This is a genomic window from Methanoculleus frigidifontis, from assembly GCF_030464345.1.
GTDB lineage: Archaea > Halobacteriota > Methanomicrobia > Methanomicrobiales > Methanoculleaceae > Methanoculleus_A > Methanoculleus_A frigidifontis.
Genome location: NZ_VCYH01000003.1, coordinates 168,635 through 224,990 on the forward strand (window position 1 = coordinate 168,635; position 56,356 = coordinate 224,990).

55 protein-coding genes and 1 tRNA gene (2 of these 56 cut by a window edge) are annotated in these 56,356 nt (G+C 60.5%); 23 read left to right on the forward strand and 33 right to left on the reverse strand.

Annotated features, from left to right (window positions below):
* Window positions 1-878, forward strand: partial view of an MFS transporter gene (locus FGU65_RS05660; RefSeq protein WP_301663454.1) — the 3' portion only. Its footprint begins 541 nt before the window's first position; only the last 878 of its 1,419 coding nucleotides appear in the window; the start codon falls outside the window, past its left edge; it ends in the stop codon at window positions 876-878.
* A 383-nt stretch (window positions 879-1,261) separates the two neighbouring features.
* Here the strand turns inward: FGU65_RS05660 and FGU65_RS05665 are convergent, their stop codons facing one another.
* The 7 genes from FGU65_RS05665 to FGU65_RS05695 all read right to left on the reverse strand — a co-directional run bounded on the left by FGU65_RS05665 (window position 1,262) and on the right by FGU65_RS05695 (window position 8,966).
* The gene (locus FGU65_RS05665; RefSeq protein ID WP_301663455.1) at window positions 1,262-4,039 is read right to left on the reverse strand and encodes an MGH1-like glycoside hydrolase domain-containing protein; all 2,778 of its coding nucleotides are present in this window, start codon (window positions 4,037-4,039) and stop codon (window positions 1,262-1,264) included.
* 225 nt (window positions 4,040-4,264) lie between these two features.
* Window positions 4,265-4,945: a TMEM175 family protein gene (locus tag FGU65_RS05670; protein ID WP_301663456.1), complete on the reverse strand. Its 681-nt coding sequence runs from the start codon at window positions 4,943-4,945 to the stop codon at window positions 4,265-4,267.
* 100 nt (window positions 4,946-5,045) lie between these two features.
* Entirely contained in the window at window positions 5,046-5,609 is a 564-nt protein-coding gene (locus FGU65_RS05675; RefSeq protein ID WP_301663457.1) for a DUF1269 domain-containing protein, read from the reverse strand.
* 322 nt (window positions 5,610-5,931) lie between these two features.
* Window positions 5,932-6,471 carry an LURP-one-related/scramblase family protein gene (locus FGU65_RS05680; protein ID WP_301663458.1) on the reverse strand — a complete coding sequence of 180 codons (540 nt, stop codon included), beginning with the start codon at window positions 6,469-6,471 and terminating at the stop codon, window positions 5,932-5,934.
* A gap of 820 nt (window positions 6,472-7,291) precedes the next feature.
* Window positions 7,292-7,648, reverse strand: a complete 357-nt coding sequence (locus FGU65_RS05685) for a DUF5518 domain-containing protein (RefSeq protein WP_301663459.1) — start codon at window positions 7,646-7,648, stop codon at window positions 7,292-7,294.
* A 178-nt stretch (window positions 7,649-7,826) separates the two neighbouring features.
* On the reverse strand, window positions 7,827-8,243 hold the full coding sequence (locus tag FGU65_RS05690) for a hypothetical protein (protein WP_301663460.1): 417 nt from the start codon (window positions 8,241-8,243) through the stop codon (window positions 7,827-7,829).
* Between the two features lie 171 nt (window positions 8,244-8,414).
* On the reverse strand, window positions 8,415-8,966 hold the full coding sequence (locus tag FGU65_RS05695) for an HdeD family acid-resistance protein (protein WP_301663461.1): 552 nt from the start codon (window positions 8,964-8,966) through the stop codon (window positions 8,415-8,417).
* Window positions 8,967-9,151: 185 nt separating this feature from the next.
* On the opposite strand from FGU65_RS05695, the gene FGU65_RS05700 reads away from it, so the two are divergent.
* A complete protein-coding gene (locus FGU65_RS05700) occupies window positions 9,152-9,691 on the forward strand; it encodes a small multi-drug export protein (protein WP_301663462.1) in 540 nt (179 codons plus the stop codon).
* On the opposite strand, the gene FGU65_RS05705 is transcribed toward FGU65_RS05700, so the two are convergent.
* Window positions 9,675-10,043 (reverse strand): IS110 family transposase, encoded by a 369-nt coding sequence (locus FGU65_RS05705; RefSeq protein ID WP_301663463.1) that lies wholly within the window; start codon window positions 10,041-10,043, stop codon window positions 9,675-9,677. The two genes, FGU65_RS05700 and FGU65_RS05705, sit on opposite strands and share 17 nt — an antisense overlap.
* Before the next feature lie 321 nt (window positions 10,044-10,364).
* Between FGU65_RS05705 and FGU65_RS05710 the strand changes: the two genes are divergently transcribed.
* Genes FGU65_RS05710 through FGU65_RS05720 form a run of 3 tightly spaced genes read left to right on the forward strand, consistent with a single transcriptional unit; the run spans window position 10,365 to window position 11,374 of the window.
* Window positions 10,365-10,817 (forward strand): DUF6325 family protein, encoded by a 453-nt coding sequence (locus tag FGU65_RS05710; protein WP_301663464.1) that lies wholly within the window; start codon window positions 10,365-10,367, stop codon window positions 10,815-10,817.
* A gap of 2 nt (window positions 10,818-10,819) precedes the next feature.
* A complete protein-coding gene (locus tag FGU65_RS05715) occupies window positions 10,820-11,044 on the forward strand; it encodes an SHOCT domain-containing protein (protein ID WP_301663465.1) in 225 nt (74 codons plus the stop codon).
* Between the two features lie 39 nt (window positions 11,045-11,083).
* Window positions 11,084-11,374, forward strand: a complete 291-nt coding sequence (locus FGU65_RS05720; RefSeq protein ID WP_301663466.1) for a hypothetical protein — start codon at window positions 11,084-11,086, stop codon at window positions 11,372-11,374.
* A gap of 184 nt (window positions 11,375-11,558) precedes the next feature.
* Here FGU65_RS05720 and FGU65_RS05725 read toward each other — a convergent pair whose 3' ends face one another.
* Window positions 11,559-13,388, reverse strand: coding sequence for a glycoside hydrolase family 15 protein (locus FGU65_RS05725; RefSeq protein WP_301663467.1), 1,830 nt, complete (start codon window positions 13,386-13,388; stop codon window positions 11,559-11,561).
* Complete coding sequence (locus FGU65_RS05730; protein ID WP_301663468.1) at window positions 13,385-13,624, reverse strand: hypothetical protein; 240 nt, start codon at window positions 13,622-13,624, stop codon at window positions 13,385-13,387. The genes FGU65_RS05725 and FGU65_RS05730 overlap by 4 nt, the downstream gene beginning before the upstream one ends.
* Before the next feature lie 208 nt (window positions 13,625-13,832).
* Here FGU65_RS05730 and gnd point away from each other — a divergent pair, with 208 nt between their 5' ends.
* Window positions 13,833-14,783, forward strand: a complete 951-nt coding sequence (gene gnd / locus FGU65_RS05735; RefSeq protein WP_301663624.1) for a phosphogluconate dehydrogenase (NAD(+)-dependent, decarboxylating) — start codon at window positions 13,833-13,835, stop codon at window positions 14,781-14,783.
* A 98-nt stretch (window positions 14,784-14,881) separates the two neighbouring features.
* On the opposite strand, the gene FGU65_RS05740 is transcribed toward gnd, so the two are convergent.
* Window positions 14,882-15,661: an SDR family oxidoreductase gene (locus FGU65_RS05740; protein ID WP_301663469.1), complete on the reverse strand. Its 780-nt coding sequence runs from the start codon at window positions 15,659-15,661 to the stop codon at window positions 14,882-14,884.
* A gap of 77 nt (window positions 15,662-15,738) precedes the next feature.
* On the opposite strand from FGU65_RS05740, the gene FGU65_RS05745 reads away from it, so the two are divergent.
* The 7 genes from FGU65_RS05745 to FGU65_RS05775 all read left to right on the forward strand — a co-directional run bounded on the left by FGU65_RS05745 (window position 15,739) and on the right by FGU65_RS05775 (window position 23,728).
* A complete protein-coding gene (locus tag FGU65_RS05745; protein WP_301663470.1) occupies window positions 15,739-15,969 on the forward strand; it encodes a hypothetical protein in 231 nt (76 codons plus the stop codon).
* Between the two features lie 852 nt (window positions 15,970-16,821).
* Complete coding sequence (locus FGU65_RS05750; protein ID WP_301663471.1) at window positions 16,822-17,481, forward strand: FmdE family protein; 660 nt, start codon at window positions 16,822-16,824, stop codon at window positions 17,479-17,481.
* Window positions 17,482-17,534: 53 nt separating this feature from the next.
* Complete coding sequence (locus tag FGU65_RS05755; RefSeq protein WP_301663472.1) at window positions 17,535-19,187, forward strand: ABC transporter substrate-binding protein; 1,653 nt, start codon at window positions 17,535-17,537, stop codon at window positions 19,185-19,187.
* Complete coding sequence (locus FGU65_RS05760) at window positions 19,171-20,040, forward strand: class I SAM-dependent methyltransferase (RefSeq protein WP_301663473.1); 870 nt, start codon at window positions 19,171-19,173, stop codon at window positions 20,038-20,040. The genes FGU65_RS05755 and FGU65_RS05760 overlap by 17 nt, the downstream gene beginning before the upstream one ends.
* Complete coding sequence (locus FGU65_RS05765; RefSeq protein WP_301663474.1) at window positions 20,037-21,023, forward strand: ABC transporter permease; 987 nt, start codon at window positions 20,037-20,039, stop codon at window positions 21,021-21,023. Before FGU65_RS05760 ends, FGU65_RS05765 begins: the two co-directional genes overlap by 4 nt.
* Before the next feature lie 9 nt (window positions 21,024-21,032).
* Window positions 21,033-21,950, forward strand: coding sequence for an ABC transporter permease (locus FGU65_RS05770; protein WP_301663475.1), 918 nt, complete (start codon window positions 21,033-21,035; stop codon window positions 21,948-21,950).
* Window positions 21,950-23,728, forward strand: a complete 1,779-nt coding sequence (locus tag FGU65_RS05775) for an ABC transporter ATP-binding protein (RefSeq protein WP_301663476.1) — start codon at window positions 21,950-21,952, stop codon at window positions 23,726-23,728. Before FGU65_RS05770 ends, FGU65_RS05775 begins: the two co-directional genes overlap by 1 nt.
* A gap of 609 nt (window positions 23,729-24,337) precedes the next feature.
* Here FGU65_RS05775 and FGU65_RS05780 read toward each other — a convergent pair.
* Both FGU65_RS05780 and FGU65_RS05785 read right to left on the reverse strand, forming a co-directional pair.
* Window positions 24,338-25,093, reverse strand: a complete 756-nt coding sequence (locus FGU65_RS05780; protein ID WP_301663477.1) for an ABC transporter permease — start codon at window positions 25,091-25,093, stop codon at window positions 24,338-24,340.
* A complete protein-coding gene (locus tag FGU65_RS05785) occupies window positions 25,090-26,082 on the reverse strand; it encodes an ATP-binding cassette domain-containing protein (protein ID WP_301663478.1) in 993 nt (330 codons plus the stop codon). Before FGU65_RS05785 ends, FGU65_RS05780 begins: the two co-directional genes overlap by 4 nt.
* Window positions 26,083-26,330: 248 nt before the next feature.
* Between FGU65_RS05785 and tsaA the strand changes: the two genes are divergently transcribed.
* The gene (gene tsaA / locus FGU65_RS05790) at window positions 26,331-26,735 is read left to right on the forward strand and encodes a tRNA (N6-threonylcarbamoyladenosine(37)-N6)-methyltransferase TrmO (protein ID WP_301663479.1); all 405 of its coding nucleotides are present in this window, start codon (window positions 26,331-26,333) and stop codon (window positions 26,733-26,735) included.
* Between the two features lie 154 nt (window positions 26,736-26,889).
* On the opposite strand, the gene FGU65_RS05795 is transcribed toward tsaA, so the two are convergent.
* The 8 genes from FGU65_RS05795 to FGU65_RS05830 all read right to left on the reverse strand — a co-directional run bounded on the left by FGU65_RS05795 (window position 26,890) and on the right by FGU65_RS05830 (window position 34,920).
* Complete coding sequence (locus FGU65_RS05795) at window positions 26,890-27,072, reverse strand: hypothetical protein (RefSeq protein ID WP_496401169.1); 183 nt, start codon at window positions 27,070-27,072, stop codon at window positions 26,890-26,892.
* 405 nt (window positions 27,073-27,477) lie between these two features.
* Window positions 27,478-28,665, reverse strand: a complete 1,188-nt coding sequence (locus FGU65_RS05800) for a GAP family protein (protein WP_301663480.1) — start codon at window positions 28,663-28,665, stop codon at window positions 27,478-27,480.
* A 136-nt stretch (window positions 28,666-28,801) separates the two neighbouring features.
* On the reverse strand, window positions 28,802-29,566 hold the full coding sequence (locus tag FGU65_RS05805) for an ATP-binding protein (protein WP_301663481.1): 765 nt from the start codon (window positions 29,564-29,566) through the stop codon (window positions 28,802-28,804).
* Between the two features lie 67 nt (window positions 29,567-29,633).
* Window positions 29,634-30,854, reverse strand: a complete 1,221-nt coding sequence (locus FGU65_RS05810; RefSeq protein ID WP_301663482.1) for an ABC transporter substrate-binding protein — start codon at window positions 30,852-30,854, stop codon at window positions 29,634-29,636.
* A 9-nt stretch (window positions 30,855-30,863) separates the two neighbouring features.
* Entirely contained in the window at window positions 30,864-32,120 is a 1,257-nt protein-coding gene (locus FGU65_RS05815; protein ID WP_437344437.1) for an ABC transporter substrate-binding protein, read from the reverse strand.
* Window positions 32,111-32,956 carry a class I SAM-dependent methyltransferase gene (locus FGU65_RS05820; protein ID WP_301663484.1) on the reverse strand — a complete coding sequence of 282 codons (846 nt, stop codon included), beginning with the start codon at window positions 32,954-32,956 and terminating at the stop codon, window positions 32,111-32,113. Before FGU65_RS05820 ends, FGU65_RS05815 begins: the two co-directional genes overlap by 10 nt.
* Before the next feature lie 27 nt (window positions 32,957-32,983).
* Window positions 32,984-33,835, reverse strand: coding sequence for an ABC transporter ATP-binding protein (locus tag FGU65_RS05825; protein WP_301663485.1), 852 nt, complete (start codon window positions 33,833-33,835; stop codon window positions 32,984-32,986).
* 5 nt (window positions 33,836-33,840) lie between these two features.
* Window positions 33,841-34,920, reverse strand: a complete 1,080-nt coding sequence (locus FGU65_RS05830; protein WP_301663486.1) for a FecCD family ABC transporter permease — start codon at window positions 34,918-34,920, stop codon at window positions 33,841-33,843.
* A 143-nt stretch (window positions 34,921-35,063) separates the two neighbouring features.
* On the opposite strand from FGU65_RS05830, the gene FGU65_RS05835 reads away from it, so the two are divergent.
* Both FGU65_RS05835 and FGU65_RS05840 read left to right on the forward strand, forming a co-directional pair.
* Window positions 35,064-36,299 carry an ABC transporter substrate-binding protein gene (locus FGU65_RS05835; protein WP_301663487.1) on the forward strand — a complete coding sequence of 412 codons (1,236 nt, stop codon included), beginning with the start codon at window positions 35,064-35,066 and terminating at the stop codon, window positions 36,297-36,299.
* Window positions 36,300-37,719: 1,420 nt separating this feature from the next.
* Window positions 37,720-40,332, forward strand: coding sequence for a DEAD/DEAH box helicase family protein (locus FGU65_RS05840; RefSeq protein ID WP_301663489.1), 2,613 nt, complete (start codon window positions 37,720-37,722; stop codon window positions 40,330-40,332).
* A 2-nt stretch (window positions 40,333-40,334) separates the two neighbouring features.
* Here FGU65_RS05840 and FGU65_RS05845 read toward each other — a convergent pair whose 3' ends face one another.
* Window positions 40,335-41,777, reverse strand: coding sequence for a SulP family inorganic anion transporter (locus tag FGU65_RS05845; protein WP_301663490.1), 1,443 nt, complete (start codon window positions 41,775-41,777; stop codon window positions 40,335-40,337).
* Window positions 41,778-42,039: 262 nt separating this feature from the next.
* Here FGU65_RS05845 and FGU65_RS05850 point away from each other — a divergent pair, with 262 nt between their 5' ends.
* From FGU65_RS05850 to FGU65_RS05865, 4 genes are all read left to right on the forward strand, one after another.
* Window positions 42,040-42,468: a universal stress protein gene (locus FGU65_RS05850; RefSeq protein WP_301663491.1), complete on the forward strand. Its 429-nt coding sequence runs from the start codon at window positions 42,040-42,042 to the stop codon at window positions 42,466-42,468.
* Between the two features lie 109 nt (window positions 42,469-42,577).
* Window positions 42,578-43,132 (forward strand): Cdc6/Cdc18 family protein, encoded by a 555-nt coding sequence (locus FGU65_RS05855; RefSeq protein WP_301663492.1) that lies wholly within the window; start codon window positions 42,578-42,580, stop codon window positions 43,130-43,132.
* Window positions 43,133-43,376: 244 nt separating this feature from the next.
* A complete protein-coding gene (locus FGU65_RS05860) occupies window positions 43,377-43,589 on the forward strand; it encodes a type II toxin-antitoxin system HicB family antitoxin (RefSeq protein ID WP_301663493.1) in 213 nt (70 codons plus the stop codon).
* 21 nt (window positions 43,590-43,610) lie between these two features.
* Window positions 43,611-43,808: a type II toxin-antitoxin system HicA family toxin gene (locus FGU65_RS05865; protein WP_301663494.1), complete on the forward strand. Its 198-nt coding sequence runs from the start codon at window positions 43,611-43,613 to the stop codon at window positions 43,806-43,808.
* A 247-nt stretch (window positions 43,809-44,055) separates the two neighbouring features.
* On the opposite strand, the gene FGU65_RS05870 is transcribed toward FGU65_RS05865, so the two are convergent.
* A complete protein-coding gene (locus FGU65_RS05870) occupies window positions 44,056-44,406 on the reverse strand; it encodes a hypothetical protein (RefSeq protein ID WP_301663495.1) in 351 nt (116 codons plus the stop codon).
* A 38-nt stretch (window positions 44,407-44,444) separates the two neighbouring features.
* Window positions 44,445-45,311: an ATP-binding protein gene (locus FGU65_RS05875; RefSeq protein ID WP_301663496.1), complete on the reverse strand. Its 867-nt coding sequence runs from the start codon at window positions 45,309-45,311 to the stop codon at window positions 44,445-44,447.
* A gap of 446 nt (window positions 45,312-45,757) precedes the next feature.
* On the opposite strand from FGU65_RS05875, the gene htpX reads away from it, so the two are divergent.
* Both htpX and FGU65_RS05885 read left to right on the forward strand, forming a co-directional pair.
* Window positions 45,758-46,642 carry a zinc metalloprotease HtpX gene (htpX, locus tag FGU65_RS05880; protein WP_301663497.1) on the forward strand — a complete coding sequence of 295 codons (885 nt, stop codon included), beginning with the start codon at window positions 45,758-45,760 and terminating at the stop codon, window positions 46,640-46,642.
* Between the two features lie 436 nt (window positions 46,643-47,078).
* Window positions 47,079-48,377: a hemolysin family protein gene (locus tag FGU65_RS05885; protein WP_301663498.1), complete on the forward strand. Its 1,299-nt coding sequence runs from the start codon at window positions 47,079-47,081 to the stop codon at window positions 48,375-48,377.
* Between the two features lie 621 nt (window positions 48,378-48,998).
* Here FGU65_RS05885 and FGU65_RS05890 read toward each other — a convergent pair.
* The 3 genes from FGU65_RS05890 to FGU65_RS05900 all read right to left on the reverse strand — a co-directional run bounded on the left by FGU65_RS05890 (window position 48,999) and on the right by FGU65_RS05900 (window position 50,364).
* The gene (locus FGU65_RS05890) at window positions 48,999-49,478 is read right to left on the reverse strand and encodes a universal stress protein (protein ID WP_301663499.1); all 480 of its coding nucleotides are present in this window, start codon (window positions 49,476-49,478) and stop codon (window positions 48,999-49,001) included.
* Window positions 49,479-49,582: 104 nt separating this feature from the next.
* Window positions 49,583-49,894 carry a hypothetical protein gene (locus FGU65_RS05895; protein ID WP_301663500.1) on the reverse strand — a complete coding sequence of 104 codons (312 nt, stop codon included), beginning with the start codon at window positions 49,892-49,894 and terminating at the stop codon, window positions 49,583-49,585.
* Window positions 49,895-49,932: 38 nt separating this feature from the next.
* Window positions 49,933-50,364, reverse strand: coding sequence for an ATP-binding protein (locus tag FGU65_RS05900; RefSeq protein ID WP_301663501.1), 432 nt, complete (start codon window positions 50,362-50,364; stop codon window positions 49,933-49,935).
* A 295-nt stretch (window positions 50,365-50,659) separates the two neighbouring features.
* On the opposite strand from FGU65_RS05900, the gene FGU65_RS05905 reads away from it, so the two are divergent.
* A complete protein-coding gene (locus FGU65_RS05905) occupies window positions 50,660-50,833 on the forward strand; it encodes a hypothetical protein (RefSeq protein WP_301663502.1) in 174 nt (57 codons plus the stop codon).
* Window positions 50,834-51,359: 526 nt separating this feature from the next.
* On the opposite strand, the gene FGU65_RS05910 is transcribed toward FGU65_RS05905, so the two are convergent.
* From FGU65_RS05910 to FGU65_RS05935, 6 genes are all read right to left on the reverse strand, one after another.
* A tRNA-Met gene (locus FGU65_RS05910) sits at window positions 51,360-51,470 on the reverse strand.
* Between the two features lie 71 nt (window positions 51,471-51,541).
* Window positions 51,542-53,017 (reverse strand): acetyl-CoA carboxylase biotin carboxylase subunit, encoded by a 1,476-nt coding sequence (locus tag FGU65_RS05915; protein ID WP_301663503.1) that lies wholly within the window; start codon window positions 53,015-53,017, stop codon window positions 51,542-51,544.
* Window positions 53,018-53,041: 24 nt separating this feature from the next.
* Complete coding sequence (gene oadA, locus FGU65_RS05920; RefSeq protein WP_301663504.1) at window positions 53,042-54,784, reverse strand: sodium-extruding oxaloacetate decarboxylase subunit alpha; 1,743 nt, start codon at window positions 54,782-54,784, stop codon at window positions 53,042-53,044.
* Between the two features lie 51 nt (window positions 54,785-54,835).
* Window positions 54,836-55,489 (reverse strand): energy-coupling factor transporter transmembrane component T family protein, encoded by a 654-nt coding sequence (locus tag FGU65_RS05925; RefSeq protein WP_301663505.1) that lies wholly within the window; start codon window positions 55,487-55,489, stop codon window positions 54,836-54,838.
* Window positions 55,471-56,169 (reverse strand): ATP-binding cassette domain-containing protein, encoded by a 699-nt coding sequence (locus FGU65_RS05930; RefSeq protein ID WP_301663506.1) that lies wholly within the window; start codon window positions 56,167-56,169, stop codon window positions 55,471-55,473. Before FGU65_RS05930 ends, FGU65_RS05925 begins: the two co-directional genes overlap by 19 nt.
* Window positions 56,163-56,356, reverse strand: partial view of an ATP-binding cassette domain-containing protein gene (locus tag FGU65_RS05935; RefSeq protein WP_301663507.1) — the end only. The gene runs 484 nt beyond the window's last position; the window shows 194 of its 678 coding nt (coding positions 485-678); the start codon falls outside the window, past its right edge; it ends in the stop codon at window positions 56,163-56,165. The genes FGU65_RS05930 and FGU65_RS05935 overlap by 7 nt, the downstream gene beginning before the upstream one ends.

Below are 56,356 nucleotides of genomic sequence, written 5' to 3' on the forward strand. Positions count from 1 at the left end.
GTTTCGACACTGTCGGAGCCATTCTGTCGGCGGCCGGACTGTTCTTCATCGTCATCGGCATCCTGCAAGCCTCGACGTATGGCTGGTTCAGGGCCACGCAGGATTTTGTTATCGGTAATACCGTCGTTATCCCGCAAGGCGGCATCTCACCGGTCTGGCTGTTTGTCTTCATCGGAATGCTCTTACTGGTCGGGTTCTTCTGGCATATCCGATCCCGGGAACGGTCGGGCAAGGAGCCATTATTGCACACCAGGCTGTTCCGTAACCGCGTGGCCAACCTCGGCCTCATCACACAGAACATCCAGTGGCTGGTCCTGCTCGGCCTCTCCTTTGTGATCTCCGTCTATGTGCAGACGGTGCGGGGCGCAACCGCGATCGAGACCGGTCTGATCCTTACGCCGACCACGATCGGCGTTTTGCTCTCCTCGCTGGCTGCGGGCAGGCTGGCGCAACGGCGCTCCCAGCCGATACTAATCCGGGTGGGCTTTGTCGTGACGGTAGCCGGCGTGTTCCTCCTGCTGGCGCTGGTACGAGAGACCTCCAGCGTCTTTACCTTTGTGCCGGGCCTCTTTCTGGTCGGTGTGGGCGTCGGGGTCATGCTGACATCCTCGGTCAACGTCGTACAGTCCCTCTTTCCCGAGAAGGATCAGGGGGAGATATCGGGCCTGTCACGCGCCGTCTCAAACCTGGGCTCCTCGCTCGGCGTCGCCATCGCAGGTACCGTCATCGTAGCCAGCCTTGCCGTGCCGAACGCGGGTTATGCCCTGGCCCTGATTGTTCTCGTAGTGTTTGCGGTGATCGGTCTTGCGGCCGCAATGTTGATGCCCGCGGGCCTGGTGCCGGAAGCCCGGGAGCCCGAACCCAATCCGACGGATTGACGGTTTGCCGAACCCCTCCTTTTTTTACCAGCCGTCGCCCCATCCAGGTTCCAAAAGAGGCGAGATCCTGCGGTGTACTGGAGCGCAGCTCGTCGATCGTGCAGGGTTTCAAAAAATTGGCCGAAGATGTCCGTTCCGTTGCCATCGATCACCGCGCCTCTGCAAGGAGCGGTTGGATCTCCGAAAGCAGTGGGTTCTCACTGCTCCTGCTCTTTCAGAGAATGCCTGAGCGTTCGTCCCGGGAAAAGGAGCTGGAGATGGGAGGAAGATCGCCACCGAGACCTACATCGCAGTTGCCGCCGGGGGCAGGAAAGGGGAGAGATGTCTCCCTCTTCCGGGCGGCCAAAGATGCATGGAGAGGGTCTGCAGGAGGTGGTCTCCACTTACCGAACGACCTCCTCGGCTCCTATTCCAGGCTCCAGTTTGGGGGAAGCAGCCTCCTTCCTGTAGACGAGCTTCCGCGGCTCTGCACCGAGGATCTGTTCGGGGCGCAAATATCCATACAACTGAATAATCCGGGCGACGAGCCCCGTCCACCCGGTCTGGTGGCTGGCGCCGATGCCTGCCCCGTTGTCCCCGTGGAAGTATTCGTAGAAGAGAGGGTAATCGCGCCAGTGGGGGTCGTCCTGGAACTTCCGGACGTAGCCGAGCACAGGTCGGCGGCCGCTCTCATCGCGGAGGAATATCCTCGTCAGGCGTTGTGAAATCTCCTCGCTCACCTGGTAGAGATTCATCCGGTTCCCGGACCCTGTCGGGCATTCGACGGTAAAATCGTCTCCGTAGTAGGCGTACAGGTTGAGCAGCGCCCGTATCAGCATGATATTCATCGGGAACCATATCGGTCCCCGCCAGTTGGAGTTCCCGCCGAACATCGCCGTATTGGAGTCCGCCGGCAGGTACTGCACCCGGTACTCATGGCCGTCCTGGTAGAAGACGTAGGGATTGTCCAGGTGTGCGCGGGAGAGGGATCGAATCCCGTACTCGCTTAAAAATTCGTTCTCATCCAGCATTCGTGACAGGACCCTGCGCAATCTCTCCTCGTCGAGCAGTGAAAGGAGCAATCGTCCTCCGACGCCGGGCTTACGGAGGCTCGAGATGGTGGAGGTCATACGCGTATGGTACTGCCCGAACCATCGCGCCCGCTCTATGAACTCCGGCATATGCTCTATCATCTCCCGGGAAAAGACCGTGCTCGCGGCGAGCGGTAGCAGCCCCACCAGGGACCGCACCTTCAGCCGCGTTGCGCTGCCGTCGGGAAGGCGGAGGAGGTCGTAGTAGAAGCCGTCCTCTTCGTCCCACATCCCCTCCTGGTGCTCGCCGATGTTGTTCATGGCCGATGCTATCCAGACGAAGTGCTCGAAGAATTTGATTGCGAGATCCTGGTAGATCGGATCGTGAACGGCGAGTTCCGAGGCGATCTCGAGCATAGTCTGGGCAAAGAGGGCCATCCACGCCGTCCCGTCGGCCTGCTCGAGGTAACCTCCTGTGGGCAGCGGTGCGCTGCGGTCGAAGACCCCGATATTGTCCAGGCCGAGGAAACCCCCCTCGAAGACGTTCTGCCCGGTGCGGTCTTTGCGGTTCACCCACCAGGTGAAGTTCATCAGGAGTTTCTGGAATATCTTTCCCAGGAACTGCACATCCCCTTTGCCGAAAATCTCCTTCTCTGTGCGGTATATGAAGAGGGACGCCCACGCATGCACGGGAGGATTGACGTCGCTGAAGTTCCATTCGTAGGCCGGGATCTGGCCGTTCGGATGAAGATACCGCTCGCGCAGCATCAGGTCGAGCTGGTTTTTGGCAAATTCGGGGTCCACCATGGCAAGGGCGACGGTATGAAACGCCAGATCCCATGCGGCGTACCAGGGATACTCCCACTTGTCGGGCATGGAGATGATATCCGCGTTCACCATGTGGAACCATGAACTGTTCCGGACGGGCTGCTGCCGGCCGGCTTCGGCACTCGAACCGTGCTCCTCGAGCCAGCGATCGACCTCGTAGAGGTAGTACTGCTTCGACCAGAGCATCCCGGCAAGCGCCTGGCGCATCACCTGCGCCTCATCCGGACTGACGGGAGGGGTGATGTTATCGTAGAATTCATCCGCCTCCCGCTGCCGCTGTGAGAACGTAGCCTCAAAGGGGCTCCCGAATAGACGGGTTTCATGAGAGGTCGGCGGTACTCCGTTCAGCCGCAACCGCACTCGTTGCATCTCCCCCGGGCCGAGGGTGAGCCGGTAGTGGGCACACGCCTTGGTCCCGGTTCCCTCGGGGTTCACGGCGTCGCTCTGCCCCTCGATGATATAGTCATTGATGCCGTCTTTTGCGAACGGCGAGGCGTTCGGCGTTCCGAAGAGGCGTTCTGTGTTGGTCTCGTTCTCGGTGAAGAGAAGCGGGGGTTCACCTTCGCAGGAGAGGTAGCGTTCGCCCAGGACAGGATGGCTGGCTGCGATCACGCTGGTTCCCGGAGGGCCTTCCGCCTTCTTCAGGAGAGGCTTCTCCCCGCCGCCTCCCTGCCACCAGGTGTTGCGGAACCAGAGGGTGGGCAGCAGATGGAGGGACGCTTCCTCCGGGCCGCGGTTATGGACGGTGATCTGCACCAGGATATCCTCGGGAGAGTCCTTGGCGTACTCCACGAAGACGTCGAAGTACCGGTCGCCGTCAAAGATGCCGGTATCGATCAGCTCGTACTCCAGTTCGTCCCGGCTGCGCTGCCGGTTCGTGGCGACCAGATCGTTGTACGGGAACGCTGCCTGCGGATACTTGTACAGGCACTTCATGTACGCGTGCGTCGGGGTGTTGTCGAGGTAGTAGTAATACTCCTTCACGTCCTCCCCGTGGTTCCCCTCGGCATTGGACAGGCCGAAGAGCCGCTCCTTGAGGATGGGATCGGCACCGTTCCAGAGGGCGAGCGCAAAGCAGAGCGCTTGAGAATCGTCCGAAATGCCCGCAAGCCCGTCTTCCCCCCATCGGTAGGCGCGGGACCGTGCCTGGTCGTGGGGAAAGTAGGCCCAGGCGTCACCGTCATCGCTGTAGTCCTCCCGCACCGTTCCCCATTGCCGTTCGCTCAGGTAGGGTCCCCATCTGCGCCAGGGCATGCTGCCGGTATAGGCTTCGAGCAGCCGTCGTCCCTCTGCTACATTGGGCACAAATTCTACGGGTGTCATGGACGAGATTGGTTATCTGACCGCTAATATATTTATCTCCGAATTTCATTCCGAGTGGCTTGAATAGCGCCATGCAGATTCCAGAGCCTTTTGAAACGACTCGAGCAGAATAGTGTTCCCGCAGAAGAACCGGCATCAGGAACCGTCCGGAGGTCACGGGGTTGCCCAAAAGCCTGTTAGCCGGATAACGGCATACGTGGGATGCCTCTCCTCCTGTTCCGGTTCTCACTCTCCTTGCTTCTCCAGAGAATGTTTGAGCGTTCTTCCATAGAACAGGGGTTGGAGAATGAAGTAGAAAGCTACCAAGACGTATATCGCGATTGCCACACGGGGCAGGATCAGCGCGAGCAGCACGCCGACTCCATCGAGCATGATACCGTACAGCCGCCGGTGCTCCATGATCCGGAGATCCTCTTCTGCGAGGCCGTCGACGAGGAGCTCCGGGCGCCGGGCAAGGTAGCGCATGATCCGATCGAGCATGAATGATGCGAAGAGCAGATCCAGCCCGTAGATGAAGACCGACAGCCGGGAACCAGGTCCGACGAGATGCTTGGCCATCAGGCTCGTGGAGAACGGGAGCAGGGAGACGAAGAAGAGCATCACGAGCGTCATCCGGAACGTAACGCCGTCTTCATGCTCCGTCAGCCGGGTGATGGACGAGTGGGTGATCCAGAACCCGCCGATAAACACGAAACTGATGACATAGGCGAGGAAATCGGGCCACGCTTCGAGAAGCGCCCACAGCAGGTCATCGGTGGCTTCCGGCACGGGGAGTTCGAGGACGAGCAGCGTGATGACGATCGCGAAGACCCCGTCGGCAAATGCACGCAGCCTATCGGCGGGGAGAAAGGCGGTCAGGCGGTTTTCACCGGACCTCTTCGGGCTATCATCACTGCGGGACGCCACCACCCCTCACCTGCACGCTGGCATGAATCATGCACGCACTCCTCCCCGTATCAAAGAGGTACTGCTGCTCACGCGAAAGCACGCCGTTCCCGGCACCGACTCATCGTGCCGGGGCAGCCATCGGTTTCTTCTGCTCCTGTGTATCGACCGCTTCGACCGCTTCACGAAGCGCCGCACCGGCCTCCACGAGGGCTTCCGTCGTGACCATGCCCTGAGCGATGAGGAATCCGTTTGCATCGCGGAGCGCCTGCTTGAGGTCCTTCGCCCAGAGGTGCTCGATGAGGAAGACCGCGGCGGCGGTGTCGTTCGGGATGTCGTCCGCGATTCTCTTGACGTCCTCCTCGGTCATCCCGAAAGTCTGCTGGGCAGCCGCCATGGTGCCCACCTCGGCACCGGTCTGTGCTCCCTCCGCTCCGCCGGCCCCAAAGCCGATGAGCGCCCCGACCACGGCGCCGAAACGCTCCCGCTCCATGTCGTCGAGTTGTGTCGCCTCCATGCCGCTGACGTTGCCGTCCGCATCCTTGTACACGAACCTGAGATCGATCAGCCTGACGACACCCTTCTCCATCGCCGAGCCGAGCGCCTGCCGGATCTGGCCGTGGAAGTCCGGGTTCTCGAATCCGATGACCAGGAGTTGCATCGGTCCATACACTACTTCTGCCATTTTGTATACCCCCTTGATGCTATTGCCTGCCCGCGCACCGTGATCCGTTGCCCCCGTGCCGACGAGTCAGAGAGCAGAATGCCTCTGCCTGCAATATTCACGCCTCTCGGGCAGTGCGCAGACCGGCAGCGGGTTCGAACCATGATGGGGCGTTAAATATAAAATATTATGTATATAATCCAATTGCGCCCGAATATTCGGATAATCCCTGATTTTGGAGCCATTCCTCTTCAATCAGGCTCCGTGCCCTCCGGCATTCCCGCCCTGCCGCCCCGATGGACCCGTTGATTCTCCATCGCTCGCTCCCTTCTCCCGTTGCGGCCTAATCGTGTGACATCTGGTCGATCGCCGCCGCAATGGCGAGGACGAGCGCGTCGTCGTGCCCCGGCTCCACCTCGACGCCGTAGGTATCCCGGATCCGGAACCATTTCTTTGAGACCTCCGCACCTCGATCCCGCCGCCCGGCGTCAATATGGTACTCGTGGTCGAGGATGTTCCCCTGCACCTCCCAGTCCTCCTCACCGGGGATACTCACCGTCCAGCGGTCACGGAGCGGCGCGATCAGCGCCTTCTTGATCGTCGCTGCTGTCCCGCCCTCGCTCTTCTCGATCTCCATGGTGTCCTTGATCCGGAGCATCCGCTCCTGGATCTTGTAGAGATCCTGCCCCTCCCGGTTCTGAATCACCAGGGTATTCCGGACGCGGAGCGCTTTGCCGTCCACCTTGAACGCCCGCTCTCCCGCTGCATCCTCGATCCAGAAGTCGTCCCCGATGGAGACGAGTTTCTCGCGCATCTTATACCGGTGTGCGCCGGCGGCCTCTTCACGGCTCTGCGGACCGCCCTCCGCTCTTCTTCGCATCATTCTCTCTACTTCATGGCCTTGGTTCAGTCATTCTCTGTCGTTTGTCAAGGCCACACCAAAATGCATTCAAATATATATTAATTAGCACATGTTTCTAATTAAACGGGGCACCGGTGGTGTTTGCCGTGCTATTGCCCGCCGATGGGGAGACTGAAGATGTCGGCGACGCCGGTGAAGACGACGGAAAATGTCCACGACTGGTTGCACCACACAACCCTGCTATAGTGTATAACCGGACAGGTGCGGCGTGCTTGGAAGGGAGGAGCGATGGACAAGGAAAGCGATCTTCCCGCGTGCCGGCAATGGAGAGCTGGTATCCTGCTCGAACGGCTTGCGCTGCACAAATGTTATATTCGATGTCGGATACGGGCACCCCTTACACCCATGCGAAAGGGGGTGATAGTGTTGAGAAAAGCGATTGTGGTAGTCTTGCTGCTTATTGCAGCAGCAGTCTTCGTGACCGGATGTGTCCAACCGCAACCCACAGAGGAGACGCCGGCGACGACGCCTTCGGAGACGGAACCTGGTGGAATGGCACCTGAAGCAACAATGCCTGAACTGACCTCTCCTGCCGGGCTGCCGGCCACGGAACTGCCCACAGGGCCTACCAGCCCGACCTGAAACCACACATTTTTCTCTTTCACGGACGTGCTGCTCGCCCGCAGCATTTTTATCGCCGGCCGATCTGAGGATCACCCGCCTTCCTCCTCCCTCGATCCAGAAAAGGAAAGGTCATGGATAAGAGGATCATGCCCTGCCTCCGATGCGCTCGACCATATGCCGCGGAAGGAATTGATCTCCCTCCGGCGGCTCCCCGCATTCACCGCCCCTTCAGGGCACCTCCCAGCACCCCTCCCAGGTAGCCGACGAAGCCGAGGAGCGGGAAGAGCATCAGGGTGATGAGGAGCGTCGATCCGAGGAAGCGAAGGAGGGCGAGATCGCTTGGAGCGGCCTGGATGCCCAGCACCGTGAGGTACACCGCCAGGACGAGTGCGTCTAAGAGGCCGGTGTAGACGCCCGCTTTCCCTCCGGTCTTCTTTCCTCCCGCAGCGATCCAGCCCGCAACAATACCGCCGACGAACGCACCGCCGATCGCTATCAGGACGTTAATGATGAGCGCGGCAATGAGCCCGACGATCACCCCGACCCAGAAGGTCCGTGGGTCTCCTTTTACCATAGACTGCATCTCCCGATTTTCCGCCCGGATCCGGTTGAATGCCGTTGCGGGAACAGAATGCGAATGCCCACAATGAGATATAAAGGTGCGGCCATGACATGTGCATCCGGCGGGTATGAAAACCGGCACCCGCCGGTTTTCTCCTCCGCTTGTTGCTGCAGACCAATTCCTGCGGCGCTCACTGCTGCGGGCAGTTCAGCTCCGCACTGAGGTTCTGCCGTGCATCGCGGACGGCCTGCACTTCAGGGCGGACGGTCTGGATGGCTTCGACGACGCTCGCATCGTCGGGAAGGTTCTGCACGGTCTGGTCGAGGTTGTCGTACGCCGCGTTGAGTTCGTCGACCCGGACGTCACCGAGCTGGGCAGCAGAGTTCCTGACATTCTCCATGGCAGACTGGACCTCATCACGTGCATCCCGAATATCTCCCACAGACGAACTTGCGTTGAGGTCCTGCATGTTCTGGAGCGCTGCTCCGAGTTCATCAAGGTCCTGGCAGAGCTGCGCCTGCGCCTCTTCCTCGGTCGGCTGGACGCACCCTGCAGCGGCACAGACCAGGATCAGGACTCCGGCGACCAAAAACATCCACGTTTTCATATCTGTCTCCCGAGCAGAACGGCAATTACTGCTCGAGGGAAATAATAGAAGACACTATATAAAAATAACGGAATGCACGGGACTGATGCTCCGCCCGTCAGGCGAGGAGCGCCCTCCATCTGCAGAAATGGAAAAGAGGGGAGATGAACGCCCCTCGCCTCCGGTTCCCCGTCACCCCGGCATCCGGAACGTCAGGACGATCGCCGCAATGCCGCCGATAATCGCGAGCACTGCGAGGAACAGCACCAGGCCGGCGGCGGCGATGAGCGGGTTTGCGATCAGGATCAGCCCGAAGATGATGCTGAGGATGCCGAGTATCCCGGTCCCCCACCCGCCGCCGGAAAACCCCTGCACCAGGTAGACCGCCCCGATGATCAGACCCTCCACGCCGATGAATATGGCAAAGATGGTCGGGACGAGGATTGCGCTGTAGAAGGGATAGGCCAGCACGAGGATTCCTGCAAGGATGCCGAGGATACTGACCAGGAGTTTCCAGCCCCGTCCGGTTGTATCGGTAAAAATGCTGATGAACACGGCGATACCGTTGAACAACCAGTAGAAGCCGAGGAACGTGATGAGGAGCGTCAGCGTCTGAATGGGGTAGACGAAGAAGAGAAGACCGAAGAGGAGCGCGATAATGCCGAGCAGCAGCACGAGCCAGCGGGGCGGAGCGGCAACGGCGCCGGTCTCGGGAGAGCCGGCACTGAATGGTACGTTAGCCATGACAACACCAGGGAAAGGGTTCAGTACCACTATAAGAATGTATCTGCTCTGCAGCGAACGGGATGTCGGGACCTGCGTGCACTGTCCGGAATACCCCGGAGCATCCGGAATGCTTTTATACTCAGTCGGTTTTCTCCCCTACCTGTGAAGGGAGCGTCCGCCCGGTTCGTGGACGGTAACGGCATATGAACCTCTCGGGAGCAGTCATCTGGCTGCGGCAGGCTGCAGAGGCGCTGGCGTTTATCATGGTACTTTCCGTGCTCCTGCCGCTCCTCTTCGGCTCCGCGGCGGGTATCCCGGCCGGGCGGGTGCTGACGCTGGTCGGTTCCACCGTCATCCTGCAGGCGAACGGCGCATTTACAGGGGCGGGGCTTGGGATGGAGCCCTGGGAGATCCTGGTGATCATGACCCTGGTGGCGCTCGGGGCGGTTCTCGGGATCTTTGCGATCTGCGACACCTTCGCCCTGACTTCGAAGCGGGTTCGCACCTTCCTGGAGAAGGCCGAAAAGAGCATGCAGAAATTTCCCTGGGTATCGAAGTACGGGGCTGTTTCGCTCATCGTTCTCCCTGCACTGCCGGTAATCGGCCTCTACGCCAGCGTCGTGATAGCCTGGATTCTCCGGTGGAACCGATTCGAATCGGTTCTCTTCATCACCATCGGTTGGATTGGGGCGGTTATCTTTGTCCTCCTGCTCGCCTTTGGGTTTATCAGTCTCGTCTTTTGAGGGGTGCGGCATCGGCGCCGCGGCGTGGCGGCCGTCGTCCGGGCAGGGGCGTTTGGTTAAGCAATACCACCTTGGCGATCCAGGCGGCATCGACTTTGTCTGTCTTCTTGTGGGAGAGCGCCTTGATCTCCCGGGCATTCCCGACGATCACCGGGATTTCCCCCGCAAACAGGTCGTAGACCTGCACCCGGTAGTCGCTGGTGGATTCGCAGGCCACAACCTCGCAGCCGTGATAGAGAACCCGGTCCTTCAGGGCAAACAGATCAGCCTGCGTCCGGCTGAACTGCTGTTCCACCGTTGTGCCGTCCTGATCGGTAACAGCAGCGAGGATGAACGTTTTGTGGCTATCCAAACCCACAGGCTTTTTCTCTCATACGTCATCACACTCGGGTGTGGACAGAGGAACTGCCTCGAAGGTTACTTTCGCGTCCGTGTTCGCAGACACAGTATGACCCTGGCAAAATGCGTTAGTTTGGGACGCAGGATCCGGATCCTAAAATCTCTTCAACCTCCCCTGCCCACGTCCTCTGCTCAGGCTGCACCAAGAAGAGTGTTGTCATCGGTCGAGCCTGTGGCCGAGACGCCTCATGGCCGTTTGGGATGAACGTATCAGAACAGGGGTTCCAAACCATTATATATCCATGCGGATATGCCCCCAACAAAGGTGATGAGTATGGCAGAAACTGTTGGCAGAGTCATGGGTCCCGTGGACTTCCTTATCGTGAAGTTTCCCGGGAACAAATTCAGTGGGAAGATTGCCCCGGAGCTCGCCCGCCTGGAACAGAACGGTATCATTCGCGTGATGGACTTCGTCTTTGTCATGAAGGACGAGACAGGGAAACTGGTGAATGTCGAGACCGATAGTCTGGAGGGAGAGGTGGGCGCTGCCTATCGCGAGGTGGCCCGTCGCACGGACGAATGGTTCACCGAGGACGATATCGAGGCCTTCACGGAGAATCTCCCAAAGAACAGCTCGGGGCTGCTCCTGCTCGTCGAGAACCTCTGGGCCATCCGGTTCAAGGAGGCGTTGATGGACGCGGATGTCGAACTGGTCGAGATGGGAAGGATTCCACCGGAGACGATTGCGAAAGTTAAGGTGTCAGTGAAGGCAGCACCGGGGGCCTAAAGATGAGAGGAAGAGGGTTGGCGCTCGCTGCAGGGTACCGGATGGGGCAGCGGCAGGCGGAGGAACAGAGGGCACCGGAAGAGGCATACAGGCAGCAGCCTGCGCAGGCGGCTGCGCCGCCCAAGGAGGACGTCATCGCACAGATCGAAAAACTGTCCGAGCTGCACCAGTCAGGCGCCCTGACCGACGAGGAGTACGCGGCCGCGAAGAGGAAGCTCCTGGAATAATCTCGTCAAACCCGTCCCGGCTCCGGTTCCTCGGTACCGATGGGCGGCACCATCGCTTCGTCGTATAGAGGCGCCTACCAGCCGGTGCTCCTGCCGGTGAACGCGACCGTCTCGATCCCACTCACCGTGGTGCAAAACGGCGACGCCAACGAGGACAACCGGGTTTCGCTCTACGGCGCCGTCTATACTGCCCGGCATACCATCGGGCTGGAGGGTTGCCCGATGACGGAGAGCACCGGCGAGGTTTCCGGTGATGGGGAACTGTCAATCCACGATGCGATGTATCTCGCAAAGCACGTGCTGGCGATTCACGGTTTTGAGCTGCATTGATGAAACACCATCTCTTTTTCTCTTCACCAACCCGAAAACCGTATCTCTGACCTGTCCCGTGTCCTGTGCGCCCTGCTCCTAGCTTCCGGTGTGCCGTCGGGCGATCTTCCGCACTCGCGCCGCTCGCTTCGGAACAACCGCCCGGTTCGTCGCAGTGTGTGGGATCGCCGCCGCCCTCCCCCTCTTACCGGGCGGCAACCGCGACCGGTTCCGCCCGTCCCCGTTTCTCCTCCCCGGCATGATCGATCGCCCAGGCTGCAAGCACGTGCGAAAGATGCGTCAGCGCCTGCGGGAAGTTGCCGAGCATCACCCGGCCGACCCCGTCGATCTCCTCCGAAAAGAGCCCGAGCGGGCTTGCCGCCCGATAGGCCCGTGCATACCAGTCCCGGGCGCTGCCGAGGTCTCCCTGGTTCGCCTTCACCGTCGCCATCCAGAAGCACGCCGGGAGGAACGCGCCTTCGCGGCCCGGCAGGTTGTCGTCGATGATGTAGCGCTGCAGGTAGCCCTCCTCATCGAGGGTCTCCTCGATATAGCGGACCGTGCCGGCGAACCGCTCGTGGTCGTAGTCGGTCACCCCGACGATCGGGAAGAGGAGCATTGCCACATCCGCATCGATGCGCTCCGTCATCTGGGTGTATGCCCCGATCTCCTCGCTGTAGCCTTCGGTGTTCACGTACTCCCAGATCTCGTCCCGGGCCTGCTCCCAGCGTTCCAGGGGTGCGGGAAATCCGTTCTCGGCCGCGATCTCGATCCCCCGCCGGACCGCCATGTAGGCCATCGCTTTTGAGAATACCTGCTGGTAGTTCTCGCCCCGGATCTCCCAGATTCCGGCGTCGGGCCGCCGCCAGTTCGCGCAGACCCAGTCGACGAGCCGGCGGAGCGCCTCCCATATCGCGGGGCCTTCGAATCCCCGCATCAGGTGCGGCGCCCGGTGAAAGCAGAGCATCACCTCGCCGTAGGTGTCGAGCTGGAACTGGTTGCCCGCCCCGTTCCCGACGTGGACGGGACGGGAGTGGCGGTAGCCCTCCGCATGATCGAGGTCGCGCTCCGCGACCTCCCGTCCGTGATCGACGGTGTAGAGGGGCTGGAGCCGTTCGGGAGGATCGCGCCGGAGGAGCGTTGCCAGCCACCGCCGGAACGCATCGGCCTCCTCGGTATACCCCGTCGACTCGAACGCCATCACCACGAAGACCCCGTCGCGGAGCCAGACGTAGCGGTAGTCCCAGTTCCGCTCCCCGCCCGGCTGTTCGGGGAGCCCGAGCGTGGGGGCGGCGACGAAGGTGCCGGCTGGCTGGTACTGGATCAGTTTGAGCGAGAGGAGGCTGCGGAGGACGTCGCCACGGTGCTCGCCGGCATACGTGCAGCGGCCCGACCACTCCCGCCAGTACGCCCGGGTTGCCGTGAGGAGGCGCTCGGCATACCCGCGGGGATCGGGGCACTTTGCCCCGTCGCCGTAGGCGAGGACGAAGGCGTGGACGTCGCCGTCTCTGAACCGGTTCGTCGCGTCGGCCCGCCCGTCCCCGAGCTCCATCGGCGCCGTCGCAAAGAGCCGGAGGGTTTCGCCGTCGCCACGGGCAACGATACCCTCCCCGTCCTGCTCCAGCGTCGGCAGCACCTCGCCGTACCGGAATGCCGGAGCGAACGTGGCGGTGACGTCGATAGGAAGGCCGCTCGAGGAGACCAGCCGGATCAGGAGGGGAGCCCCGTTCCGCGGGTAGGGCATGAACGTCGTGACCCGGACGGTGGCGTCGGCCGTCCCGAGGTCAGAGACGAGAATGTTCGTCCCCTCCTCGTAGTACGAGGCTATCTTGTGGTGCACGGGAAGCCCGGTCGCGAAGTAGCCGCCGTTTGGGGCGTCGATGAGACGGGCAAAGACGGCCGGGGCGTCGAACCGCTCCGGGCACCACCACTCTACGACCCCTTCGTCGGTGACGAGCGCAGCGGTCTGCCCGTCCCCGACGATGCCGATCTGGGAAAGGTCGGGATACGGCGTCAGCGTGAGTGGCCGGATCATACCTCCTGTCCCCTGCTCTGCATCAGCCCGCCGTCGACGGAGACCGTGGTGCCGGGTTCGTCGGCCACCCGGCGAAAGAGGTCTTCGACGCTCCCCGGGTCTTTCTGCTCGCGATCAGTAGGGACACTTGTCGCAGCATCTGCACCTCTCCAGGCGGACGCCACCGTGCTCGCATACCCGATACCGGAGCCCGGTCCGGTGACAGCTGCACCTTCACCTTCCAATCTTCCGGCCATAGTATCACCTGGTGGGCTCTGGAAACCCGATCGCACTTAAAAGTATGTGCGGAAGGCCGCCTTCAAGAATCCAAAACGCGGCGAGGAGCGGGAGTTTGAAGATTGAGACGCAGCACCCGGGCTCCGGCGACGTACTCCCGGATCGGGGCGCATGTCCGACCGGTATATTAATCACCGCTCCTCGCCACCCGGGCAGACGGTGACCGACATGGCAGGAAGCGATCTGCAGCTCGGGATCGTCGGGCTCGGCAAGATGGGAGGAAACCTCGCACTGCAGGCCGTCGAGAGGGGAATCGACGTCGTGGGAACCGCTCACCACAAAAAACCGGATCTCGAAGAGCAGGGAGTGACATTTGCTGAGAATTACCGGGATTTTGCAGCGTATCTCAAACCCCCGCGGGTGGTCTATCTCTCCGTCCCGGCTGGCCCGCCGGTTGACGACGTTCTTGCGGAGCTGCTGCCGCACCTCGGCGTCGGCGACGTGGTGATGGACGGCGGCAACTCGTTCTACCTCGATTCCATGGCACGGGAGAAGGAGTGTGCGGAGAGGGGCATCCTCTTCCTCGACTGCGGCACGAGCGGCGGATACACGGGCGCCCGGCACGGGGCGTGCTTCATGGTCGGCGGGCCGGAAGAGGGCTACCGGATCGCAGAACCCGTCCTCAGACGGCTCGCGGTTCCTGAAGGGCTGGTGCACACCGGAAAGCCCGGGAGCGGCCACTTCGTCAAACTCGTCCACAACGGGATCGAGTTCGGGATGCTCCAGGCGATCGGCGAAGGCGTCTCGCTGATGCGGGGCTGCGGGCAGTTTGACCTCGATCTCCGCGCAATCTTCCACAACTGGGCGCACGGGTCGGTGATCCGGAGCTGGCTCGTCGAGCTGATGGAGCAGGGGCTCGGTGAGCGGAGCATCGAATCCATCGAGAGTTACGTTGAAGACACCGGCGAGGTGAACTGGCTCGTGGAGAGCGCCATCCAGTGGGAGATACCTATCCCGGCCACGACGATCGCGATCATGGAGCTCTTCGAGTCCCGGGAGAAGGACAGCGACACCCATCGAGCGATCGCGCTCATGCGGCACGGCTTCGGCGGCCACCCCTTCGGCAAAGACGAGCATATTGCAGAGGAGCGGCGGGTGAGCCGTATCACGAAGATATGAGGGATTGCCTGCGGGAAGGTGCCGGCCACACCGCTGCGCCCGTCACGGATGATGCCGATCCGGCCCTGCCAGGGTACCGGGGAGCGTGAGCGGCCGGATCATGCCCCCTGTCCCTGGTTCTGCATCAGCCCGCCGTCGACGTAGACCGTGGTGCCGTGGATGTAGTCCGCCTCTCGTGATGCGAGGAAGACCGCTACTTTCGCGATCTCCTCCGGCTCGGCCGCCCGTTTCTGGGGTATCGAAGCTACCTGTTCCCTGAGGATCTCCGGGTCGTCGATCGCAGGCTGGTTGAACGGCGTCAGCACCATCCCGGGTGCGATGTTCTTGACGGTGATGTTGCTCTCGGCGAGCTCGAGCGCCAGGCACCGGGTGAGGTTCCGGAGAGCGCCTTTGGCCGCACAGTAGCCTGACGCCCCGGCCCGCGGGATCTCCTGGTGGACGCTCGTGATGTTGATGATGGTGCCGTGCAGGTCGCTCCCGGCAAGGCCGCGGATAAACTCCCGGGCGCAGTAAAACGGCCCATACAGGTTCGTCCGGATCTCGTCGTCCCAGTCTTCGAGCGGCATATCCCCGACGTGCTTGCCGGTAGAGTCGATCCCGGCGTCGTTGACGAGGATCGTCGGCGTGCCGAGTTCTTCGGCCACCCGGCGGAAGAGGTCCTCGACGCTTTTCGGGTCTCTCTGGTCGAGATTCACGAGCAGGGCACGGCGGCCGAGGTCGCCGACCTCCTTTGCCGTTCTCTCCGCTCCTGCGACATCCTCGTGGATGGTCACCGCCACATCCGCACCTTCACGGGCGAACGCCACCGCAGTCGCGTGCCCGATCCCGGAGTCCGATCCGGTGACGACGGCTATCTCGCCTTCCAGTCTTCCGGCCATAGAATCACCGGGGGGCATGGACGGTCCGATCGTACTTAAGGATATGTGCGGCGGTGCCGGGCTGAGTCCGTCCGGCAATGGCCTTCGGCTTCGAGCCGCGGAATGAGCATCGCGCCTGCTACGCATCCGCCGAACCGATCATCCCGGGCCGGGAGCTGGAGGCACTTTCCTGTTCCGGCGCACTCATTTCCAGTGACGAATTCGGCGAAGGGAACGCCCGGGGCGTGAGTGCTCCGCAGATGGAGGACACCATCCTGACCTTCCCGCCCTTTGGTCCGTCGATCGACCATACTGCGGGAACGGCCTGAAACGGGTGTTTCGGCCGACCAGACCCCTCCTTTTTTAGAACCGGCGCGGATCGGCCGATTCATCCCGACCGTCGGGCATGCTCGCTCGCTGCCCGGAGGTCCGCATAGTGCTGAAGGTGCCCGGGATATGGGGCTATCGCAATGACTGCTCTCTTCTCGGGAGGAGAGCGGAGCGACCGGAGAGAGCGGGCGGAGGTGGGGTAAACGCACCCGGCCAGGCAGTAGAAGATGTGGCTGGTATGTCGCATTCAAGAAATGGTGCAACGGCCAGAGACAGGAAGGTATTCCACTCCAGGCCGTTTTACGCGGCCTTCTGCAGCGTGAACCGGAAGGCCGCCCCCCTCCTCCGGCCGGCCGGGAATCCGATCCTCGACTCATACTCTGCCGCCGTAGCGCTCGACCACGATCTGACCCCGGGAACGTTCGCTACAATCATAAAAGAACGCCGGTTTACCCGTTTTTCAGGACGGATGAAAGGGTGTCCCGGGCACCGGACAGATCGGGGGGACAGCAACTGCTCGAGCGATCTTCAAGAGGTCTTCGCTCCATAGTTCACGACGAAACGGCGAAGCCTGGAAGAGCAAACGCTGCATGAATTTTCCTTCTGCTCCTGGTCTTACCGTCCGCCCTGCGAACAGGCAGCGATGAGCGTTTGCCGTTCATTGACCGGGCACACTGAAAAATCCGTTGTTTTTTACGTATCGCTCTTGAGCTGGCATCCACTTCGTTTATTCTATTCAATTCGTATGAATGACGCAGAGATTCAATTTCAGCACGTTTATTACGTAGCAACAGCAAAAAAATGTGTAGTAAACAAAAAAATCTGCATTAAAGTAAAAAATATTGTCACGCATGCACGAAGACGTCTCACCAGGCACCGGCAGCGCCGATCAACCCGGTTCTCAGGAACCGGAAATCCTGCCGCTTTCCGAAGTCGCCAGATTTCATGGCCATCTCTGCCCCGGGGTTGCCCTCGGCTATCTGGCTGCAAAAATTGCAATCCGGAAGCTGCGTCCCGACCGGGATATGGACGGGCAGCTCGTAGCAATCGTCGAGAACGGCGGCTGCAGTCTCAACGCGATCCAGGCGGCCGCCGGCTGCACAATGGGCAAAGGTAACCTGATCATCCGGAATCACGGTAAAAACGTCTACACCTTCATCAACAAAGCGACAAACGATGCCGTGCGGCTCTCGGTCAAAGACCGGGAAACGGATGAGGATCCGGTCTTCAAAGCCCTCATGACCAGGGCCGTGGAGGGCACGGCATCCCCGGAGGATATGCAGGAGCTGCAGAGCAGGATGAAGCAACAGGTCGATGCAATGCTGGCCGAACCTCCGGAAACACACTTCGACATACGCCATGTAACGGTCGAGATTCCCAAAAAAAGCCACCTCGCCACATCCGTGAAATGCTCGAAGTGCGGGGAGATGGTTGCCGAATCCCGTGCGCGAGTGCAGAACGGGAGTTTCGTCTGCATCCCGTGTTTTGACGAGCATACCCGCGGCCGGTGAACTGCAGGACGAAAATGCGTGCGACCGGTTCATTCGAAAGGAACGTGAACAGTATGAAAAAGAACGGATTATTAGGACTTGCGCTCGCCCTTGTGGTCTTTGCGCTGATAGCGGCAGGATGTGCATCGCAGAACACGACATCGCAGAGCACCGCCGGCAGTACGGACACGACGACCGCCGGCGCCCTGGAGGCGGATGTCGTCCACCTGACCGGGGGAGACTACGGCTACCCGCAGCCGTTCTCGGTCTCTCCCCGGGGGCCTGCGTCGTCCAAGGTGAACATGATCTTTGACTGTCTGCTCGAACGGGACGAAAAAGGACTCATCCCATGGCTTGCCGAGAGCTGGACCGTCAGCCCGGACGGCACGGAGTACACGTTCGTGCTCCGCAAGGGTGTCGTGTGGCAGGATGGTGTCGCCTTCACCGCAGATGACGTAAAGTTCACCTTCGACTACGAAAAGGACCACCCTCCCATAGCAGGGGGGATGGAGGACGGCGTCGTTGACCGCGTCGAGGTCATTGACGACCACACGGTGAAGTTCGTGCTTGTCGAGCCGATCTCCACGTTCCTGTACAAACTCAGCTCGTTCATGATCATCCCGGAGCATATTTACAGCACGGTCTCCGATCCGGCGGCATTCCTTGCCCCCGAGGCTGTCACCGGCACCGGGCCTTACCTGCTTGACGAGTACAACAAAGAGCACGGGTCCTACCGCTTTGTGGCAAACGAAGCGTTCTGGGGGCCGAAACCGGCGGTACAAACGGTCGAGTTCATCCCGGTCAGCGACGAGATGATCGCCTTTGAACAGGGGCAGATCGATTTCAGCAGCAGCATCAGCCCCGACGTGATGGACAGGTTCGCGAGCAATCCCGACATCCGGGTCGTGGCGCAGCCCGGGGTCTGGGCGTACGAGCTCCACTTCAATATGAAAAAGTGCCCCGGACTGGGCGACATGGCGGTGCGGCAGGCATTCGTGTATGCCATCGACCGTAACGAACTCGTCGAGAAGATCCAGCGCGGCGCCGGGAAACCGGGCAACATGGGCATGCTGCCCGAGGAACACATCTGGTACAACCCCGACCAGCCCGCATACGCATTCGACGCAGAGAAGGCAAAGACGCTGCTCGACGAAGCCGGGTGGACCGATACCGATGGAGACGGGATCCGCGACAAGGACGGGAAGAAACTCTCCTTCACCCTCATCGTGGGAAGCGACGAAGTCAGGATAGGCGAGGTGCTCAAGGAACGTCTTGGAGACGTCGGCATAGAGATCCAGGTCAAGGCGCTCGAGAGCAAATCCCGTGACGCCAACCTGAAGAAAGGCGACTTCGAGCTGATCATAGCCGGCTACGGAGGCTGGGGCGGCGACGCCGACTTCCTGCGCACGCGGTACACCGACGTCACGTCTACGACCAGCAGCCTTACCCCCCTGGCATCCGTCTACGGCTACCAGAGCGACGAACTCGATGCGCTTGCTGCCGCTGAAATGACGGAGATGGACGATGTAAAGCGAAAAGAGATCGTGTACGACATGCAGGAGATCCTCGCAGAGGACGTGCCGACGATCCCCCTGCTCTACACGACCCGCCCCGATGTATGGTACAGTTCGCAGTACGACGGGTGGATGTGCCCGTTCAACCACCATTCACGGACGCAGGCCAAACTCTCATACCTGACGAGGGAAGGAATTGCAGCAGAGCGATAACGTCCGCTACTGGGTCGACTACTGGAACGCATCGGCGCAGGAGATAGGCACGGTCACCGACGATGACGCCATCGCAGCGATCTGGAACCGGCGATCGGGTCGCTTCATACGGGACATGGACGGTGAAAAACGGCAGAAACGAGTCGCCGACATGTTTGCGATCCTCGATGAGGCCGGGTTCTCTCCCCGGGGCACGAAAGTCCTCGACATCGGCTGCGGGCCGGGAACCCTCTCCCTCCCGCTTGCCCGCGCCGGGGCAGACGTCACGTCCCTCGACGTGTCAAAGGGAATGCTCGACCGGCTTGCCGAGACTGCACGAGAGGAAGGGCTGAAGATCACGCCGGTCGAGTGTTCGTGGTGGACGGCGGAGATCGACGCACTCGGGTTTCGGAACGCCTTCGATCTCGTGATTGCATCCATGACCCCGAGCATCAGGGACGTGGCGACCTTCGACCGGATGGTGACCTGCTCGAAAGAGTACTGCTATTACAGCGGCCACTTTATCAGAAGGGAGAAGGAAGGAGCGCACCAGGAGATCTGCCGGAAAATTTTGGGAGAAGAGCCTCGCGGCAATGCCCCCGGGCTCGGCATGCTGTACCCCTTCATGTACCTCTACACGCTTGGCTACCGCCCCATCGTGAAGTTCAGTCGCCAGTCGGGAAGCCGCGACCAGGACTGGACCGTGGCAGCGGAGAGGGCGATCGACTTCCTCGCGGGCAACCGGGAGTTTTCCGACGACGTGAAGGAAAAGATCCGCGAATATTACCGGAACGCCGCCACGCCGGACGGAACATACCGGTCTGAGTTCGAAACATTCAGCGGCACGATGGTCTGGACGGTTAACGGCAGATGAACGAGAGAGACGGGCAGGCAATCATCTTCAGGTTTGTGGTAACCCTTCTGGTGATCCTTGCCCTCAACTTTATCCTCCCCCACATGATGCCGGGAGACCCGTTCTCGACCATGGCGTCGGATGTCCAGAGCGAGGACGTGATCGTCATGACGGAAGCGCAGCGGGAGTATTACTTCCAGTATTACGGTCTGGATCGCCCGTTGCCCGAGCAATTCTTTTCGTACCTGGCAAACCTGGCAAGAGGAGATCTCGGCCAGAGTATCTATTACAAAATGCCGGTGGCAGGGGTAATCCTTCTCCACCTGCCGTGGACTATCCTCATCGTTCTCGCTGCAACCGCTATCAGCACGGTTGTTGGTGTCGTGCTCGGCATCATCTCGGCACGGAACCGGAATAAGGGGTCGGATCGGCTCATGATGACCGGCCTGATCGCGTTCGCCGAGATTCCGTCCTTTCTGCTCGGGATTATCCTCCTGCTCATTTTCTGCGTACATCTCCGGCTCTTTCCTCTGGCGGGTGCCGTCACCCCGTTTGCGCACTACACCGGCGTCCTGGATCAGATAGGGGATATTGCCCATCACGCGTTTCTTCCCGTCCTGACCCTTTCTCTCGCACAGCTCACCGGCGTCTATCTCCTCACCAGGAACACACTCATCACGGTCTCCACGAAGGACTACATCCGCACCGCACGTGCCAAAGGGCTGGGCGATCACATTGTCTGGAGCCGCCACGCACTCCGCAACGCCCTGCTACCAGTGGTAACCCGCACCGGATTCGTGATCGGTATGCTCATGGGCGGCGCCGTACTCGTCGAGACCGTCTTCAACTATCCCGGGATAGGGCTGACTCTCAGAAACGCTGTCGTGGCCCGGGACTATCCGCTGATCCAGGGAATTCTGCTGGTCGTGGCGGTATCGATTCTGCTCTGCAACCTGCTTGCCGACCGCCTCTACCAGAAACTGGATCCCCGGGTCGTTGAATAGGTGAACACGATGTCTGTCGAACAAACCTCTGTCACACGAACGTTCCGGATGCCGCCGTACCTGCGGAATGCGGCCGACCGTTTCACGGCTACCGTGTCAAAGTTCAGCCTGGAAGGGAAGATCGGACTCTGCGGCATCGCCCTTATCGTCATGATGGCGGTCTTCGCCCCCCTGCTCTCCGCGTACCCGCCGGGAAAGATTACCGGGGGTTCCCTTGAACCACCGGGCGCAGATCACCCGCTCGGCACCGACGAGCTGGGGATGGACATCTGGTCCCAGATCTGCTACGGTGCACGGATGAGCCTCTTCATCGGTCTCGCCGTCGCCTGCATCGCGGGGCTGGGCGGGGGGGCGCTTGGGATCCTGGCCGGATACCTCGGGGGAGCGGCGGACCAGGTGGTGATGCGCACGGTCGATGTCCTCATGGCCCTGCCCAGTTTTCCGCTCCTCGTGGTCATCTCCGCCTTCATGGGACCGAGCGTCTTCAACGTGATCCTCATCCTTGTCCTGTTCAGCTGGGCGAAACCGGCGCGGATAGCCCGCTCGCAGACCCTTTCGATCAAGAACAATGTCTACATCACCGCCGCCCGGAACTACGGGGCGACACCGTTCTACCTGCTACGGCGGCACATCCTGCCGGAAGTGCTTCCCATTCTCTTCGTCCTCATCATCAGCATAACCTCGTATGCCATCATGGCCGAAACGGGGCTGGCGTTCCTCGGACTGGGCGATCCGACTTCAAAGAGCTGGGGGATGATGCTGTACTACGCAACCAATTTCCGGTCGATCTATTTCACGCCGTACTGGCAGTGGTGGCTCATTCCCCCGCTGGTGGCACTGATCGTCCTGCTGCTCTGCCTCGCGTTCATCGGCCGCGATCTGGAGCAGGTGCTGGATCCCCGGATGAGACAGAACCGAGGTGGATAATGGCAGATCTGGAAGTCAAAGACCTGAAATGTCACTACAACACGGATACGAGCGTTGTACCGGCGGTCGACGGCATCTCGCTTTCGCTGGAGGCGGGCGAGATTGTCGGTGTAATCGGAGAGTCCGGCAGTGGGAAGACTACCCTTGGGCTCAGCATCATGCGGCTGCTCGACGGCCTGGCCTCCGTATCCGGCACGATCGTGTACAAGGGCACGGATATCACCCATCTTCCCGAACCTGAGATAGACCGGATCCGGTGGAAGGATATTGCCATTGTGTTCCAGAACAATCTGGATATCCTAAACCCGGTAATGACGGTCGGAAAGCAGGTCGTCGAACCCCTGCTGAAGCATGAGGAAATACCGGTACGAGAGGCGCAGGCACGCTGTGCGGACCTGTTCCGGACGGTCGGCCTCGACCCCGTCTGGATGGACGCGTATCCCCATCAGCTCTCGGGCGGCATGCGGCAGCGTGTCCTGCTTGCCATGGCGCTTTCCTGCGATCCGAAACTCCTGATACTCGACGAAGTTACGTCGGCCCTCGACGCATTCACGCGAAAAGAGATCCGGGATCTGCTGATCGACCTGCAGAAGAAGAACGGGTACAGCATGATCCTGATCTCCCACGATCTTTCGTTCGTATCGTCCCTCGCTTCCCGGATGATCGTCCTGTACGCAGGCAGGGTGGTGGAGAGCGGGCCGACGGTCGATATCATCAACGCCCCGCGGCACCCCTACACGCGGGGCCTCGTCCATTCCACGCCGGACATCTTCGTCTACAAAGACCTCTGGGGGATTCCGGGAGAATCCGCCTCCGAAGACGGGCACGCGGGCTGCCCGTTCAGCCGGCGATGTACGCAGCCCATCGAGATCTGCAGAACGTCCCCTCCCCGCCTGCAGTCCTGCGGCGACGGCAGAGAGGTTGCCTGCCACCGGGGTGGGATCGCAACGCTCCTCAGAGCGGACGCCGTCCACTTCCGGTATCCCCTGCCGGGCAGGAAGACGCTGCATGCGGTCAATGGCGTGGACATGGACGTCTGCGAAGGGGAGGTGCTCGCGATCGTCGGTCAGACCGCCTCCGGCAAGTCTACCCTGGCGCACATCCTCGCCGGCATCCTCCGTCCGGAGTCGGGCGAGGTCAGGTTCATGGATGGAGCGGTTCACAGCGGGAACAACGGCCATAGGTTCGGGGGGATCCAGATCGTCTTCCAGGATCCGTTCAGCTCCACCAGCAACCGCTTCACGGTGCTCGATGCTGTCAGGGAGCCGTTCGACATCAACAGAATAGGGACAGCGGCCGAGCGGCTGGATATGACACGGGAGGCCCTGAAACTGGTACGGCTCCCGCCGACCGACGAGTTTCTCGGGAAGTACTGCGGTGCGCTCTCCGGCGGCCAGAGGCAGCGGGTGGCGCTTGCGCGGGCCATGATTATGAAGCCCAGGCTCCTGATTGCAGACGAGATCACGTCGGCGCTCGACGTCTCGACCGCAGCCAACGTGCTGCGCCTCCTCAAGGGCCTGCAGAACCGGAGGGGTTTTGCGATGATCTACATCTCTCACGATCTCTCTCTGACCCTGAAGATTGCCGACAGGATCGCCGTGATGGATGCCGGGAGGATCATAGAGATCGGCAACGCGCACGAGGTGATGCTGCATCCCCGGGACGACCGGACAAAACGACTGATCGGCACGAGGGTCGGCCACTGCTGCCACGATCACAAACCCGTGGGAATGGCAGGCCGTCTCCAAACACGAGTGTCGGATTGCGGGGATGAATGAACACACTTCCACCGCCCTGGATTATACAGGTGCCTGCCCGGCCGCCGGTGCGGGAACGGCCAGAAGGGGTAGTCACTGCAGCGGCCGGGTGAACCGGAGGTGAGAGACCGCCTTCTCCGATCTCTATCGCCTCTCCCTTCGACGAAGAGTTTCGGGAGGGGCTGTACACTTTTTTCCTTCCTTTTCAGGCTCTCTCCCTGAAGAGATGCCGGCCAGCGACGATATGGTCGATACGGCCCCGGGTCTCTTCAGGGCAGCAAAGGACGCCGATGAAAGAGGCGAAGAGCCGCATGAGGGAGCACGCGAACTCTTTTCGGGAATGTGCATTTTGAACGGTGCTCGCCGACGGACGGCCATACCGGATCCCGGTTCGGAAGAATCGGGTTGGACACATACTTCTGGAGCGATCCTTCTCGGATCGCCTGGCATCGCCGTGACCGTATCGGATAGGGGTTCGGGAACCCGGGCGCGCCCCTCCCCCGCACCCTCACGGAGGCGCACCGCCCATCTCACGTATCGCACGGGGAATGACCGGTTGTCTCCCGGAGCATCGCCGTTCAATCTCCCCGATAGAGAACGGCCGGTGTTTTGTGAACAGAGGTGTATCCCCTACTCCGTCCTGCCGAACGCATACGTCCCGAAGGAGAACATGACGATGTCGAAGAAGAGCAGCACGCCGATACTGACGTGCATCGGGAAGAGCGGCGTCCACGCATCGCCCATCATCACCGTTCTGAGCGCGTCGACCCCGTATGTCAGAGGGTTTGCGTAGCTCACTGTCCGGAGCCATGCCGGCACGTTCGAGAGCGGAAAGAGGGCGCCGCTCAGAAAGAACATCGGCAGGTTGATAAAGGTCTGGATCAGGCCAAAACCTTCGAAGCTCTTCATCAGGCTGGCAAAACTCAGCCCTATGCAGACGAGCCCGAACGTGATGAGAAGCATGATGGGAAGTGCCTGAAGAACCATACCGGGGTCTAACTGTACCCCGATCAGGAGTCCGAACGGAATGATGATGAGCCCCTGCAGCATGACGTCCGTGGAGATGCCGAACATCTTCCCAAGGAATATGCACGGCCGGCGGACCGGGGAGACGAGGATCTCTTTTAAAAAGCCGAACTCCCGGTCCCATATGACGGAGACCCCCATGAACATCGCGGTGAAGAGCATCGCCTGGCAGACAAGCCCCGGGAAGATGAATTCCTGGTAGTTGTACCCTGCCATCGCCGGAGAAAATCGCAGTCCCGTCCCGAAGATAAAGAGCCACAACAGCGGCTGGCAGAACGCATTGAGCAGCCGCGGTTTTTCCCGCAGGAACTTTTTCACCTCCCTCTGCCAGAGGGTGCGGATTGCCCGGAGTTCGCTCATCGGGATCGCCGTCGTTTCATCATGGCCAGCCGTCCGAACCGCTCCCTTGCTTCTTCCTGCCGGAGGTCTCTTCCGGTATAGTGGATGAAGACGTCGTTCATGTCGGGATGGCTGATATGGATGTATTCGATATGGATCCCCGCGCCTGCCGCCGCTTCGACGATCCGCGGGAGGAGGACGCTTGCGTTGCCGACAGCCGCCGTGATCTCGCCGTTCCGGATCTGCACGCTCTCCGCCATCCGGCTCTGGAGCAGCAGGTCGCGGAGCGCCTGACCGTCACTCGTGCCGAATACGATGGTGTCTCCGCCGAGCCCTTTCTTCAGGTCTTGCGGTTTGTCGAGCGCCACGATCCTGCCGCGGTCGACGATGGCCACGCGGTCGCAGAGCCGGTCGGCCTCCTCCATGTAATGGGTCGTCAGAATGATCGTCATATCTTCCCTTTTCTTCAGGTTGCGGATGTAGTCCCAGATGTGTTCTCGGCTCTGGGGGTCGAGGCCGATGGTCGGCTCGTCGAGGAACAGGACTTTCGGGTAATGGAGGAGACCCCGCGCGATTTCAAGCCTCCGTCTCATCCCCCCGGAATAGGTCGAGACGAAGGCGTCTGCCTTCTCTTCCAGCCGGACCAGCTCCAGCACCTCCTCGATCCGGGCCTTCTGCTCGGATACCGGAACACTGTACAGGTCGGCGTGCATCCGGAGGTTCTCCAGAGCCGTCATGTCGGCGTCGACGCTCGGGTCCTGGAAGACGATGCCGATCGATCTGCGCACCAGGGAGTCCTGCCGGAGGATGTCGTATCCGTTCACGGTTGCAGTGCCCGAGGTGGGCCTGAGGATGGTGCAGAGCATCGACAGCATCGTGGTCTTGCCGGCGCCGTTCGGCCCGAGCAGCCCGAAGACCTCCCCTCTCTCTACGGTGAGATCGATGGCGTCGACCGCTGTATTCGATCCGTACTTTTTGGTTATCGCGAACGTCTCAATAATCGGGTCCATTTCTGAATACCGGGATTGTCATATGAAAATAACATCCATATCTTTTAATGTGTTACGATTTATTACATTTTTATGTACCTGTTTCCGATGCGGAGGCGTCTTCGTGCACATGTCCCCGGCACCGTTCCAGTTATGGTGGAAAAACCGCATGAAATCACGAAAACCGATGTATTGCCGTTCGATAAAGGGGGGATCCGCTGCCACGGGCGCACCTGCCGTGCCGTCGCCGCTGCCGGGAGGGGAAACCGGTGAACGTCGACCTGAACCCAATTGGGTACGTTTCTTCGCCATACAAGAACAAAAGGGATGCCCCGCGGCAGGGCCGGCTGACCGACACCAAAGCGGAGATTCTCATCGACGAGCAGTATATCCCCGCTCTCTTCAGGATCGAGGAGAAGGAACACCTCTTCGTGCTCTGCTGGTTCGACCGGTCCGACAGGACCGTGCTCCGTGCGACACCCCCGCACAACCCGGTGGAGCACGGCGTGTTTGCAACCCGCTCCCCGAACCGGCCGAATCCGATCAGCCTGTCGCTCGTCGATGTCATCGATATCCAGGGTGGAAGAATACGGGTCCGGGGGCTGGATGCCCTCGACGGGACGCCGGTTCTTGATATCAAACCCTACTCGCCGGAGATCGACTGCCCGGAGTGACGGGATACGGCCGGAGACCCGGCCACCTGCGTGCCGGGATGGCAGTGCACCATTTTTCCGGGATTTCCTGTCCCGATGCGGTTTGTTGTTTCAAGGGTTTCCGCTGTCCCGGAGCGCCGGAATAAGAAATGAACGGGTCTTCATTTCAACCCGATCAGGTGAGGATGGTAAGGGATACGGCAAGGACGAGAACTCCGACGGCAAAGATGAGGTTCTGCCGGATGATCCGGAGGGCTTTGCGCGAGATGCCGATGAGATGCGGGAGTTTGAGGAGCTCGTCGGATAAGAGCACCACATCGGCGGTTTCAATGGCGACGTCCGTGCCGGCATGGCCCATCGCCACTCCGACATCAGCGGCCGCAAGTGCCGGGCCGTCCGTTCACCCCGTCGCCGACAACAGCCACCCGGTGAGCACCACCGGGAGCGGCAGGACGGTTTCCCGTTTGCGCGGTGACACCTGCATAGTTCACACACCGCTCTCATTCGGGGTTGTGGAAGTGTCCGGCAGGATGGCCGGGCCTGTCCCGTACCGATATGTCAGGTGTATTGCTGCCAACCTATCATGTCTTATCAGCACAAGATTAATTAATATTTATTATTACTTATCAAGAGCCTTGTGTTACCTAAGCCATATCGTCCTGCAGATTCGATGTTTCATCAACATGCGTTGCCAATCCGAGAATGAGAACCGGACAAAAAAATTCGCCGGGTGTCGGTTTTTCAGATCGATGCCCGGCAGGTATCACAGGACACCAAACAGCATCGCTCCTCCGAGACCCAACATGACACCCCCCATAGCGAAACGCACCCTCCTACTGGTCTCGACTCTCCATGCGTCGACACGGCCGGGCGAAACTCCGTAGTATACGGCGAGCAGGATGATCGCAAGGGGAAGCACGAAGATGAGGTTGTACAGGACGAGGTAGAGAAGTCCGTCTGCGAACGTCATCCTGCTGCTGAGCAGGCTGAGGATTGCAAGGTAGATCCCCCCGGTGCACGGGAGTTCGACGACGCTGACGAGGCCGCCGAGTACGACGGCTGAAGGGATCGAGGCCCGCCGGACATACCGGTCGATCCCGGCTTTCATCGATTCCGGGATGGAAAAGCTGAATCCATCGTATTTCCGGAGTGCCTCCCCGATCTGTATTAGACCCGCGACAACCGCGATGAGCCCGGCAAGAACGAACACAGTTTCTGAGATCCCGGATGCCTGGACGATTGTGAAAAAACCGATCCCCGAGAGGAGATACACGACAAACACTGTCCCGATATAGGCGACGCCGACCTGCAGTAGTCTCTTGCGGTCGGCAAGCGAGGTGAGATATGCAAGGAGGACGGCAAGAACGGCAACGGCGCATGGGTTGATGCTGTCGACCGCTGCTGCGACCAGAACCGAGGGCAGGGTGATCTCTGCTCCCCGGGACGAAGCGACACCCGGAGGAGTTATATCGCTTCCGCAGGCTGCCTCGCCGGGTTTCGGAGCGTTCCCGGCAAAATGCATGAGAGACTGTCGGATGTCGGACTGGCTCAAGCTCGTACCTGTTGCGGGTGCAACATATGGTTTAAGACCGGCTCTGATCTCCTCCTCCCCTATCATGGCCGTCGTGCCGATGATGAGGAGAGGTATGGTTTCGGACTCGATGCCATAGCGATCGATGAAATCCCAGAACAGTTCGCGGTTTGTTGTGTTGAAGTAGACTTCGCGGTACTCGATGTGAATCTGCGGGTGCTCTTCGGCCAGTTCTTCGACGAGAGGTTTGACCCGTAGACAGTGCGAACACGCTGCACCGTAGAAAAAGTCTGCGTCTATTGCTGTGTCCCCGGCGTTCGGCACCGGCATGACCCTGTCGACGATCGCCGGAGTGCTGCCGGCGTCTGCGGAAGAGGAAAGAGATAATGCCAGAAGGAGGATCAGGACGAATGACCGCAACCCGCTCACCGTGTCGTGGCTTATTCAAAGCAGGTGACCGGCAGCGGGGTGTTCGCCCGGGAACCGGCAACCTGCGGCCTTTGCATGCGGCGAAACCGGCCGGCGGCCGGGGATCTGATGCCCCGGCATGGTTTTCTTATTCGGCGTGTTCATCCAGCGCCTCGATCAGCGTTTTAACGGCCGGGTGCCCGTCCGTCAAAGCCTGCCCGCCGAGACCTGCTTCAAGGATGCCGGGTTCCTGCGGAATTTCGCAGATTATCCGGGACGGATCCGCAATTCCTTCGCGCATACGGGCAGCCATAGCCGTATCAGCCTTGTTCAGCACGTAGTAGAGCGGGACGCCGATATTCCCTGCCATCTCCGCAATCTTTTCCGCGAGCCGTAGCGACTCAAACGAGGGGTCGAGCACCATGAGAATCACGTCGCCCTCCTGGTCGATCCCGCGGCCGAAGTGCTCGATCCCCGCTTCGGTGTCTGCAATGACGACATCATCGTCACCGAGGCGAAGACTGCCGAGAAACTGCCTGGCGAGTATTCCCATCGGGCACGCACACCCTTCTCCCGCATCGTGGATCTTGCCGATCGCGGCGAGCCGAACGCCGTGGTCTTCGGCGACGTAGTCCTTCGGAAGGCCGTCAAGCGTCCATGCCTCCTCTATCAGGTTGACGGATGCAAAATCAGGCATCGCTGCCATGATCTTCGCTCCCATGGCCTTCTTGCCCCCGAAGTAGTCCATCAGGTCGGGCGGTGCGTTCGTCCCGAGCAGGCGGTGCAGTCCGAGATTTGACTCGTCGGTATCGACGACCAGCACGGGGCGGTTTCTCCGTGCATACTCACGTGCGAGCAGGGCGGTGAGCGTGCTCTTCCCGCTGCCTCCTTTTCCACAAATAGCGATCTTCATGTCGTTTTCACTTCCGTTCTGTTGTCTGGTTTTCGGTGTTTTGCTTGCGTTTTTTGGGGTTATGGGGTCAGATGATCTCCAGATACTCCAGCATCAGCGCGTCGACCACCTGATCCGTCGTGTTTTCATCGGTGCCGTAGAGCTCGACGATGTACTCCCGGATCCAGAGTTTTAGGTCGACATCTGAAAATCGGTCGGGATAGACTGCCTTTGCCATGATCATCAGGTTGATCGGGAACTCGAGCCGTTCGGATTTGCAGGGTGTGGCCGCAAGCGAGTAGACCTCGCCCTCTTTGAGCGCTCGAAGGTCCTGGATTGCGCCGTACTGTTCGTCTTCGTAGAGCTGCCGCGGGGGATGGTACCCGCTCCAGGTGCAGAGGATGATCACGTCCGGGTCCAGAGCGAGCAACTGCTCTGCTGAGATCATATTCATGCCCGATTCGGTATATGCGCTCCGGACAGCGACGATATCCTCCATCATCGCCATCTCCGGGGTCCCGGAGCCGAATGCATAGCCCGAACCTCCTTTATCCTTTGCCCACGTCGGAGCTCCGAAGTAGAGTACGCGTTTCTGTTCTTCCTGCGGAATATCCTTCGTGCGGCTGCGGATAAACTCAACCCGCGAGTTGATCGTCTCCACGATCTGTTTCGCTTCGGCCTCCTTCCCGAATACCTCGCCGAGCACCAGAACCTCCTCGTACATCGTGTCCACGCGGGGATTTTCATAGCAGGCGGGATACTTCAGGACGACTGCCGGAATCCCTGCAGACTCGATCTGCGTGAGGAACATCTCCGTGTTCTCCTGCTGATCGCCGAGATCGCGGAGGATGAGGAGATCGGGGTTTAAACCGGCAATAGTCTCCACGTTCGGAGGGCCGTAGGGGCCTCCGAATCCGCCGACATTGGGCAGGTCGTCCAATCCGGGATTGAGGACTTTCCCTATCCAGGTGCTCACCGTGTAGTCTGTGCCGTTCCAGACGTACTCCCCTTCCTTTAGCGGTTTTTGATAAATACTCCCGCCCACGATGCTGTCTTCGACTCCGAAGATGTACATTGTGGTGTCGATGAGCGACCGGGAGATCGCTACAACCCGCTGCGGGTCTTCGGGAACCGTCACCTCGACGCCTCGCATGTCGGTTACCGTCCTCCAGCCGTTCCCGTCGCTCGTCTCCGTTTCATATACTCCCCCATCGGTGGTGGGGGCTGCCGCCGCGAAGAGGACGGCTGCGGCAAGTGCGATACAAATGCACGCCGCAATAACGATGATTACAATGTTCTGTGGTTTCATGTATCCCACTCACCTTGACCTCGGGCTTGTGTCGACGCACCAGTCCATCCACTGCGCCGATCTGAGAGCCTTTGCAGTGTCGTCGTCCACACCGTAGACGTTCTTGTAGAAGTCCAGCAGCCATTCCCCAAGATCGATGTCGGCAAACCGCTCCGGGTACGCCGCCTTGGCGATTACCATCACGTCGATCGGATACTCGAGGCGTTTGTCGCTGTTGCAGGGTGTCCAGGGAAGGGCATGGACACGGTGATCCTTTACCGCAGAGAGTTCTGCGACGTTCTGGTAGTAGGGTGCCGAGTAGAGCTCTTCAGGTGGGTGGTAGCCCCATGCAGTACAGAGCACGATGACGTCGGGGTCGAGTGCCAGAATCTGTTCCGTGCTGATGAGCTGGAATGTGCCTGACTCTGATCGGAAGGCGTTCTTCGCGTGCACGATATCCTCAATCATGTACGACTCGGTCGTTCTCAGACCGTGAGCGGTGCCTGCCGCTCCTTCTGCCCGGTGCTTGGGTGAGAGGCCGAAGACGAGTATGCTTGGGCGTTCGGATTCGGGTATGTCCAGAGTTCGTTCCTCCACCAGATTGACCTGCGATTCAAGGTAGTCGGAGAGCCGCTTCGCTTCGCGTTCTTTCCCGAAAACTTCGCCGAGAATGGCGATCTCATCCGATATGATCTCCAGTTCCGAATAGGCGTAACAGTTCGGGCTGTAGAGTACGATAAGGGGAATGCCGAGCGATTCAATGGTCTGAATCGTCTTTTGCGTTTTTTCATCGTCTTTGCTCATGAGACTGCCGCTTCCGACCCGGAGAATGACAACGTCGGGTTCGAGAGAGGCGACGGTCTCGTAGTTCATCGCTCCACCCCACTCCGCGACAAGTGGCAGGCTCATGATCCGGGGATTCAGGTAGGTGACCGGGTTCATCCCGCCTCTGTATTCGTAGGTTCCTCCGTCGACGGTCGGATAGGTATAGTTATAGTTTTTCTGGATGCATTTCGATCCGACGCCGACGATCGTCTCCTGCTCTCCGAATACGGTCATGACGCTTTCGATGAGGCCGTCGGAGACGGCGACGACGCGCTCGATCTTTACAGGCACCTGCACCGCAATCCCGCGGGAGTCGATGACCGTCCGGTAGCCGTTTTCGGCAGTATTCTGGCCCGATGTGTCTGCGGACTGTTCCGCCCCGACGCATCCCGAACAGAGAACGAGCAGAAACGCCAGAAGCAGGGCGATACTTGCCTGGCCATAGATATCACTCACTCGCATCCGTTCACCTCCCACCAGAGTTTCACCCGCGTTGCCATCCCGGAGAGCAGGAGGTCGCCGCCGTTCTGTGAGAGCGCCCCGGCGAGGTAGTTTCTGAGCACCATCTCCTGCTCGGGTGTCGAAACCGCATACTGCTCCTTGAATTCGGCGACCGCCGCTTCGAGGTTCGGGAACCTGCGGACGTGTTCCATCCGTGTGGTCTCGACGTTCGGGCAGATCCCTATCGAATAGAGGACGTTGAAGAGAACATCAGCCTTCGGCCCCCGCCGGTATTCCCTCCCGTGGAGGTGCGACCAGAGGTCGACCATCCCCTGCTCCCAGTTCGTCGTACCGGCAAACCAGAAGAGGTAGACCCATCGTGAGGATGCTTCGCACATCGCCTCGATCGCCGCCCTGATATCCGGCATCCCGAGTGAATACGACGCGACGACGATGTCGTACGGGCCTTCGAGATCGGCGGAGGGATCGATCTCCTCCCAGCGTTTCCGCACGATAGAGAGGTTCGATACGCCCTCTTCCGCAGCATATTCACCCATCACCTCGGTCATGCCCGCCGCCGGTTCGACCGCGGTGACGTGGGCGGCGACGCCCGCGAGCGGCACCGCCAGGGTTCCCGGCCCGGCACCGATGTCGAGTACCCGTGATTCGGGCCCGATCGGCAGCCCCTCAATGACGTGACGGATTCTGTCGGGATTTTCACGCGATTGATTCAGAAAACCGCGTGCTTTCTCCCGTGATTCCCAGATTGAAGCACATCCGCCGCAGCCGCGGCAGTGTATGTTCTCATCGTACTGTTCCTTCCAGACAGTGTTCCAGTCGATTTCGCTGTATGCCATTGGTATTCTCCAATAATTACGACAATTTTACGATTCTGCATCTACGTCGGCTCTCATCCTTCCGGTAACGTTCTCGCCTACCGGTATCAGGATCTCCTGGGCTCCGCACCGCTCTGCAACACAGCGCGGCATTACCATCTGCACCCCTTTCAGCGTTCGAACAGCGCACGCATCCCGGTAGATCATCTCGAGGACACCTTCTGATATCACGTCCTTCGGCTCGCCCTCGGCCACGATGGCTCCCTCTCCCACCACCACGACCCGGTCGCAGAACCAGGCAACGTGGTTCGGATCGTGGCTGCAGGCGAGGAGGGTCTTGCCGTCTTCGGCGACGTCACGCATGATCCGCCAGATCCGCATCTGATTCTGGAAATCGAGTGCGCTCGTCGGCTCGTCCAGGAAGAGTATCGGCGTATCCTGCGCAATGGCGCGAGCCATCAGAACCATCTGGCGCTGGCCGCCCGAGAGCTGGTTGTAGGGGCGGTCGGCGAATTCGGTGATATCGAGCGCGGCGAGTGCGTCCATCGCGATCTCCTTGTCGCGCCTTTTCACGCCGAAGAACCCCCCGAGGTGCGGCGTCCTGCCCATGAGAACGACCTCCCGCACGAGGTAGGGGAAGGGGGGTTTGTGCTCCTGCGGCACGTAGGCGATGAACCGTGCGAGCTGTTCGATCGAGTGCGCCGAGATGTCCTCGCCGCATATCCGCACCGTGCCTTTTTCGGCCCGCAGGAAGCGCAGGCAGCACTTGAACAGCGTTGTTTTTCCCGACCCGTTCGGACCGAAGAGACCACAGAGTTCACCTTCTCCCACCGAGAAGGAAACTCCCGAAAGAACGGGGAAATCCCCGTATTTGAAATGGATATCCTGAACATGCAGCATGGCACTCACCCGAAGATCACTCTGCCCTTATGGCGGAGCAGGTAGCAGAGGTAAGGAGCTCCGAGAATGGAAGTCAGAATTCCGACCGGGATCTCGGCCGTCGTCAGTGTCCGGGCGAGCGTATCGCAGACGATCAGGTAGCACCCACCCATCATCAGCGACGCCGGGATCACGAACCTGTTGTCCGGCCCGAGGATCATCCTCGCTGCGTGAGGCATCATGAGCCCGACCCACGCAATGATCCCGACAAGCGAGACAGCGAATGCGGTGATGGCTGTTGCGAACGCAATGACGACAAATTTGTATTTTTCGGGATTCACCCCGAGCGTCCGGGCTTCCTCGTCGCCCATAGAGAGAATGTTGAGTTTCCACCCGAGCCCCCAGAGGACAGCAAAGCTCACGATGACCGCGGGAGTGAGGAGGAGGACATCGTTCCAGGTCGCGTAGTAGAATCCGCCCATCAGCCAGAAGACGATCTCTCGCAGTGCCGTGTCGTTTGCGATATATTTGAGGAGTGAGACAAGGGCGGCAAAGATCGATCCGATGATAACGCCGGCGAGGATGAGGGTGATGATGGGTGTCTCGCCCCGGACACGGGCGAGAATGTAGGCGAGCGTGACGGCAAGTGCGCCGAAGATGAACGCAGAGATCTGGATCGAGAAGAATACTGCGGGAAAAACGATCCCGAGTGCTGCACCGAAGGCTGCTCCCGACGAAACGCCGAGGATGTAGGGCTCGACAAGCGGGTTTCTGAAGACGCCCTGAAAGACGGCGCCCGCAATGGCAAGCGCCCCGCCGACCGAGATGGCAAGGATGATCCGCGGTACGCGGATATCCCAGATGATTGTGTTGTGGAGTTTCGGCAGAGCGGCTACGTCGCCGAACGTAAGATGGACGAGAATCGTCCGGTAGACATCGGTGATCGTAATGTCGTACGCCCCCATGACGACGGCGATACAGGCCGTTACAAGGAGAAGGGCGGCAAGAGCAGCGAGAATGGCGATCTTCCTCCCCTCGCCGAATCCTTCGACGGGATCATAACCGAGATTGATAAGGATCTGTTTGAAGCCTGTTGATTCTGTCACGCGGAGTCCTCCCGCCTGTTTCGTGCGGATGTGTCTATGTGTGTAGCAATTTTATTTAAAATTGTAGCAATTGATGTGATTAAATTTATTCGAGGTCTCTAATAGTGCAAATCTATCTGAATTAAATACTACTTGTTCGACATATGATTATGAAACGTAACAAGTATATTGCAGGGTTATCTCTGCTTCTCATCTGTCTTTTCGGTGCGATCCTTGTCTGTGGATGCACGGGAACGACTGCCGACGCATCTGCGGAAGATGCGACCGGTACACGCACAATCACTGATATGCGTGGACGGACGGTGGAGATTCCGGCGACGATCGAACGGGTCGTCTGCATCGACGATGGGTTCGTCGAGGGCATTATGTACCGGTTCGGGATGCAGGATCGCGTTGTCGGGCTCGGCGGCGCGTGGATAAAGGACTATACATATTCCTTCGAGGCAACGGACGGCGGGACGTATGAGTACAAGAATGGTATGAACCCGGTCAGGTACCTTATCCCCGGCCTTGCCGACCTTCCGGTGCTTGTTGAAAGCGGTACCGGGATGAACTACGAGACACTCGCCTCCCTCGATCCCGATGTCATCTTCCTCCGCGAGGGGGCGTGGGCGTTCAGCGCAGGATCCGACGAAAATCTTGAAAAAACGATCCAGACGATCGATTCGCTTGGTATTCCGCTCGTCATCCTCGTCGGTCCGCCATATCAGGAAAGCCCGACCGTGGACAACATCGGTGATGAGATCCGGCTTGTCGGCGAGGTCTTTTCACGCCAAAAAGATGCCGATCAGCTGGCCTCCTATCTTGACGGACAGATCGGAGAGATCCGAGCACGCACAAAGGATGTTCCAGAGGACAAAAAGATCCGGATGATACAGTTAGGCCTCTCGCCGCGGGCCCGGCAGGGCGGCGGTGCCGCCATGGCATGGGGTGGCGATACAATTGAGTCGTACTTCATCGAAGAGATAGCGAATGCAAAGAACGCGTATAAGGGCACCGGGGCGTTTGTCGTCATCTCGACCGAGCAGATCCTGACACTCGACCCGGATGTGATCGTTCTCCCGACGGCACAGGGCTACCACCCTGCAAGCGAGCTCTACACTGCGCCCTACTACCAGAACTTGCAAGAGCTCAAGGCGGTAAAGAACCAGCGGGTCTATGCCCTCCCGTGGACGCCCTATAACTGGGCAAAGCGGCTCGAATACCCGATCGAGGCGATGGTGATCGCAAAGGCCGCGTATCCCGACCGGTTTGCGGACATCGACGTCGGTGAGTGGACGCTCGACTTCTACCGGCAGGTCTACGGGGTCGATGAAGCGACGGCGAAAGAACTCCGGTCGGTCCAGTGGCTGGACTGGATGGAGGAAGAAAACTTCTGATCTGTTCACAGACCGTGACTCTGACAACTCCCCATTTTTTCAATCCGAATTGGGCAGGGCAGCTTCGTCCAAAGACGAAGGAATCGTTCTGCCTCCTCCATGATCGCCCGATACGTCTTGCGTGATATGACTGCTTTCGTTCAGGTTCCAGTCACGGAACAAGGCTGTCCCTATCAGGTGATGGATCGGTCTCTGTGAGGATATGTTTCGGTACTCCCACCACTACCGGTGTAGCGAGTGCGCGATTGCGCGTACAGCGCTGAATCCAGACCTCGTCCGGCAGGGGAGGAGGGCTCTGTGCGGTATGGAGGGCGTTCTTCTGTAACATGTGGTTTTGCTGTCGACCTGGCCGGCATACGATCTCTAGATCTCGACGGCGCTCCGGAACGGTATTATGGCGGTGCTGGTCGTCGTGCTGGCGTACGGCCTTGGCTGGGGGTGAGAGGGCGGCTGTTTCTGAATCGGCATCTCCCCATGGATGAGGGAGGGGGCCTTCCGTGCCGTTTCGGTTAAGCACTCCTTAAATACCAGCAATTCCGGCCGAATCCGCCGAAAAAGCGACCCTCACAGAAGCCCACAGAAGGCCGATCTCGGGCCGACCCATACCAGCCATCCTGCGAAAATTACTCAGCCGCATATCGCCGATACGGCCGTATGATCCTGCCGTTTTGCGGCAATCGGGGCGCGATATGACGATTATTTCCAGAACCCCAATCCGACATCTGCAACCTTCGTTCAAATCGAAAAATAACCCTGATTTACCCGTATTTCAGGACGGAGAGAGGGCATGTCCTCTCACCCAAGCCCTGGCACGCCGTCCGCCGGAGGCGCTCGCACCGTGATCCGGATGGTGTCGCTCTGGCAGCTCGTGATCCGGACCCGCGCCGCGGCTGAACGTGACCGGAGGAGACCTCGCCGGACGGTTGGGCGACAAATCTCTTCCGGAGATCGGTGCCTCCGGTCTTTCTCCACGACCCGGCGGAGTAACTTTTAACGCGATGCGGGTAGAGATCATCACCAGCGCACCGGCAACGGCCTGCCGTATCCGTTGCCCGGAGAGTGTTCCGGACAGGAGGCATCCCGAATGCACACGGCAGAAATTCCCCGAAAAACCTGTTCCTTCAGGGTGTCACACCTGGCGGGATGTAAGACCCTTCGTCCCGGACGCTGCTGATCGCAGGGTATGCGTATCGGGCTATCGACATCTGGCTGCAGCCTTCTGCAGCAGCCGTCGGGTCACACCAGATCCTGCTGTTTTCGCGGAACAACCAGGACCTTGGAAGCACGCATGCACCGCACGTTCCGCACGGTGACGGGTCGTACGAAATCGGGCGCCTGCCGGCAGACGACGCTCTCCGGCGTGCGCGGAAAACCGGTGCACGATGTGATTATCAGAGACCGCTTTCCCGGAGAGAGAGCCATGCGACGACTCAAGCCCCACGAGAGAGAGTACCTCTCGGACCCCGATCGGTATACGTTTGATTCCTTCCGCACCCGCGTCCTCGACCCGCTCCCGCCAGCCGCCGCGCTCGGTATAGCGGACGAAGAACTGCTGAACTACTACGAAAACTCCCTCCGCCGGGACGGCCTTTTCGTGCTCCGGCTCGACCAGAGTGGGGATCACTACGAACGCCTGGAGCGCTACGTCGCAGAGACCGCACAGATACTCTTCACCGGCCGCCATGCCGATGCCAACCTCGCTGATTTTACCCGGTTCCGCCACGCCTGCTACCGGGCGCTCCACCCCTTCACGGAGAGCCAGAAGATCGCTATCCTCAAGAAGATCTGCCTCGAGACCGGGTGCGCCCCGGCGACGGTGGACGAGGCAGCGACCCTCTTTGCGGTCGGAAGCGGCCTCTTTGCGATGGAACTTTTTACCCGGCTTCGGGATGCGGGCACTGCGGACGCGTTCGCCGCGCGGCTCGGGGAGAGCGATCTCCTTGCCGACCTCGCCGCACGGCCGGTCCTTCTCTACCCCCTCTGGCCGCACCAGCAGCAGGCGCTCGAGGCCTGGCTGCGTGCCGGCGGCAGAGGTATCCTCGAGATGGCGACGGCGACCGGCAAAACGCTCGTGGGTCTCGCCGCCGCCCTGAAACTCTATGGGGTGCACGGCCGCCTCGAGGTGCTGGTGCTCGCCCATTCCCGCGCCCTGCTGAACCAGTGGCGGCGGGAGGCGATCGAAAAACTCGGGGTATCCGGCAGCACCGACACCGACTATACGGTGCCGCTCTCCTACGGCGACCGGTTCACGATCCGGTTCGAGACGCTCCAGAAGGTCTATCGCGCCCCGCACCGCTATCCGGCAGACCTCCTGATCGTCGACGAGGTGCACCACAGCGCCGGACTGGCGTTCCGAAAGGCTCTCTCCATCCCCGTGAAGTGGAAGATGGGTCTTTCTGCGACGGTCGAGGGAGCGGAACGCCGCCAGCCGCTCGATCGCGCCCTCGGCCCGACCGCCTACACGTTCACCCTCAAAGATGCCCGGGAGGGTGCGGTTATTCCGTCGTTTTCACTCCGCCTCCATACGACCTACCTGGACGTCCGGGAGAACGATGAGTTCCGCGAACTATCCGAGCAGATCGCCCGCGATCTCAGCCATATCAACAGCCGCCACTGCGAGATCGTCCGGCGGCTCTCGAACGGCCGCTTCGACCGGTTCGAGAGTCTCGGGGATTTCGTTGGCCTGATGCGGCAGCTCCGGTACCGGACGAGCGAGGTGCCGGAGGCGTGGTACCGGCTCGTCGGCCTCGTTTACCAGCGGCGCATGATCGTCCACCGGTCGGCGCCGAAGACAAGCCGGGCGATCGCCCTCGCCCGCCGCCTCGGGGCAACGAAGAAGTGCATTGTTTTTTCGATGGATATCGCAACCTGCGACGCCATCTACACCGCCCTCAAAGGTACGGTGGACGCCTACCGCGTCCACTCCGGGATACCGCGAAACGAGGTGCAGCGTTCCCTCGACCGGTTCCGGAAGGCGAAAGCCGGTGTCCTGATCGCACCGAAGATGCTCGACGAGGGTATCGACGTTCCGGATGCAGAGATCGGGATCAACGTCGCATCCGCGAAGACACGGCTGCAACTTGTGCAGCGGATGGGCAGGATCCTCCGGAAACGGCCGGGAAAAGAGCCGATCTTCCACCACTTCGTCGCCCTGCCGCAGGCCTACGTCGACGCGGAAGATGCGTTCGCCTACCAGAGCGATCTCGCCTGGATCCGGGACACCGCCCTCCTGCTGGAGGTGCCGGTTCTGCAGGCGCCGGACGAAGAGGAGGAAGAGGGCGTCGCCGGGCTCTGCCTGCGGAGCGAGGCGACCGTCCGCGACTACCTCAAAAGCCGCCGCTCCGTTGCGACGGACGACTTCGGCACTGTCCGGGTCGACGCGATCCTCGATGCTATCCCGGAGCGCCTCCGCCGCGATCTCGCCGGTTCGCTCGCATCCTGCACCGCGCCGCTCACCGACGAGGCATGGTATGCGCTGGCGAAGAGCGCCTGCCGGACCGGCGAGGCGGCGTGCCTGCCCGGCATGTACTGGCTCCTCGTCCTTGCCGCCCGCGACCCACAGGCTCTCCGTGACGTGCTCCTGACCGGCCTCGCTACGGCCGCTCCACAGAACGCGGTGCCTGCAGAACTCCCCGCAGATCGGGACGACAGAACGTTCCCTGTGGAGAAGCACGTCAGGGCGCTGGAACGGGCGGCGACCCCGGCGCAGGAGCGGGCTGCCCGCCGGCGGCTCACGGAGATCGGGTCGCCAGCCGTCCCGCTGCTGGTTCCCCTGATCACGTCGCCCCGCGACCAGGCGGCTGCCCGTGCCATCGAGGTGTTGGGGGCGATCGGCGATACACGGGCTGTCGACCCGCTCCTCCGCAGCCTCGCCGACCGCCGCCGCCCGGAGATCCGTGCCCGGGCCGCTCTCGCGCTCGGGAGGATCGGCGATCCGCGTGCCCGCCTCTCCCTGACGCGGGTGCTTAAAGACCGCGAGCCCGCCGTGCGGAAGGCCGCCCGGACTGCGCTCGACGCGATGAAGGGCAGTTAGGGTTACGAAAACCCCTTATCCAGCGTCTCCTGGCTCTCCGGGTTTAAGCCGATGACGTACACCGATTTGCCCTGCTGCTGGTACTTGTGGACGACGCGGGCGATCGCCTCGACGGCCGAGTGGTCCCAGACGTGGGAGTGGCTGAAGTCGATCCGCACCCGTTCCGGGTCGCCGGCGTAGTCGAAGAGCCCGATGAACGCCCGCATCGTGCCGAAGAAGAGCTGCCCTCTCACGGTGTAGACCTTGACGCCGTCGTCCCGGATACTGGCCGGCGCCGCGATGACCGATATCTTCCACCCGAAGATCAGGGCGGCGAGAACGACGCCGGCGAGAACCCCTTTTGCGAGATCGTGCGTGGCGACGACGATCGCGATCGTCAGAAGCATCACGGCAGCGTCGCCCGCCGGGATCTTGCGGATGTCCCGGATCGACTGCCATTCGAACGTCCCGATAGCAACGACGATCATGACGCCGACGAGCGCCGCCATCGGTATCTGCGCGACGATATCACCGAGCGCGATGATGAGAAAGATCAAAAAAAGCCCGGCGACGAGGGTCGAGAGCCTGCCGGTCCCACCGGACCTGACGTTGATGACCGACTGGCCGATCATCGCGCAGCCCGCCATCCCGCCGAAGAACCCGGCGACGCAGTTTGCAAGCCCCTGCCCCCGGACCTCGCGGTCTTTGTCGCTCTCCGTGTCGGTCATCTCGTCGACGATCGATGCCGTCAGGAGCGACTCGAGCAGCCCGACAATGACGAGCGTCAGGGAGTAGGGGAGGATGATCAGCAGCGTATCGAGGGTGAGCGGCACGGCGGGAAGGTGGAAGATGGGGAGCGCCCGGGTGATCGACCCGAGGTCACCGACGGTGAGGACCTCGACGCCGGAGGCGATGGCGGCGGCCGTGAGCACGACGATGGCGACGAGCGACGACGGGACGGCCTTCGTCAGCCGGGGGAGGAGATAGATGATGGCGAGCGTTGCCCCGACCATCGCGTACACCGCGAGCGGTGCGCCGATGAGGAACGGCACCTGGGCGAGGAAGATCAGGATGGCCAGGGAGTTGACGAATCCGAGGACGACGGAGTAGGGGACGAACGATATGAACCGGCCGACGTTGAAGAGGCCGAGGGCGAACTGGAGGACGCCGGTGAGGATCGTCGCCGCCAGGAGGTATTCGAGCCCGTGGTCGCGGACGAGCACGACCATGACAAGCGCCATCGCCCCGGTGGCGGCGGAGATCATCCCGGGCCTGCCGCCGGCAAACGCGATCACGACGGCGATGCAGAACGAGGCGTAGAGCCCGACCATGGGATCGACGCCGGCGATGATGGAGAAGGCGATCGCCTCCGGGATGAGGGCGAGGGCTACGGTCATCCCGGCGAGGGTGTCGCCCCGGACGTTGGAGAGCCACGCTTTCTTCAGCGCGTCCATATCTAACTGCACGTTCAAATTCACAAGAGATCCTCGAGTCAACGTAGTCGGAGGGGAGAAGCGTGCGGCGGGTGCCGCGAGTGGTTATTCATTTCTCCGGCCGGGAACTTGAAGGTTTTCCCAAGAAGCAGGCAGGCGGTGCGCCTCAGCCATCGGCATGCCTATATTGTGTGAGCGTAAACCATTGGGGGAACCCGCGTCTGCGGTGTCGTACCGCTTCCGGCAGATGCCGGATGTGTATGGTAGGCACGCCGGTTTATTGGAGGATTCTGGTATGTTTCGCACGATTCTGCTCGCTACTGACGGTTCGGAGAACGCCCGCCGGGCAACGGAGGCCGCAGTCGACCTTGTGGGGGAACTCGCCCACCCGGCGACGGTCGTGGTGGTGCACGTCGCCACCGCGCCGCCGGCGCAGTCCCGGCTGGTCCGGGCGAACTTCGACGTCCATACCCTCCTCGAGGAGGATGCCCGGCAGGCGGTGTCCGGGACGCTCGACCGGCTCGAGGCGGCGGGGCTTTCCTATACCCTGAAGGTCGCGCTCGGCGAGCCGGTCGCGGAGATCCTCGCTGCCGCGAAAAAAGAGAACGCCGACCTGATCGTCATCGGGAGCCGGGGGCTCGGCGCCATCCGCGGGGCGGTGATGGGCAGCGTCAGCCAGAAGATCGCCCAGACCGCCGACTGCCCGGTGATGATCGTCCGGTAGAGAGGCGTCTCTTTTTCCGCTGTGCCCGATCCGGACGCGGCGGTGGCCGGAATGACAATGTCCGCAATGTTGCCATGGTGTCAACCGGCATATCCGCCGGGCCCGGCGTATGGCGTTCTGCCTGGACGATATCAACTACCTGCAGGACGCGGAGACCTTGAACGGCGTGCTCTACACTCTGATCCGGACGTACGAGGAGTATCCGGGCACCCGGATGGGCGTGATCGCGACGCTCTCGGATGTGCACCGCGACCTGAAGGCGGAGCTCGACGCCTGCGTGACGTCGGTCTTCCAGCCGGCGGAGATCTCCTTCGACCCCTACACGGCCGGAGAAATGTGCGCCATCCTGAAGGAGCGGGCGGTGCAGGGCCTCTACCCGGGTGTGCTCTCCGCGGAGATGCTCGACTTCGTGGTGACGCAGACGATTGCGCCCTGGGACCTCCGGGTGGGGCTCGACCTGATCAAGTGGTCGGTGCTGCTCGCGGAGGCGGTCGGCAGGAAGGAGGTCCGCCGCGAGGACGTCTGCGCCGCGTACGAGCATTCGCGTTACGTGCACCTCGCCTGCACGGTGCGGACGCTCTCGGCGGCCGAGAAGCGGCTGCTCCGGCGAGGTCTTCCGGTCGGCGAAGGAGCGGATGCAGCTCTCGTATTCGAGTTTCTTTAACCGGCTTAAGAAGCTCGACGAGATGCGGCTGATCGATATGCAGCACCGGAACGAAGGGGGGATGGACGCGGGATATCGTGCTCTGGCATGAGAGGGCGTTGGTGGTGGCGGTGTGTGGGGGAGAGGGAGCCTTGCGGGTTTGAACCCGCGTTGTAACCTTTTCAAGGGTGGTGCGATGATCGCCGGGATATGTTTCGGTCAGTAGTATCACCCCGAAGAGAGATGCTATTCTATTGGTGAGATCATGAGGACGTTCACGGCCGTGCTCTACATGGAAGAGGATATGTACGTAGCGGAGTGCCCGGAGGTCGGCACCGTCAGCCAGGGCCGGACGGTGGAGGAGGCGGTGGCCAACCTCAAGGAAGCAACGGAGCTCTACCTGGAAGAATTCCCGCTGGATGGCGGAAGGAGGCCGATCATCACGACGTTTGAGGTGGCCGAGGGTGCCGCGGGCTGAAAACCCGTCTCGGGCGAGACGGTGATAAAGATACTCTCAAAACGGTACGGGTTTGTCGTGACCGGGCAATCGGGGAGCCATGTGCGCCTTTCAAAGACGACGCCCGACGGGAAGGTGGGCACGGTCGTCCCGCTGCACAATGAATTGAAGATCGGCACACTTCGCAGCGTCCTGAAACTGGCGAGGATCGATCCCGACGATTTTGCCCGGTATCTTTGAAGGGGTAACAAGGGGGAGTCTTCGCGTCGGCCGCAAGCCACGCCACGGACTCGGTTCTCGTGCCGGTGGACGGTGTATCAAAGACCATCCGCTTCAGTTCCGTTTTACGATTTTTCCGTAGCCCTTTTGCTCAAACTCTATCGCATCATCCTTGTCGATACTCCATGTACATCCCCATGGATTCTGGTATTTCATCCCCCGTTGAGATTCGAGGATGAGTGTGGGCAGCACGTTCAAAAACTCGAATTCAACTGTATCCGATTGCTTTCCGGCGCACCTGGTAGGCCGGCTCCGGGTTTTCCTTGAGGTTCACGGCAGGTTTCTTCGCCTCGACGAAGAACTTCCGCATCCCGCCGATCCGGAATGAGTAGTCCGGTGCTTTGGTGGACTTCTCCACCTGGACGGTATCCTCGTGGATCACGTCCTTGTAGCGCTCGTCGAGCCCCGAGCGGTTGTTCACGTCCCGGCCAAGGGCCTCGAAGAAGCGATCGATGAACTCTTTCCTGACCTGGAACTCGTTGTAGGAGGGAGACGTATACTTTGCAGAGTACTGGTCAAACCGCTTGACCAGATCGACGATCTCGGGCGGGGCGGGCATGGTGTCACGTGAATATGGAAAACAGCCCGGCAAAAAGGTTAGCATTTATCCCCGCGGGCTGGAGGGGCGGGATATGGATTCTGTCGCCTGCCGGAGGGCGCATTAAGCAGACACTGGCTATACCTCTGGCTGCAGCCCTGTCCGGGAGCCGGCGAATGATCGTCTGGAAAGCCGTCACTGACGCCAAACTCCGGCTCCGGGAGGCCTGCCTCGGTGCACCGGCGGATCATGTCCCGCGTCCCCGTGCCCATCCGCTCGATGTAGCCGGTCAGGTACATCGGCTCGGCGAGGAGCGGGTTGCCCGGCACCGACCCGTGGGCCTGCCGGAGTTTCTCGAGCGTCAGGGACGGCGGGAGCCTGCCGGGGTTCCAGACCTCCAGACGGTCCGAAAAGAGAGCACCTGCACGCTGCCGGTGCTTGTGTAGTCGCGGTGGGCGACGGCGTTGACGACTGCCTCCGCCACCACCTCCTTTGGGATCTCGCAAGCGTACCGGCGCCTGCGGCCCGGCCTCGCGGGTGCAGACCGAGAGGGCGATCTTGCTGAGGACGAAGTCCACCGCCGCGTTCGTCACCTGTCCGTCATCGAGCAGGTTCAGGTGCTCCAGCAGTTCGGTGGGAGAGGCATCCTCGGCGAGGGGGAACCGGCGAGTCCTCCTGGCCGTGCGGATGAACCATGCCATCCGCTCCGGGTCAAGGTGGTCGGGCGCCGCCTTCGTGCACGAGGCCGCGTCGAAGGGGCCGGAGCGGATGAGCTGCTTCTCCTCGAGGTACCCGACGAGCGCCGCATAGAGTCCGGCGACCAGCTCCAACGGGGCGGTAAACCGCTTCCGGATCAGCCCCGCCTCCGCCCTGCCGATGAGGGCACGCATCTTCGGGTGGCTATCGAGGTGGTCGTGGATAACCACCTACAGCATGTGATGGAAGATCAAAGGGAACTTCTCCGGCATCAAACGGATCTTCGGGGAAGGAGTGTGGGCAACGTCACGAGAGCATGTTCCGGGAGGTCATGATAAAAATGAACTGCTACAACATGCTGGTTACCATGGCGGTCTGAGCAGCTGCACAACGGTAATACGGGTACTGTTATCCGCTGATGGAATTGTGCAACACAGTAGTGCAACGCCGGAAGTGGACACTTCGATGCCGTAGTATGCCATCCGTCTGCCCATGCAGGTTTCTCAAACCTGAAGACCACACCCCCGGCGCGATATCCAGGTATACTTCTGCCCCCGGGGTATCGGCACAAACACCATCTGGCGAGATCTCCTCCGCTAAAAATGTCCATATTCAAGCCTGTTTCGGTTATACATCTCAATACCTTTATATTTCCAGCATTGAAACAGTACTAATTATGGAATGGAAACGTGACTGGGGCCTTACGGGTAGAGTATGGCTGACGATGTTCTTGCTGTTCATCCTCTACCTTGTGCTTATGACAGTGCTGCTGGCATTCGGCGCCGGTTACTGGCTGATCGTTCTCTTAGCCGTGGGCATGGGATTAGTCCAGTACTTCTTCTCGGATAAGCTGGTGCTCTGGTCGACCGGGGCACGTATCCTCGAAGATGGCGAGTATCCCGACCTCCACCGGACCGTAGAGAAGCTCTGCAGAGAAGCAGACCTCCCCAAGCCGAGGATTGCGATCATGCAGAGCCCGGTACCGAACGCGTTTGCTACCGGCAGGAGCCCGAAACATGCAGTCGTTGCCTGCACGGATTCGATCATGCAGCTGCTCAACAAGGATGAGTTAGAAGCAGTCCTTGCGCACGAGCTCGCCCACGTAAAGAACCGCGATATCCTGACCCTGACCATGGCCAGTTTCATTGCGATGATCACGTCGCTGATCATGCAGAGTTTCTTCTTCTCTGCATTATTCGGCGGGCATGATAGCGAAGAAGGGAACAGCGGGATGATTGTCTGGATAGTGTCGATCGCTGTCTATGCGATCAGTACGCTGCTCATCCTTGCACTCTCACGATACCGCGAGTTTGCAGCAGATCGCGGCAGCGCACTCATCACGAAGAATCCGCGAGCACTGATAGCCGCCCTCAACAAAATAAGCGGACGGATGGATGTGGTACCTGCGCAGTACAAGGCACAGGTCGAGGGAGCGAATGCATTCTTCATTATTCCCGCAGTCTCGAAAAACTCCCTACTGGAGCTCCTCTCAACCCACCCCCCGCTCGAAAAGCGGATCGCAAACCTTGAACGCGTGGAGGCGGAACTCCGCCGAAAATAACCTCTTTTTGCTGTTCCTGCATTGTGAATTTTTAAAAAGTGAGCGGTAGTGGGAGAAACGGCGTCCCTTCGAATCTGCCGTTACCACCAGGAGGGTATACTTCACGGTGAAGTATATTCTCTGACCAAACATGCTCCCTCTTCACCCCGGAACGTCCCGGTGTTTGTTTGCAGGAGTTTCATCCTCAAGGGTGGCGAAGGGAATCGTGAAACCCTCTTTCTGCAGAGCATCGCTCCAGGTGTGGCACCCAGAAGTCGCAGATCATCGTGCCGGGTCACAGGGGCAACCGCAACGGTGTATCAGTGCGAAGGAATACTCATCTTTTTGGGAGCCCCTTAAGTCCCAAATCCCTGTTTAACCCCCATAATAACAAGATATCAGGATGAGATCTGAGCAGCAACTTTAAATTTTAACCGCGAGATACTCTATCCGTTAAATGTCGTATATCGTTGAGATCATCATCGTCCTCGTTCTGATCGTGCTGAACGGCATCTTTGCCATGTCAGAATTTGCTATCGTTTCTGCCAAAAAGACCCGTCTCCAGCAACGGGCAGGCGAAGGAGATACGCGGGCAGCAGCCGCACTTGAACTGATGGATGAACCAACACCGTTTCTCTCGACAATACAGATCGGGATTACCCTTGTAGGTATCTTTGCCGGCGCATTCGGAGGAGCAACGGTAGCAGCAAGCCTCACGGGCTACCTCAATCAATTCCCGGCACTTGCACCTTACAGCGGTCTCTTGGGCATCGCCCTTGTGGTTCTCGTGATCACCTACCTGACCTTAATCTTCGGAGAACTCGTCCCAAAACGCCTTGCGCTCAATAAAGCTGATGAGATTGCCTCCATCGTCGCAAAACCGATGCGGCTCCTTTCTCGCATAGCAGCGCCGCTGGTGATCATTCTTACGTATTCAACCGAAACCATTCTCCGGGTCATGCGGGTCAAGGAGTCTGCTGAACCCCCGGTAACAGAAGAGGAGATTAAGATTCTGCTCACGAGAGGTACGGAAGCCGGGATCTTCGAGAAGGCCGAACTGAGCATGGTCGAAGGTGTGTTCGATCTCGATGACCGCCGTGTCGAATCCCTGATGATACACCGCTCCGATCTAATCGCACTTGATCTGGATGATTCCGCTGAGGAGAATCTTCGGAAAATGATTGATAGCGGTCGATCAAACTTTCCGGCATTCAAGGGGAACCTGGATACGATTGTTGGCATGGTCTCTGTAAAGGATGTTCTGGCGAAGATGGTGGACAGCGGCATCCCGGATATCAATGCATCGGTAACAAAACCGCTCTTCGTCCCGGAAGCGATCACAGTCTTAAAACTCCTCGAATTATTCAAGGAAACCGGCGTGCATATTGCCCTGGTCACGGATGAATACGGGTGCATACAGGGTATCATTTCCCTGCACGATATCCTTGAAGCGATCGTGGGCGATGTCCGAACTCTTGGCGAGCCGGCGGATATACCGGTTGTCGTGCGGGAGGATGGTTCCTGGCTTATCAACGGGGACGTTCCTGTTGAGGATCTCAAGGATACCCTGTCCGTGGACTCTTTTCCGGGAGAGGAAGAAGGACACTACCGGACTATTGCCGGGCTGATTATGCTCATCATGCAGAGAATACCAAAAACGGGTGATCGCATCGAAGCCGATGGATTGCGCTATGAAGTCGTGGATATGGATGGCAGCCGGATCGACAAGGTGCTGGTACGAAGGATTAATCAGTGAGCGTTAGAGACGTGATCCGTGCACAGCGGCGGAGATCTCGCGAAGCGGGAAGATACTCGCCGCTGACACCGGAACATCGCGACGGGTCTGGAGCAGATACGCATCTTAAACAGAAACCGAACGGGAAAAGAAGGGAGGCATGTGAGGCAGACCGGAGTGCAATGAGCGAGAAACGAGCGGAACGCGGACGAGTGAACGTGAACGGGTGTTCATCGAACCAGACAAACAAGTCCTCGCTCGTAAAGCCCACGCTGGCTGTGGAGCGGGCTTCGCAGAATAACCGCATCCGGATCTTACCATCTGCTGCACACACGCTTGCACCGCCGCCCGCATCGCATCAGGCCCCGCGACCGGCTTCCCTCGCTTCGATCGAGCGTCTTTTACGGAGTTCGGCGACAATGCGCTTGAGGTCTTCGATCGTTGATAAGAACCGGGATATCCGCAGCCGGGGTATCGGCGGGAGCAATCACTCGCACGGTCCGATCTGGCAGGGGATGTCTTCAGCCGCGAACTTCTATCAGGTCGCCATACTGCACTGATCTTCTGCAAGATCTGAGCAGTTCCATAGGGCATTATGCCGGAAGGTGCGATACCGCTCATACGCCGGTCACAAGAGCAGAGTCATCCTGCCTGACCCCGCTTCACGACCATCACCGGCTGTGAGGCGTGCTTGATCACGTAGTCGGAGACGGATCCCAGCAGCACCTTCTGGATGTTGCTCTTTCCGTGCGATCCGATGACGATGAGGGAGACGTGTTCTTCATCGGCGATGCTGACGATCTGCTCTCCGGGCGAACCGACAGGCATTCTGATCGATACCTGCAGTCTCGCCTGTTTGGCCTTCTTCTGGACTGCCCGCATGTTCTCGCCCAGATCTTCTCGAAGCCACTTCTGCGGCTTTTTCTCATAGGTGGACACCGATCCGAGGTAGGCGGATCCTCCGCGTGCTATCGTAATAGTGTCCCGCTCGTCAATGACGTGCATGATGATAACGTCCATTGTCCCGCAATGACGCAGTCGCGTAACCAGTTCAAATGTTTTTTCTGATAACGCCGAGAAATCCGTCGGAAAGAGAACCCGCTCAAACAACGTCTTTGCCATCCTACAGTATCCCTCTTACCCCTACTGTATTAAGAGCTGCCCTCGCGTCGGGGAAAGCCGGGTCGCCGGGCAGACCTGCCTCAATCCCCGGTTATCGGTCTCCCTCAAGCAGGGGGCGTCCTTGTGATCCCGGCAGGCTTCTTTGCCTCGACGAAGAACTTCCGCATCCCGCCGATCCGGAACGAGTAGTCCGGTGCTTTGGTGGACTTCTCCACCTGGACGGTATCCTCGTGGATCACGTCCTTGTAGCGCTCGTCGAGCCCCGAGCGGTTGTTCACGTCCCAGCCAAGGGCCTCGAAGAAGCGATCGATGAACTCTTTCCTGACCTGGAACTCGTTGTAGGAGGGAGACGTATACTTTGCAGAGTACTGGTCAAACCGCTTGACCAGATCGACGATCTCGGGCGGGGCGGGCATGGTGTCACGTGAATATGGAAAACAGCCCGGCAAAAAGGTTAGCATTTATCCCCGCGGGCTGGAGGGGCGGGATATGGATTCTGTCGCCTGCCGGAGGGCGCATTAAGCAGACACTGGCTATACCTCTGGCTGCAGCCCTGTCCGGGAGCCGGCGAATGATCGTCTGGAAAGCCGTCACTGACGCCAAACTCCGGCTCCGGGAGGCCTGCCTCGGTGCACCGGCGGATCATGTCCCGCGTCCCCGTGCCCATCCGCTCGATGTAGCCGGTCAGGTACATCGGCTCGGCGAGGAGCGGGTTGCCCGGCACCGACCCGTGGGCCTGCCGGAGTTTCTCGAGCGTCAGGGACGGCAGGGGCGATAGATTGCCTTCCCGTATCGCAGACCGTGCACCGGCCGAGCTCCACGCGCGCCCGCTCGAAGGTCCGGTGATCGAGCAGCCCGGGCAGCGGCCGGATGCCGGTTGCAACATGGTTGTACATAGGGTTGCAAAGGGGGTTGCAAACATGGTTGCAAACACTTTTCGCGATCGAACTCTTCGATACGTCAGGGAATTTCAGATCTCTCGATACATTTCCATTTTCGATTTTTTCGTTTGCAACCGATCCGAAAACGCACGGTTCACTCCGATTGTGCACGCGATCCGGGTGCCCTTCCGGTGGAGTCGGATCGGGTGAACTGTGCGATCCGGAAAAAGTTGCAAACGACCTCGGATCGCCGCGACCAATCTCTTCTGGATCTTCCCCATTTTCCGAATAATCGCAGGAATGCCGCGAACACTCCTCCTCGATCTCTTTGCAACCACTATTGCAACCCCGTTTGCAACCCTGTTTGCAACCGGTGTTGCAGCCATCGTCCGGCGGCGGCGGGGAGGAGGACTCCCCCGCACCTTCATCCTCGTCCTCCACCAGACCGCGAGCTCTGCCATCCACTCCCGGTAGCGCTCGATGTCGAACTGGAAGTTCTCGAGCAGGAACCCGGGCGGGTTGCCCTGGCGGAGGATCGCCCCCCGCCCGGCAGCGGTGCTCATCTTCGGGCGGAAGACGAGGAGGGGCGGGGCGGCCCTCCTTCCTTTTCGGTACCAATGTCCGCTTCTCCCGGAGGCGGTAGCTGCCCCATAGGTAAGCGATCAGGGAACGGGGGTATATGAACGTGCGGTGGGGGATTGAACGTGAAAAGGGGTTGAGACCGCCAGGTAATTACTGGCGTCTGATTTTCAGATATGCCCACTCTACCGCTGCAATGAACTGCTGATAGTTCGCCTCATCTGCCCGGACTTTGAGCGGGGTTCTGGGGAGACGGTGCATTCCATCTTCGGGTATCTGGACTCCGGGGATTGCGTTGAGCATACGGAAGATATCTCGAAGTGCATCCTCACCCGCGAATGCAGGGCATTCGTGTAGTCCGCGAGAGTGTAGACTCAAAAAAACGCTTTTTTCGAAATTGGGACGCGGAGAACTGAAATTATGCTGCGGGTGGGATCCGAACCCACGATCTCCAGATGTCCCAGGTCTGGACGCTCCGTTTCTGCTCAAAACCCTATGAGTCTGGCGCCCTTACCAACTAGGCCACCGCAGCACAGAAAGTGCAGTATAACAATGCTGCCCGGACAGATAAAGGTTCTGATTTTCCGGGCAGAAAATGGGGTGTTATCTTCTGGCGTTTCGGACGTACACGTTCACGGCCGCCGCGATGGCCGCGACCTCCTTGCCCTGCCGGAGCGATGCCGCGAGCGTCTGCATCCGTGTCTCCTCTTCGAGAAGGTAGCGCCGCAGGCTTTTGACGATATGCTCCTCCTGCAGAAAGTGCGTATGCGTATCGCCGGCGACGAAGTGGCGGTTGTTCATGATGGCGTGGTGCAGGGGCAGCGTCGTCCTGACTCCCAGGATGACGTACTCGTAGATGGCGCGGCGCATCCGCTCGATCGCCTCCTGGCGATTCGAACCCCAGGCGCAGAGCTTCGAGATCATCGAGTCGTAGTGGGCGGGGATGGTGTAGCCCATGTGGATGCCGGAATCGACCCGGATGCCCGGGCCGCCCGGGGAGCGGTAGCGGACGATCTTGCCCGGATCGGCGGTGAAGTTGTTCAGCGGGTCCTCCGCATTGATCCGGCATTCGATCGCGTGGCCGCGGATGCTGATATCCTCCTGGCCGAAGGCCAGGGGTTCGCCAGCGGCGATGGCGATCTGCTGTTTGACGAGATCGATCCCGGTGATGAACTCGGTGATGGTGTGCTCCACCTGCAGCCGGGTGTTCATCTCCATGAAGTAGTACTCCCCGTTCGCGTACAGGAACTCGACCGTCCCGGCGTTTGCGTAGCCGGCCGTCTTCGCCACCGTCACCGCCGAGTCCGCCATCCGCTCGCGGAGCTGCGGCGTCATAATCGGGCAGGGCGCCTCTTCGACGAGCTTCTGGTGGCGCCGCTGGATGGAGCACTCCCGGTCGTAGAGGTGCACGGTCCGCCCGTCCGCATCGGCGAGGATCTGGAACTCGATGTGGCGCGGTTTCTGCAGGTACTTCTCGATGAAGATCGTCGCATCGCCGAAGGCCGACTCCGCGATCCGCATACCTTTGTCGATCGCCTCCTCGAGTCCCGCCTCGTCCTCGACGATCTGCATCCCGATACCGCCGCCGCCGGCGCTCGCCTTCACGATCACGGGGTAGCCGATCTCAGCGGCGATCTCTTTCGCGTCGTCGACGCAGGTGACGCCGCCCTCGGTGCCCGGCAGCACCGGGACGCCGGCTTCGCGCATCATCCGTTTACAGCCGATCTTCGAGCCCATCGCATGGATCGTCTCTGCCGACGGGCCGATGAAGATGATGCCCTCCTTCTCGCAGAGATCCGCAAACTCACTGTTCTCGGCGAGGAACCCGTAGCCGGGGTGGATGGCTTCTGCACCCGATTTCGCGGCGATGTCGCAGATCCGCGCCATATTGAGGTAGCTCTGCGAGGGGTGGGCGTCGCCGACACAGAACCCTTCGTCTGCGTATTTGACGTGAAGCGCGTTCTTGTCCGGTTTTGAGTAGATCGCCACCGTCTCGATGCCGATCTCCCTGCAGGCCCGCATCACCCGGATCGCGATCTCGCCGCGGTTTGCGATCAGAATCTTATCGAAGTATTTCATCTCGGATCGAGTCTCCGCATACTGTCACTCCACGATCATCAGGACGTCGCCGTTCTGCACGACGTCACCGGTGTCGACGAAGATATCGACGACCTTGCCGTCACGCGGGCTGTGGATGGGGTTCTCCATCTTCATCGCCTCGAGGATGATCAGCGTCTCGCCCTTCTTCACCGCGGCGCCCCGCTGCACCGGCACCTTCAGCACCATGCCCTGCATGTTGCTCTTCACGCCGCCGGCGACGTCGCCCCGCGGGATCTTCTCCTTTGCCACGATGGCGGGCACGCTCTCGACCGCACTCCCCTCGACCGAGACGATCCGCACCGCGAAGATCTCGCCGTCGACCTCAACCTCCATGGCCGTCGGGAACTCCGTGCCCGCCGCCGGTTCGGGAACCTTCTTCGGGATCTCCTCGCGTTTTCTCTCCCCCTTCAGGAACGACGGCGCAATGCTCGGGTAGAGGATGTAGGTGAGCACGTCCTCCTCTTTGCGGATAAGCCCGGCATCCTCTGCCTGCTGCTTCATCTTCTGGTACATCGGTTCGAGGAGGTTGGCGGGTCTGACCGTTACCGGCTCATCGTCGCCGATGATGTGCCTCTGTATCGCCGGGTCGATCTGCGCCGGGGGCTTCCCGTAGAGGCCGCGGACGTAATCCTTCACCTCGGTCGTGACGTTCTTGTAGCGCTCGCCGAGGAGGACGTTGAGCACCGCCTGGGTGCCGACGATCTGGCTCGTCGGGGTGACGAGCGGGGGGTAGCCGAGGTCTTCGCGCACCCGGGGAACCTCCGCCAGCACCTCCTCGTGGCGGTCGAGGGCGTCCTGCTCTTTGAGCTGGGAGATGAGGTTTGAGATCATGCCGCCCGGCAGCTGGTAGATCAGCACGTCCGAGTCGACGCGTTCCGATATCGGGTCGACGAGCGGACCGTACTTCTCGCGGAGTTCCAGGCAGATGTTGCGCACCCTGCGGAGGGCGACGAGGTCGATCTCGGTGTCGCGGGGCGAGCCCCGGAGCGCCGCGACCACGCTCTCGGTCGGGGGCTGCGACGTGCCGAGAGCGAAGGGCGACATCGCGGTATCGAGGATATCGACGCCGGCGCCGACCGCCGCCTGGTAACTTAAGGAAGCCACCCCGCTCGTCGAATGCGAGTGGAGGCAGACTTTGACGTCCATCTCCTCCTTGATGCCGGAGATGAGGTCGTGCGCCGCCTCGGGCATGATCAGCCCGGCCATGTCCTTGATGCAGATCGAGTCGCAGTCCAGAGCGTAGAGCTCGCGAGCCATGGCGATGAACGACTCCGTGCTGTGAACCGGGCTCGTGGTATAAGAGATCGCACCCTGGAGGTGGGAACCGGTGTTCTTCACCTCCTTCATCGCTTTCTGCATATTCCTGATATCGTTGAGTGCGTCGAAGATGCGGAAGATCGCCACCCCGTTCTCGGCGGCGGCGGCGACGAACCGCTCGACGACGTCGTCGGGGTAGTGGCGGTACCCGACAAGGTTCTGGCCCCGCAGAAGCATCTGGATGGGAGTGTTTACAAGTTCCGATTTGAGTTTTTGCAGCCGCTCCCAGGGATCTTCGTTGAGGAATCTGATGCAGCTGTCAAATGTCGCACCCCCCCATGCTTCCACGGAGAAAAAGCCCACGGTATCGATTGCTCGCGCAAGAGGGAGCATATCTTCGGTGCGCAGCCGTGTCGCGATCAGCGACTGGTGCGCGTCCCGGAGCGTGGTATCGGTTATAAGGATCCTATCTGAACTGGCAGCACACATCGAAAGTACACCTCGGGGCTGAGGAATGAATCAGTAAAGCCTCTCAAAAATTCACTGTACAACTATAAAAACATCACGAACAGGAATGTATGCGAAAAATGCGATTATTAGAGCCAGGATTGCCGCCGCTGTGTCGTACCGTCCCGTCGTAAATGTCGGACAGATATGCCCTCCGTGGCGGTATCCCCTGACATCCAGGAGTTTTGCCTGATCCCGTGTGCGCCGGAGCTGGTTGACGACGATGCTCGTGGCCAGAGGCACGATTGTCCGGATGGACGGGTGCATACCCTTGATCGCCATCGCACGCCGGATCTGGGCAACGTCCCGTTCGATGGTGTGCAGGTTCTGCAGCCCCATCTCCGCGACGAGCCCGATCTCGAACCCGGTGCGGGTGCCGAGCAGCCAGACCGCGCCGTCGAGGAGTTCGCCGTCCTGCCGGTCCGCATATGCCCAGGCGGCGATGACCAGAATCACCGACATCCGGATGAGGTAGGAGAGGCCGTCGCCGCCGGAGACGGCGGAGAGGGCGGCAGTGGCAGCGATCATGGCGATCACCCCTGCAAGCGCTTTCGGGTGCGGAAGCGCCCGCCACCGGGGGGTGAAGAGCGCCCACCAGGCAAGTGCCGCCACTGCTCCGGCCACGCTGACGAATGCGGCGACGGAGAGCGCCACGGTGGCGAGGATCCTCAGTCGCGGATCCTGCATACGGCCTCCCGTGCGTCCGCGAGGGTGATGTTCGCGGGCCGCCCTCCCGCTGCGAGGGCATGGCGAAGGTACGGGGGTGCACCCTGCCAGCGTGCGATGGCGCCCGGGACCCGGCCGCAGATGACCAGCCTGCCGTCCTCCATCTCCGCGATGGTGGTCACGCGGGGCAGGACGGAGCGCTCGTGGGAGAAGATGATGGTGATCCCGCTTGCCCGCTCTTCGATCATCCTGCATGCGCGTACCTTCGCCGCACAGTCCAGCGACCCGAACGGTTCGTCCAGCAGGAGCAGGTCGGGATTCTTCGCAAGCACGCAGGCGAGGTTCAGCCGCTTGAGCTGCCCGCGGCTGAGCTGGAGGGGATCGGCGCCGTCCCGCCCGTCGAGACCCGCCTGCAGGAGGATCTCGCCCGGGTCAAGCCCCCATGACCGGATCTCCGCCTCCACGGTGGCGCAGGTGACGTGGTACTCCGGGAACTGCAGCGAAAGAAGCGTGGTGTCGATGCCTTCGCGATGGATGCTGCCCCGCCCGGGCGCGGCCAGGGAGGCGAGGATGAGAGCAAGGGTCGATTTTCCGCTCCCGACCGGGCCGCTGATCAGGTGGATTCCTTCTCTGAATGCCCCGGTGCACCGGAGGGTGAAGCCGCCCTGCCGGAGCTCGACGTCGTCGAGGCGGATCAGCACCCTTCCATCCTCCAGAGCGTCGGGTAGAAACAGGTCGCTTTGAGTTCTGCAAAGACCTCCTTCGGCGTTCCGGAGAGGAGAACCCGCCCGCCTTCGAGGTAGAGCAGGTGATCGGCCTCTGCCGCCGCGTCCATGTTCTGCGTGCAGAGGACGACCGTTGTCTCCGGGCGGCTCCGGAGCGCCCGGG

What these genes read in the sequence shown, in the direction of transcription:
- FGU65_RS05745 (WP_301663470.1), top strand. Translation starts at nt 15,739, where the DNA reads ATGGCCTTCGGCTTCGAGCCGCGGAATGAGCATCGCGCCTGCTACGCA.
- FGU65_RS05690 (WP_301663460.1), bottom strand. Translation starts at nt 8,243, where the DNA reads ATGAAAACGTGGATGTTTTTGGTCGCCGGAGTCCTGATCCTGGTCTGT.
- FGU65_RS05685 (WP_301663459.1), bottom strand. Translation starts at nt 7,648, where the DNA reads ATGGTAAAAGGAGACCCACGGACCTTCTGGGTCGGGGTGATCGTCGGG.
- FGU65_RS05780 (WP_301663477.1), bottom strand. Translation starts at nt 25,093, where the DNA reads ATGAGCGAACTCCGGGCAATCCGCACCCTCTGGCAGAGGGAGGTGAAA.
- FGU65_RS05815 (WP_437344437.1), bottom strand. Translation starts at nt 32,120, where the DNA reads ATGCGAGTGAGTGATATCTATGGCCAGGCAAGTATCGCCCTGCTTCTG.
- FGU65_RS05675 (WP_301663457.1), bottom strand. Translation starts at nt 5,609, where the DNA reads ATGGCAGAAGTAGTGTATGGACCGATGCAACTCCTGGTCATCGGATTC.
- FGU65_RS05795 (WP_496401169.1), bottom strand. Translation starts at nt 27,072, where the DNA reads ATGGGCCATGCCGGCACGGACGTCGCCATTGAAACCGCCGATGTGGTG.
- FGU65_RS05905 (WP_301663502.1), top strand. Translation starts at nt 50,660, where the DNA reads ATGCCGCGAACACTCCTCCTCGATCTCTTTGCAACCACTATTGCAACC.
- FGU65_RS05715 (WP_301663465.1), top strand. Translation starts at nt 10,820, where the DNA reads ATGAGAGGAAGAGGGTTGGCGCTCGCTGCAGGGTACCGGATGGGGCAG.
- FGU65_RS05900 (WP_301663501.1), bottom strand. Translation starts at nt 50,364, where the DNA reads ATGTTGCAACCGGCATCCGGCCGCTGCCCGGGCTGCTCGATCACCGGA.
- FGU65_RS05840 (WP_301663489.1), top strand. Translation starts at nt 37,720, where the DNA reads ATGCGACGACTCAAGCCCCACGAGAGAGAGTACCTCTCGGACCCCGAT.
- FGU65_RS05755 (WP_301663472.1), top strand. Translation starts at nt 17,535, where the DNA reads ATGAAAAAGAACGGATTATTAGGACTTGCGCTCGCCCTTGTGGTCTTT.
- FGU65_RS05730 (WP_301663468.1), bottom strand. Translation starts at nt 13,624, where the DNA reads ATGGCCGGAAGATTGGAAGGTGAAGGTGCAGCTGTCACCGGACCGGGC.
- FGU65_RS05850 (WP_301663491.1), top strand. Translation starts at nt 42,040, where the DNA reads ATGTTTCGCACGATTCTGCTCGCTACTGACGGTTCGGAGAACGCCCGC.
- FGU65_RS05725 (WP_301663467.1), bottom strand. Translation starts at nt 13,388, where the DNA reads ATGATCCGGCCACTCACGCTGACGCCGTATCCCGACCTTTCCCAGATC.
- FGU65_RS05835 (WP_301663487.1), top strand. Translation starts at nt 35,064, where the DNA reads ATGATTATGAAACGTAACAAGTATATTGCAGGGTTATCTCTGCTTCTC.
- FGU65_RS05665 (WP_301663455.1), bottom strand. Translation starts at nt 4,039, where the DNA reads ATGACACCCGTAGAATTTGTGCCCAATGTAGCAGAGGGACGACGGCTG.
- htpX (WP_301663497.1), top strand. Translation starts at nt 45,758, where the DNA reads ATGGAATGGAAACGTGACTGGGGCCTTACGGGTAGAGTATGGCTGACG.
- FGU65_RS05695 (WP_301663461.1), bottom strand. Translation starts at nt 8,966, where the DNA reads ATGGCTAACGTACCATTCAGTGCCGGCTCTCCCGAGACCGGCGCCGTT.
- FGU65_RS05895 (WP_301663500.1), bottom strand. Translation starts at nt 49,894, where the DNA reads ATGCCCGCCCCGCCCGAGATCGTCGATCTGGTCAAGCGGTTTGACCAG.
- FGU65_RS05770 (WP_301663475.1), top strand. Translation starts at nt 21,033, where the DNA reads ATGTCTGTCGAACAAACCTCTGTCACACGAACGTTCCGGATGCCGCCG.
- FGU65_RS05925 (WP_301663505.1), bottom strand. Translation starts at nt 55,489, where the DNA reads ATGCAGGATCCGCGACTGAGGATCCTCGCCACCGTGGCGCTCTCCGTC.
- FGU65_RS05885 (WP_301663498.1), top strand. Translation starts at nt 47,079, where the DNA reads ATGTCGTATATCGTTGAGATCATCATCGTCCTCGTTCTGATCGTGCTG.
- gnd (WP_301663624.1), top strand. Translation starts at nt 13,833, where the DNA reads ATGGCAGGAAGCGATCTGCAGCTCGGGATCGTCGGGCTCGGCAAGATG.
- FGU65_RS05750 (WP_301663471.1), top strand. Translation starts at nt 16,822, where the DNA reads ATGCACGAAGACGTCTCACCAGGCACCGGCAGCGCCGATCAACCCGGT.
- FGU65_RS05825 (WP_301663485.1), bottom strand. Translation starts at nt 33,835, where the DNA reads ATGCTGCATGTTCAGGATATCCATTTCAAATACGGGGATTTCCCCGTT.
- FGU65_RS05710 (WP_301663464.1), top strand. Translation starts at nt 10,365, where the DNA reads ATGGCAGAAACTGTTGGCAGAGTCATGGGTCCCGTGGACTTCCTTATC.
- FGU65_RS05810 (WP_301663482.1), bottom strand. Translation starts at nt 30,854, where the DNA reads ATGAAACCACAGAACATTGTAATCATCGTTATTGCGGCGTGCATTTGT.
- oadA (WP_301663504.1), bottom strand. Translation starts at nt 54,784, where the DNA reads ATGTGTGCTGCCAGTTCAGATAGGATCCTTATAACCGATACCACGCTC.
- FGU65_RS05870 (WP_301663495.1), bottom strand. Translation starts at nt 44,406, where the DNA reads ATGCCCGCCCCGCCCGAGATCGTCGATCTGGTCAAGCGGTTTGACCAG.
- FGU65_RS05915 (WP_301663503.1), bottom strand. Translation starts at nt 53,017, where the DNA reads ATGAAATACTTCGATAAGATTCTGATCGCAAACCGCGGCGAGATCGCG.
- FGU65_RS05720 (WP_301663466.1), top strand. Translation starts at nt 11,084, where the DNA reads ATGGGCGGCACCATCGCTTCGTCGTATAGAGGCGCCTACCAGCCGGTG.
- FGU65_RS05740 (WP_301663469.1), bottom strand. Translation starts at nt 15,661, where the DNA reads ATGGCCGGAAGACTGGAAGGCGAGATAGCCGTCGTCACCGGATCGGAC.
- FGU65_RS05855 (WP_301663492.1), top strand. Translation starts at nt 42,578, where the DNA reads ATGGCGTTCTGCCTGGACGATATCAACTACCTGCAGGACGCGGAGACC.
- FGU65_RS05785 (WP_301663478.1), bottom strand. Translation starts at nt 26,082, where the DNA reads ATGGACCCGATTATTGAGACGTTCGCGATAACCAAAAAGTACGGATCG.
- FGU65_RS05680 (WP_301663458.1), bottom strand. Translation starts at nt 6,471, where the DNA reads ATGATGCGAAGAAGAGCGGAGGGCGGTCCGCAGAGCCGTGAAGAGGCC.
- FGU65_RS05890 (WP_301663499.1), bottom strand. Translation starts at nt 49,478, where the DNA reads ATGGCAAAGACGTTGTTTGAGCGGGTTCTCTTTCCGACGGATTTCTCG.
- FGU65_RS05820 (WP_301663484.1), bottom strand. Translation starts at nt 32,956, where the DNA reads ATGGCATACAGCGAAATCGACTGGAACACTGTCTGGAAGGAACAGTAC.
- FGU65_RS05860 (WP_301663493.1), top strand. Translation starts at nt 43,377, where the DNA reads ATGAGGACGTTCACGGCCGTGCTCTACATGGAAGAGGATATGTACGTA.
- FGU65_RS05700 (WP_301663462.1), top strand. Translation starts at nt 9,152, where the DNA reads ATGAACCTCTCGGGAGCAGTCATCTGGCTGCGGCAGGCTGCAGAGGCG.
- FGU65_RS05775 (WP_301663476.1), top strand. Translation starts at nt 21,950, where the DNA reads ATGGCAGATCTGGAAGTCAAAGACCTGAAATGTCACTACAACACGGAT.
- FGU65_RS05765 (WP_301663474.1), top strand. Translation starts at nt 20,037, where the DNA reads ATGAACGAGAGAGACGGGCAGGCAATCATCTTCAGGTTTGTGGTAACC.
- FGU65_RS05805 (WP_301663481.1), bottom strand. Translation starts at nt 29,566, where the DNA reads ATGAAGATCGCTATTTGTGGAAAAGGAGGCAGCGGGAAGAGCACGCTC.